Genomic DNA, 55154 nt, shown 5'->3' with positions numbered 1-55154 from the left:
CGTCGCATCGCAGGTCGGCGAGGTCGGGCAAGCCGTCACGGGGGAACAGCTCGCCCAACGGCTGCTTGAGCACCCTGGCGAGGGCGGGCAGCTTCTCTTGATCCGGCACGCTTGCGCCCGACTCCCATCCCGCGACCGTCGAGTCCGCGGCACCCAGGGCAGATCCCACGTCGGCCTGCGAGACGTCGGCGGCTCGACGTACCGCGCGCACACGGGCTCTATCGAAGCGGCGAGCTGGCATCGGACCTCGTTTTTTGGATGAACCGGAGAAACGCCGGTCTGTTGACTTTCTGGAGGAACCAAGATAGCTTCAGTTTAGCGAAAAACGAGAGGGTTCGCACCCCTCTCCGCCTTCGCCCACCTGCCAGCTCCCACGGGGACCGGCCCGGTGGAGAGGAGAAGCCGCGCACGACTTGCGCATGTCCCTTCCCCTCAAAACGCCATCGGCGCCCGAGAGTTCGCACCTCTCGGACGCCAGACAGCTCGTGATCCGCTGCCCCTAACAGGGGCTCAAGATCACTCGCACAGCCACTCCGTGTCCTTTCGCACGGCACTACGGAGCGGCGTACCACATAGAGGAGTGTCGCATGTCCCCTACCGCGGACTGCAACCCGAAGCCGGAGATCGCTTCCGTACCGGCTGAGCGGCTGGCTGCACAGCTGACGTCCATGCTGCCCGAGGCGGCCGTCGTACAGGTTCGCCTCCAGGGCCCCCGGACCCTGTGGCCCCACCTGGGGCTAACCGCCGTGAACGAACGCGGACACGCCCTTCGGGTACCCCGAGCGAAGGCGCTCACGATCGCGCGATGGATCATCCGCTCGTTCCCCCAGGCCGGATGGGCAGCCTCGGGCGGCCACGCCTTCGACCTTCGGACCGCTCAACTGCGCGGGCTGGAAGCGTGATGTCGGCCGTGGCATCGGCGAACGCGGGCCCGGCCTCCATCGGGCCCATCGAATTGCAGGGGCTCGCCGCCGTGGTGAACCTGCTGGCCCAGGCCGGCGGCCTCGATGCGCTGCTGAGCAACCGGCCGTCAGAACCTCGCGATAAGCGTCTGCACATCGGATACAGCGAAGCGGCTGAACGGCTGAACATTCCGGAGAAGTGGCTGCGTGAGCGCATCTCGACGCTGCCCCATCGAAAGTTCGGAAAGTTCGTGCAGTTCGCAGAAGAAGACCTCCGCGCTATTTCCGACATGCATTTCGTCAACCCGGGCACAGCGTCTGAAAAAGACAGCGAGTCGGCGTTGATGTCGCTTCAGCCCTCTAAGCGCTCGCGTAAGCGCTTCTGATCTCCTCTTGCGCTCGTGTGCGCACAACGCACGGCGCCGTGAACATCGTGAGACACAAATGAGCACTGCCATATACAGTCTCATCGAGGCTGCATATCAGGGGGATTGGTCGCCTCTCATAGAAGAGTCGAAGAAGGCCCCCGGAAAGCACTGGGCGGAAGACGCCAGGTGTTCCAACCAAGACATCGACATATTCGTTCCACCCGGGGACGGGCCCCGCGAAGATCCGGACCTCGTGAAGCACAGGCTGGGCGCGGCCCTCAACCGGCCGCGCAATCTCTGTGCATCGTGCCCGCTGGCTGTGGCTGCCCGCTGCCTGGTCGAATCGCTGAGGGATGACGACGAGTTCGGTATTCGAGCTGGCCTTCTGGCTTCGGAGCGTTCTGCACTGCGCGCCGCGTGGCAGCAGCGAGTGAACGAAGACGCCATCCAAGGTGCCCTTCAGGGGTGCACCGCAGCACTGAGCAAGGTAGAGCGGGACACGGTCATTGCTCGTTTCGCGACAGACCCGTCATTGGAACCTGCCGCTGTCGCACGGGGACTCGGAGTTACGCACGAGTATCTGTTGAAACTCGCGCGACGCCACCGGAAGAAGTCCGATTCCAAGCCGGCCGCAACCTTGCCTGCTGGCAGCGCTGACGCTGCCTGACGCACCTCCGCGAGGAAACGCATCTTCCCGCAAGGCAAGCCTTGCGATTACGGGAGTTCTCCCCCATGCCTCAGAACCAACCCGCTGCTTCGGCGTGCGCAAATCTCAGTGCGGCGATCCGCGAAATAGCTCCCACGGCAGTCCTTGCCCGCGTTTATCCAGAGCGCCGGTCTGTTACCCACCTCTTCGAATCGGACTTCTACCGCATGCTTATCGACCGGCGAACAGAAGAAAGAGTGGCACACATGATCAGGCGCAATTTCGGTGATTCCGCCGACTGGCGCCGTGCCCATGATTTCTACATCCCCACCGGAACGTTGTACCTCACTCCCGAACCGCATCAGACCGGGTACATCCCGGAAGATGATCACTCTTTTGGCCTTGCCCTCGTCCGCCGCATAGCGATAGCTGGCGGGAGTTGCTGATGAGCGACATAGCGACCGAACTGGTTTGGTCACAGTCCAAGTCATGCAGAGGCTCGCGTCTCGTCATGCTCGCACTCGCCCGCGAGGCCGACGACAAGGGCAGGGCCACCCTGACCCTGGAGGAGATATCCGGCCTCACCCAACTCACCGCGCGCTCGATAACGAAGTGCATCGGGGAGTTGACGACGCTCGGCGAACTAAGCCGTGAGCGCGGAGGGGGCGCCTCGAACCCCAACACCTACTCAATACTCCTGTTTAACGAGGGAACCGAGGCTCCGGCCGATTCAGAGACAGAACTTCCACCTTCGCCTTCCGAAGCATCACAAGAGGGAACAGGGTTCCACGAAACTTCTTCTCAGAACTCCGTCTCGATGGCTTCAAGTGGGAAGTCCCTGCACCGAGACTGGGAAGTTCCTTCCTCGCGCGCACGTGGTGGTAATACTCCCGTAGGGAGTATTACCACCACCAAAAAGCAAGCTAGCTTGCCGGGGTCAAGCAGGGAGAACCGAGCAACCCATCAGGAGTCGGTAAAGGTTCCCGATGGCGCCAAGGACCTGGTAACAGCCATAACTAATGCCGAAATGCTCGTCGGCTGGCGGCTGACCGAATCGGAATGGGATCGGGTAACAGCTCTCGCGGCCCGTTGGGGGAATGACCGGCTCGTCGAGATGATCGCGCGACGATGGAATGCCGACCGGCCTCCACAGTCGGCTCGCTACCTGCTCCGGATCTGGGCGGACCTCCCGTCATACGCCCCCGCAGAAACGTCCCAAGGAAACGTCGTTCCCTTGCGTCAGCGCCCCCGGGGCTGGGCGCCATTTCAGAACACAGCCGAACCCAGCGCTTACCAGAACGGATTTTGATCATGGCAGAGCCGGAACGCGCAGGCAGCGCCAGGTCAATGCGCCGCCTGGAACGAATACTCGCCGCGAAAGGAATTCAGGTGTCCGACAGCCCTGCTGACGAATCACCGGAAGAAAACCCGGGGGACCGCGAGTGGCACCGCCGTGCTCGCGCCGAGTACGCGCTGAACCGGTGGCGGACCGCGACCCCTCCCCGGTTCAGCGACGCTGAAGCGACGATCCCGGAGGTCACCGCGTGGGCTGATCGCGCTCTCGCGGACAACGCTGGCGCTGGCGCTCTCCTCCTCACCGGCCTCACGGGCACGGGCAAGACCCACCAGGCCTACGGAGCCCTTCGGCGGATCGCGGCCGGCGGCCCGGACCGGTTCGAGCTGATCGCCGTCAACTCGGCGGACATGTACGGCAACCTGCGCCCCTCACAGGTCATGGGTGCGGCGGAACGGGAGCTGCGGAAGCTCGGCGAGGTGCAGTACCTGTTGCTCGATGACCTCGGTACGGCGAAAACCTCGGAGTGGACCGAGGAGGTGACGTACCGGCTCATCAACTACAGGTACAACCACTGCTTGCCGACGATCATCACGTCCAACTTGCCGGCCCGCGACGACAACGGGCCGGACCTGACCGACTTCATCGGGGCTCGGGTGGCGAGCCGCCTGGCCGAGATGGTGACCAGTCTCGTGCCGATGATCGGCGCCGACCGGCGGCGTGGCGGGAGGGCGGCCTGATGCCCGTCCGTCTTCGCGGAGCGTCCCGAGACGCCACAGCTTTGTCCATAGCCTGTGTATACGTCGGCCCCCACAGCCGGTTCGCGAACCCGTTCAAGGCGGGAGACCGCGCTCCTTCTCCCCTCGGCCCGCCGATGGACGCGGCCGAGGCCGTGGATCTCTTTGCCGCCACGCTCCGCGGCCCGGTAGGCCGCTGCTACGCCGCCCGGTTCGCCCGCGCCCTGCGCGGTCGCGACCTGATGTGCACCTGCCCCCTCGACGTGCCGTGCCACGCCGACGTTCTCCTCCGCCTCGCCAACGAATCCGGCGACGGCGACACGATCCGCACCTGCAACTCCCTGGAAGGCCCTCCGATGAGTCACCCAATCATGTTCGCTGCGGCCAAGCACCTCACGACCGCCGAGGAGCGGCGCACGGCCGCGAGGGAGAACGCCTTCCGCACCTGGGGACCGAGGTCCGTCGCTGCAGCCTCGAAGTACGCGCGCCGCCTCCTGGGCGACGAGGCGGTCACCCTCGACTGGGAGGTCCTGGGTCTCCTCTCCTTCGAAGAACACCTGCAAGCCTTCGCCTCGCTCGACACCGTCGGGGGCCAGCACCTGGAGCTGTACTACACCGACCAGGGAGGCACGGAGCGCATCCTGCTGCGGGTTTCGTGCGTGAGCTGCCCGAGCCAGCATGTGCACGAGGTGACGTCGCTGGAACAGCTCGGGCAGTTGCTGTCCCAGACCCCGGCCTGGCCGTCCATCGACCCGCGCGACGGAGGCAATCTCTGATGTCTCGCGCGCACATACAGGCGACGGCGACCGCATCGCAGGGGCTCTACAGCCTTCGCGGTATGACGGCCTGGGACCGCTCCGCGATCATCCTGCTCGGCGCGGCCGGCTTCGCGTTCTCCTACGACGCACTACGGCAGATCGCCATCGCGATCCACGCCCGGGAAACCCTGAGCTACCTGTTTCCGGTGTTCATCGACGGGTTCATTGCGTACGGCGTCCGAGCGATCGTGCTCCTTCGACACCAGCGCTTCGGCGCTCGTCTTTACGCCTGGTTTCTCTTCCTCGCGGCCACCGGAGCGAGTCTCGGCGCCAACGCCCTTCACGCCATCACGCTGAACCACGGTCCACAGGCCGGACGGTCCGCGCTGCATCTCGCTGACAGCGTCGTCGGAGTGCTGTCGACGCTCGCGCCGCTTGCGCTGGCGGGCTCCGTGCACCTCTACATCCTGATGGCGCGGACCGCCGAATTGTCGGTCCCGGACGGCGCAGACAACGGTCCCGGACCGGTCCGCCAAGAGGTTCAGCCGCTCGAAAGGATCGCGGCCCAGCCGGAGCCTCATCCGCTGGAGACAACGACGACGGCCGAGTCACCGAGCCTTGCCGCCCGTCCGTCCGCAACGGAAAGCCCTGCTGGTACCCCCGTGGACCTGCAGAAACACGGGGCTGACCGAGCCGACGAGTCCCTTGCAGACGAGCACAGCACAGGTGCGTCCGCAGATGCGGACGGCGCGGACGGCGTCCCGTACGACTCGGACGGACCGTCCGTCGACCTCGCGGACCGCGGGGCGGCGACGGCACCCTCGGCGGCGACCGAGCCCTCCGTCCCGGCGACGGTCCCCGCCCGTGCGGACGGCGAACAATCACCCGTCCCGGACGGTGCCGAGTTCCCACAGGACCGGGAGGCCGACGACGAGTGGCTGGCGGAGCTGCTGCCTATCGCACGGGCTGCTTCCGAGGCGGCCGGACGAATCAGTCGTGACGCCGTGAAGGAGGCCGTCCGCGCACACCAGCCGATCAGCAACGACCGCTTGGGCCTACTCCTAGCCCGGCTGAAGGAAGAGGAGGACGAGGCCGCGAAGACACCCGCCGCTGCCTCCAGCGCCCTCTGGTGATCTCATCTCATAGGTGCCTACGGCCTCTGCGGTTTCACCCCGTAGAGGCCGTGGACGGTCCGCATAATCAGGAAGGAAAGAGCATGTGGCGACGCCGACAAGGCCGAGCGGAGGACGCCGCCCGACTCGATGCCGTGCAAGCAGCTTCCGCGCTCGCGCTCCACCTCCAGAACGGTGGCGAACTTGCACCGGTCCAGGTGGACGACCTCCCCCTTGCGGACGGGGAGATCGCCCTTGCGGACTTGACGTGCTCGGTCGCCCGGTTCTACGGAACCGACATCGTCTACCCGCGACCGGCCGGCTACTTCGAGAACCACCCGACCTTCGGCCAACGCTGGGTGCCCAACCACCGTCTCGATGCCCGGCGGCGCCGGGAGGCGGAGGCTGCCGCTGAGCCGCAGTGGCGCGATCACACCGTGGCTCGGGTGGTACTGACCTCCACCGGAGTACGGCTCAGGCCGTCCGGGGCGCCGAGCTGGTTGCCGTTCGACCACGCCCTCCTGTCCGGGGTCACGGCGGGACAGCCCGACGTAGTGCTCTCGTACACCGTGTGCGCGCCGCTGCTCCTCACCGGCCCTTGGGCGCCTTGGCTCGGCGTTGCGATCGAGCACCTGCGCCGCACGACGTTCTAGCCTCGCTGCATCTCTAGACGCCACCAGTTCAAGACGGCAACGGAATTCAGGCCAGTCTCCGCATAAGGCATCTGGTCATCGCGTGGTGATCCACGCCGTTAACGCTGATCCACCAAGAGTGACCAGAGCCATCAAGAGCCGCACTGGAACGCGCTGAACGGTCATGCGGAATCCGCCAACGCGGACGTCTAGTACAGGCACGCTCTGGTTGGTCTCCATCGTTGTCCTCCATCAAGTCGCATGTAGAACCGCCGGGTTGACTCCGGCAGCCAGCCGAAAGGCCAGCCCACACGATGCGCTGAGATGCCGTAATCCCCACCGTGGGGCCCCCACCGTGGGGGGTCATCGGCTCGTGATCCACGCTGTGAACCCCGAGCATGCGACAACAGACACCAGCGTCAGGAACTTCACAGGGACACGCTGCATGGTCACGCGGAACCCGCCAATGCGGATGTCCAACGCGGGGGTGTTGTGGTCGATCTCCATGGGCGGGCTCTCCCTCAAGTTCCTCAAGACCCTGTGCGATCCATAGCGGCCGTAGCGCGGGTGTCGGGCGACCCGTCCACCGCGATGCCGTTGGTAGGCCCGAGATCCTGGATTACACGTCAGCAACGGGTCCAGTGATCAGCGGCTCATCCATCACGCGGTCCCGGCTCTGGTGGCTGCGGTTACCAGTGCGTCGAGCCTCGCGGCACCCGCTGCATGGCCAAGTGCAGGCTGCCGCAGTCGAGTTCGAACTATGTCGCCGCGCTTGGGGTGAACGCGGGTGTCCAGCACCGGGTTGCCGGGCTCGGGCACCATCTGTTGCCTCTCCATCAAGACCCCTACTCCACCATTGGATTCGGACCATGGTGATACCCGGACATCGCGCCGGCCTCCCTCCGAGCAGCAAGGACGATATCCCCGAGTGCCACGATTAGGGAGGGTTCGCGGCACTCAGTGCCACCTCCGGTAACGAATCCGCGACCCCAGTCTGAATGAACTTTCCCAAAAGCCTCAATGCGGACAGTTTGTGAACCCGTCCGATAGGAGGCGATCCCCCATGCCACGGAAACCCCGTACCCCCTGCACCATCCCCGGGTGCCCCAAGCTGACGGGCCGGGGACACTGCCCGAAGCACGAGCGGGAGGCGCCGTAAGCGCGGATTTCGAGCTGGGGCGCGCGATGCGCTGGTGCTCGCACCGGCCGGGCATGAGTGTCCTCCGTGGCTTCGCTGTTGGGATGCGCTGATGGAACATCCCACCCGGCGAGGAGGCCAGCGGGCTAGACGGCGCACCCTGGCGCGTCCTGGCGAATTCCTCTCTACCAGCTCAGTAGTGGTTACTGACGAGTAGAAAGTCCGAACTGAACTGCTCACCCCTCCCCCTCTTCATGGTTGCGCTCCCCTGCTCGGAGGTGGTCCCCACACCCCGAAAGCCCGCCTCCCGGGCCCTGCCCCTCGCTGCCTCGAACTCACCATGGGGCAGACGCTGCCCCGAGCATGCGAGGAAAGCCGAACATCGGCGCAGCACGACCACAGCTAGGGGATACGGGGGCATTGGGCGTCTAGGGGACGACCAGACCGTCTGAAATATCCTCCCCGTCACAGAAGTCGGAACCTAATTCCTGGAATTAGGTTCCGACTTTTTTGCTGATTCGAGTTGTCCGCGAACCCCTGCGAGGATTCAGGCACGGCCAACACCACAAGGCACTTCCCGGCCGATGGAGATCTCTTGCCGATCTCCCCCCCCCTAATCAAGCAAGGGGTTGATGACCTTGATATGAGTAACGCGCACTGAAACCCAGCCGCCACGTACGATGCCGCAGGTTGAGCGTGAATATGGAATTCGATGCCGACACAAAACGCGGTCGAACTCTCCCGTAAATGAAAAGCACGGCGGGCAGGGGCCACAAGGCTCCTGCCTGATCCTCGAATTCTCCGGCTGTCGCCGGTAAAGCCCGCAGGAGGAGTTCCCCCTCTTCCTGCGAAGGGGTGGCGCGGTACCCAGCCCCCGCGGGGCCGCGCCACCCGATCTCTCGAAAACCCATGCACCAAGGTTGTGGTTCCCGCATGCCCCTATCAGCCCATTTCATGCATATATCCGCCGCAATAGGGATAGTCGGTTCTCTGGCTGTCCTGTCGACCGGCTGCTCCAGCTCGGCCAGCGGCCCGTCCAAGACCACGACCGCACAACCGCACTCCGTCTCGGTGGGCATCACCGATACGACCTCACCGAGCACGGCAAGCCCTGCACCACCGCCAAGTTCCGCCTTGCCGAAGGACATTGAGCACACAGCACAGGCGTTCACCACGGCCTACGCCGAGCACGACGCACGCGACGGCAAGGACAGCTCGTTCGCCGATGCTGGCGCTCGGGCGGCCCGGCTCGCAGCAGGTGAACTGGTGGGCATCCTCGGCCAGAAGCGGCCGAGTCAGGACGCCGCGTGGGCCGCGCTGCGGGCCGAGAAGGCTCGCCAGACGGTCAAGATCACCTCGGCTGTGGTCCCCGACGGTGCTCCTGCCGTGACTGCGTCCTCCGCTCTCGTTCGAGTGGGCTACACCCTCACGACGACCCCGAAGTCCGGGCACGCGCGCCGCAGCAGCGAACAGCTCGCGCTCCGCCTGGAGCACACCTCCAAGGGCTGGCGGGTCACCGCGTTGCCGTGGGCGTGACGGGGCTGCGATGAACAAGGGCATACAGGCTGGCCTGGGACTCTTCACGGCCGCGGTCGTCTCGGGTGTCGCCCTGCTGACCACGTTTGGCGGGGCCGATAGCGCCTCCGCGCAGGAGACAGGACCTGGCGGCGGCATCACAACGGACGCGCCCGTTCCTGGCTGGGTCCGTGAACTCATCAACAAGCACGCGGGCGAGTGTCCGCAGGTCACGGCCTCGCTCCTGGCGGCTCAGCTCTACACCGAGAGCAAGTTCGACTCCGGCGCGAAGTCGCCTGTTGGCGCCCTCGGTATCGCTCAGTTCATGCCGGCGACCTGGGCCCAGCATGGCAAGGACGGTGACGGGGACGGGGTCAAGGACATCCGCAACCCGGCCGACGCCATCGCAGCACAGGCCGCGTACGACTGCACCTTGGCCAAGGAGGTCAAGAGCGTGCCGGGTGACTCGACGGACAACATGCTTGCCGCGTACAACGCGGGCGGCCCCGCGGTGATCAAGTTCGGCGGTGTCCCCCCGTACCCCGAGACCCGCGACTACGTGCGGAACATCCGTGCACTGGCCTCGAAATGGGCGGACGCCGTACGTCCGGGCGCCCCGGCCGGCAAGGGCGCCGCTCGTGCGATCTCCGCCGCGAAAACGGCCCTGGGCACCTGGTACCGGTGGGGCGGAAGCTGCGTCATGCCGTACGAGGGTGTGGGCGGCTGCGACTGCTCGTCGCTCACCAAGATGGCCTGGGCAGCGGCGGGCGTGAACCTGCCCCGGGTCACGTACGACCAAGTCCACGCCGGGACCGCTGTGAAGAGCGTCTCCCAACTCGCCCCGGGTGACCTGCTGTTCAGCGTCCCCGGCAGCGCTGGGCCCGAACACGTTGGCATGTACATCGGAGACGGCCAGGTTATCGACGCCCCGCACACCGGGGCGAAGGTCCGAATCAAACCGCTCAGTTACTGGAAACCGCAAATTATCGCGATGCGGCACGTCGGCTAAGCACCACCATGTGGCCTCTGTAAGCCGAAGAAACGATGTGCCGGTGGCCTGATAGCTGCCGGAACTTAAACGTAGCAGGCCTGACTGACGCACCGCCAGGCAATTCGCCACAACCACTCGATCCATTAGAAACCCACTCGGCGGCTGGACCACGGCCGCAGATGCCTTCTGCACATCGGTCCGGCAAGCCCATGAAAACCCATCTGACGAAAGGAATTCGATGAATCTCCGCACCTCGCGTCTGGCCGCCTCGGCCGTGTTGGCCTTGTCACTGACCGCCGGTGTCTCGGTATCCGCCACCCCTGCGGCCAGCGCCGCCGAGATGCCGTGCAAGCCGAGGGCCTATTACGAAATCCACGGTAACGGCGTGCACTTCCGCACGGGAGCCGGTTCCGGCTACAAGTCCCGGGGCCTTTTGTACAAGGGCGACTGGGGACGAAAGATCGACAAGAAGGGGAGCTGGATCAAGCTGCGGCTCGGGCAGAAGTCGCGTTCGGGGCTGGCCAAGGGCACAACCGGCTGGGTTGCTTCGCGATACGCCTACGACTGCACGCCGATGCAGCTCGACTGAACCGGAATTCTGCCGCCACCAGGGAATCCCGATCCCATTCGAAATCCAAATCACTGAGGAAATGAACATGCACAACTTCCTGTCTGCCGCTGCCGACCCAGCCTTGCACTCGACCCTCGCGGCCGGGGCCGACGTCGTGTCCGGCGTTAAGCCGGACTGGGGCCCCTTCGGGAAGCTCGGCAACACGGCGAAGGTGATCCTCGGCGTCATCGCCGCCGTCGTCCTCGTCGTCGGCGCTGGCGCCTTCCTCGCTGGGGTCGGCAAGTCCAAGGGGTGGTTCGGTGAAGGCCACAGCACCATGGACAGCTCGCGCGGCAAGGGCATGATGGTCGGCGGCCTGACCTGCGTCTTCCTCGTGGCCTCCTTCGGCACCATCTTCGCCATCACGTATGGCATGGGTGTGTGATCCATGGCTTCCCGATCCCGAAGGAGGAACGATTCCTCCGCGAGGGCGGCCGAGGCGCGCAAGCCGTCGGCCAAGCTCTGGGGCATCGCCGCTGGCGGGGCAGCGGTGGTCACTGCGGCCGGGGTGATCGTCAGCCTGGCCACGGGCAGCCCGCCCGCCCCCGTTCCCGCCGCATCAGCCCCCGCCCACTCGGCACCGAGGACGGGTGGAGGGGACGTGCATGAGGTGCACGGCGTCCCCGTGGGCTACCCGCACACGGAGGCCGGCGCGAAGGCAGCGGCGGCCAACTACACCACGGTGAGCGGCAGTTCCGACTTCCTCACGGACAAGGACGCTCGACACCGCGCCGTGTCGGTCATGGCGGCCAAGGGCACCGTCGGCGCGGCGACGAAGAAGGCTGACCACGCCGCCGGTCAAGCGGTCAGCGCACTCCGGGGTGACAACTCCAAGGTCTCCGCCAAGAAGGCCATCACCCGTACCGGCGTCCTCTCGGCTCACATCCTGGGCTTCGACGCTCACGATGCGATGGTCCGGCTGTGGACGACCACGGTTCGCGGCAGCGCGGCCGGGCACGCGACACCGAAGGTGGGCTTCCAGTCGGTGACGGTCACGCTCACCTGGGAGTCCAACGACTGGAAGCTGAAGGACAGTTCGAGCACGACCGGCCTGGTCGCCCCGATCGACGCGCGGCAGGCATCCAATGTCACGAGCGACTTCTCCGACTACGTACCGTCCGCTGCTGAAGACCCCGTCCTGAGCGGTTCGGCTGGTCAGGACGGCTTCCCGGCTCCGTACGGACGCAACGAGCGCGGCGCCCATGCCGCCGCTGTCAGCGCCACCATGCTCTACGGCGACCCGCGGTTCTTCACCGATGAGGACTGGCGGCACCGGATGCTGACGGCCACCGCAGCGCGGAGCGTGCTGCACTCGGTCACCTCGGACACTGACTCGACGGCCCGCCTGGTCATGGAGAACCGCGGAGTCGGTGCCGACGGCAAGACCTCCGATGGAAGCGAACTGATCACGCGGACGGCGGCCCTCGCCACCCGCTCGACCTCCTACTCCGACCAGGCCGCGAGCATCGAGTTGTGGACCGCGTCGGTGGGCGGTGTCGCCGGAAAGGACGAGGCACAGCGCCCGCAGGTCGCCTTCCTCCGGATGACCGTGGACCTGGTGTGGGAGGACAGCACCTGGAAGACGACGGCCGTCACCCCGTCCGAACCGCTCGTGCCGTCGCCGTCTGCGATGCAAGAAGCGGACCCTGCCGAGAGCTTCGCGGACGTGGGGGGTGTCGGCAATGCGCCTGCGACTGCGTGACGATGCCCCCGGCCTGCTGACCATCGAGCGAGGCGTCCCGAGCCGCTGGCGGCGCCGTCTTCAGACCGCGGCCATGGTCAACGTGATCATCGGGTTCCTGTTCGTGCCCTCCGCGGTCGCCAATCCCTTCTGCTACATCCCGATGGTGTGCGAGGCGAAGGCGGCGATCGACTTCGTCAAGGACCCGTTGGGCTTCCTGCTCCAGAAGCTCACCGAGGCCAACATCTGGTTCCTGCGCAAGATGCTGGAGCTGATCCAGAACACGACGAAGATCGATCTCACATCGCCGGGTTTCCTGAAGCAGTACGCGATCATTTTCGCGGCTTCCAGCCTGCTCACCGTGGCCCTTTGGCTGATCGCGGTGGCGAAGCGGGCGGTCCGCGGGGTCGCCGTGACCACCGCGGTCTCCGAGGCGACCGGCTTCCTGCTCGTGCAGTTCGTGGTCAACGCGATGACTCCGGGCGCAATTGCCCTGCTGATGAAGGCCATTGACGAGGTCACGGCTGTCTTCGAGCCCTACGCGACCGAAAACTTCAAGCCGTTCCTGGAGAACATCCTCAGGACGATGGCAACGAACCCCGCGGGGGGCGTGGCTCAGTTGCTGGTCGTCAACCTCATCATGATGATCGGCGCCTTGCTGATGTGGGTCGAGCTGCTGATCCGCAGCGCGGCCATCTATGTGGCCGTAGCACTCGGTCCCATCGTGAACGCCGGGCTCGTCGACCGCGACCTGTGGAACAAGAGCAAGAAGTGGTTCGGCGCCATCTTCGCGATCGGTCTGAGCAAGCCCGTGCTCTTCGCCCTGCTCGGCCTCGGCGGCGCGATCCTCAGCGACACCTCGGGCAACATGTCCGACACGGTCTCCAAGACGCTGGTCGGCGCGCTGATTCTCCTGCTCGCCGTCTTCTCCAGCGCCACGCTCTACAAGTGGGTGCCCGCCTTTGGCGATGAGATGGCCCAGCTCCACCACGACCGTAAGAGCGCCCAGTCCTCCGGACCGGCCGCCGCGATCGACGGTCCCGGCCAGCACGCGAACCGCGCGATCGGAGCCCGTGTGCAGGACTCCTTGGTCGGCGGCAAAGCGAAGGGCGCCGGAGGCAAGGCGGCAGCCGCCAAGATGGGTGGCGGAACGGCCGTGGCCGGGCCGGTCGCCGCAGGGGCGCTCGTGGCCAAGGCCGGCGCCGACATGGTGAAGAACAAGGCCGCGAGTTCCCCCGGCATGCAGGGCTCCGACGCCGCCAACCGTGGCAGCGCCGAACAGCCCGAAGGCCGGCAGGGCAACGACGATCATGCCGGTACCTCCGGTGCACCAGCCGCCGCTCGTCCCGGAGGAGCGACCTCCGACCGGGTCGTCAGCTCATCCCCCGACTGGTCCTCGGCCGGCAGCCACGCAGCGTCCGGCCGTCCGCCGGGAACGGGCGGAGCTCCGAGTACGCCGTCGGCTCCCGGCCCGGCGTCCTCCTCTCCGACGCCGCGGCCCGCCTCCCCCTCCTCCGCATCAGGAACCACCTCGGGCTCCGGTCCCTCGGTCACGCCCCCGCCGCCGTCGCGGCCGTCGAGCGGCCAGGTACCCGGACGGCCGACCCCCAGCAAGGATCAGTGACTGTCCCATGTCGACTCGTACGTATCAGTTCGGAAAGCACCGCCCTACGGGGCTGGTGGGCCGCCGCGACCTCGGCGAACAGGTCGTTCTCGGTGGCGGAGCGGTCACCGGCATCCTGTTCGGCTACCTCTTCAACGGCGTGACGGCCATCGCCGCGACATGCCTCGTCCTGCCGATCCTGCTCGCCCTCGCCATCGTGTACGCCCCGTACCGGCCGAAGGGCACGTCCCAGCGGCGCACGCTCTACCGGTGGTGGCGGATCAACCGCTACCACCGCAAGGCGCTCCGCCGGACCGGTGGCGTGTGGGTGTCCCCGGCCTTCGAGGCCGGCGTGCGCCGCGACGGCACCCCGCCGGATGCCGCACTGGCGGAGCCGGAGGGCATCGCGGGCATGACGCTGGTGCCGGTCACGGTCCGCGGGCAGAAGGCGGTCGTCGTGCTCCAGCCGGAGGCCGGTTGCGTCACGGCCACGCTGGAGATCGCCTCCCCCGGCCTGGGCGGCAAGGAAGTCGGTGAACAGGTCGTCGCGCTGGAGCGCTGGGGCGAACTCCTCGACGCCTTCGGCAACATCGAGGAGCACCCGGTGAAGAGGGTCCAGGTCCTCGCCCGGCAGATGAAGTCCGATCCCTACGCCCACCAACGGTTCATCGCGCAGCGCGACGAGTCGGCGGCGACGGCCGATGCTCCGCAGTGGCTGAAGGACTCGTACGACGTGCTGGCCAACGCCGTGTCGACCAGCGCCGAGGAACACCGGTACTACATCACCATCCACGCGAAGTTCACCCGCGACCTGGCGGCCGAGGGTGCCGCCCGCGGAGCCGGTGACGAAGGAGTCGCCGCCGCCATGGCCGCGTACCTGGATGAGCTGTGGTCCCGCGCCGAGGACGCCGACCTCTCCGTGATCGCACCCCTGGACGAAGGCCGGATGACCGCGTTCATCCGCAACAGCTACGACCCGGACCACGCCATCTGGGACACCGACCTCCCGCAGGCGCACGCCTTCCCCCGCAACGTCGACGTCCGCGACGGCGCCCACGTAGCCACCCGCGCGGCGGGCTCCACCGACAGCTGGTACCACGCCACGGCCGCCGTCGTCGGATGGCCCACCACCCCCGTTGGCCCCGACTTCCTGTCGCCCCTGTTGATCGGAATGCCCGACGTCATCCGCACGATCTCGATCACGCAGCAGCTCGAACCCAACGACAAGGCCGTGGAGCGCATGCTCGCGGAGGACACGAACAACCAGGCCGAGATGGACCGCGACCGTAAGCGCGGCAAGAACATCGACCCGCGAGACCGCATCGCGGCGGACGCCACCGGATCACGGGGCATGGCTCTGGCCTCCTCCGGCGCGGCCGGCTCCGCCGTCGTCGGCTACATCACCATCTCCTCGCGCAGTGCCGAGGAACTGGAGCGTACGAAGCGCACCACCGCTTCCCGCGCCCGCAACGCGCACCTCCGGATCGAATGGCTCGACCTCGAACACGCTCGCGCCTTCGCCACGACCCTCCCTCTCGCCGGAGGCATCAAGTGACTGACCTGCTTGATCTCACTCCGCTGTCCCCGATGTACGAGACGGTGCGCCGTCCCCTCTACACCGAGACGACCACCAGCCAGGCCCTGTACCTGCCCATCGCACCGCCGACCCTCGGCACCGCAGGCGCGATCATCGGCCGGGAACTCTACTCCGGCAAGGCGTTCATCTACTGCCCCTTCAGCGCCTTCGGTGACGGCCTGCCCGGCGGCAACATGATCATGATGGGCGACACCGGCCGGGGGAAGTCGGCCCTGACCAAGACGTACACCGCGCGACAGATCCGCCTCGGCCGACAGGTGGTCGTCCTCGACACCAAGGAACAGAAGGAGCGCGAGGAAGGCGAGTGGGCCGCGCTCGGCCGCTCGCTGACCGGCAAGGCCCCGGTGAAGTTCGCCCCGGGTGGCGGTCGCGGTGCCTCGTGCATCAACCCGATGGACCCCGCCATCGCGGGCAAGCGGCAAGTCGAGCTTGTGCGCACGATCGTTGAACTCGGGCTCGGCAAGGCCCTGGACGAGTTCGCCGGCTCCGCTCTCCGCATCGCGATCCGCAGGGCTCATCAGCGGGCGGGAGACCTCGGCCGCACGCCGGTACTGGCTGATGTCGCCGCCGCTCTGCGGTCCCCGGAGGAGTCCGACGCGACGGCGAAGCAGCGGACGCGGGACGAACTCCTCGGTGACGGCCTGGAGGCGTCCTACGTCCTGGACCGGCTCTGCGGAAGCGAACAGGACGCGACCGGCGACCTCACCGGCATGCTCGACGGCCCGACCAGTCTCGGCGTGGACCTCGACGCAGACATGATCGTCTTCGACCTGACCAAGGTCCCGTCCGGCGGCGTCGCAATGACCATCCTCGTCGCCGTCATCAGCGTCTTCCTCGAAGAGGTCTGGCTGCGCCCGCTGTGCGAATGCGGGACGGAGCCGGGGCAGCATGACCGCGTCGTGGTCGACGCGAACTCCGGAGCCTGGGAGCTGGGCCCGAACCCGGAAACCGGCTGCCGCCGCTACACCCAGCGCAAGCGCATCCTCGTCTGCGAGGAAGCCTGGCACATTCTCGGCACACCCCAACTCGCCTCGCTGCTGGAGAAGTTCCTCAAGTTCGCACGGGGTTACGGCCTGTCCTGCATCTTCATCGTCCATCACCTGTCGGACATCGATGACAGCCCGGAGACCCAAGCGGCTCTGAAGATGGCCGACACCATCGTGATCTACAGCCAGAAGAAGGCCGAAGCGGAAGCGACGGTGACGCGGCTGGGCCTGCCGGCCTGGACGGCGGAGCACATCATGCGCCTACGCCGCGGGATCGCCCTGTGGAAGGTCGGTGAGGTGATCTACCCGGGCGTGCAACACCTCCTGGTGGAAGCCGAGCAGCACCTGTGCTTCTCCTCCGGCTCGATGACCGACCTGACCAGCACCTCGCCGGACGCCGAATGAGCCGGTACCGCCACCTCTCCGCCGCCGACCCCTTCCACACAGATTCGGAGCGCGCTCCCGTCATGACCATCACCACCGACCACACCACGCTCCCGGCCGACGAGCACGCGGTGCGGCAGGACATCGACCAGCTGCACGCCGAAGTGCTCGACCTCGCCCGGCGTACGAAGGCGCTGGCCACCGTGCTGGACCACGGCGACCACTCCGCCGCCGGGGGCCGCGTCCGCACGGCCGTCACCCACATCTGGCGAGCCGCCGAGGACCTGCACAGCGCTTTCCACACGGCACCGCCGCGCTGTGCCGGGCCCGACGCGTCCCTCTCCCGCCTCTGCGGCCGGCGGATGCGGTACCTCGCGGCCCGCGTCGCACGGAAGGCCGAGTAGTGGACGTCATGCCGAGTGGGATCTCCCTGGCCCTGTACGCGCTGACCGTAGTGTGCGCCGTGGTCCTGGTGACGGTCTGGGTCCTGATGAACCGGGGCCGACGCAATGCCGGATTCGCAAGCAAGGGGCAGCTGAAGCGCCAGATGTCGGCCAAGGCGGTCCTGAGAGCCACGGAGATCCGCCCCTCCCTCACCCGCGGTGACGACCAGCCCGCGCGTGCGTCAGCAGTGAATCTCGCGAAGGACCGCACCGTCGGTGGTTGATCCGCCCTCTCCTCGCCCCACCTCGCCCCACCTCGCTCCGGAGCATGTCATGCACCACCCCCTTGATCCTTACGACTTCGGCTATTCGCTGGGAACCTCGCAACGCCCGAAAGGCGTTGAGCTGTGGTCCCGCGCCGACAAGGCATGCCGGGTCATCGGCCCCATGGGCAGCGGAAAGACTCTGCGCTTCTTCGCTCCGACCATCCGCAACTGGGCCGGTCCGGTCCTGGCCACCTCGACCAAGCCCGACCTGGTCGAACTGACCCTCGACGCACGGCGGCGTGACGGCCGACCCGTCATGGTCTTCGACCCGCAGAACATCGCACCCTCCCTCCCGAAGTTCCGTTGGACGCCGATCAACGGCGCGTCTGAAACGGAGGTCGCGATGATGAGGGCCAAGGCATTCGTCGCGGGTTCACGAACTCCCGGTTCCGCGGCACAGTCCAGCGAGGGCAGCGCCTTCTACAAGGGACAGGCATCCAAGATCCTCGCCGCGTTCTTCCACGCCGCCGCCCTCGATGGCGCCAACCTCGACTGGGTGCTGAAGTGGGCCCGCAAGCTCACGGACCCCGCCCCTCTTGGCATCCTCAACGCCCATCCCGGCGCCGGCCCCGGCTGGGCGGACATGCTCCGCACTGCCACCACCGGGGACAGCCGCACCGTCGGTAACACCGCCTCGACCCTGGACGCGGCCCTCGAACCTTTCATGCACCAGTCGGTGATCCGCGCTCTCCAGGGAGACGAAGAGGACGCTACGGACTTCCACGAGTTCCTTGACGCAGGAGGCACCATCTACCTGCTCGGCAAGGACTCGGAGGTGAACAGCGTCGCACCGCTGACCACGGCGATAGCCGAAGACCTGCTCGACCTCGCAGAGGCTCACGCCATCGCCTCCCCGGCCGGACGACTCGACCCGGCCCTCCTCGCCGCCCTGGACGAGGCCCCGAACATCGCGCCCATCCCGAGCCTGCGCCAACGCGTCGCCGATGGCCGGGGTCGAGGCATCACGGTCATCTACGGACTCCAGGCTTGGGCTTCCGCTCGCGCCCGCTTCGGCGAGGACACGGCGAAGGAGCTGGCGGCGTTCACCAACAACGTCGTTGTCTTCAGCGGGGACAAGGACCCGGCCTTCCTCAAGGACATGTCCGACCTGTGCGGTCAGGTTGAACGGGAGCGGACAACGAAGACCACGACCGGGGGAGACCGCGGCGGCCACTCGACCGCCACGCACATGGCACTGGAGCCGGTCCTGCGCGGGGACGAGATCAGGGCTCTTCCGGAAGGCCACGCTTTGGTCCTCGCGGACAACCTCCCGCCCATCGTCACACGTCTCGACGGCATGTGGACCTGGGAGTCCTGGACCGAGATCGAAGGCCACGTCCGCGACCTGCGAGCGGCCAATGAGGCGGAGCGCTCACGGCAGGCCACGGCGAAGAAGAACCAGGCCAAGGCTCACGCCGCGGCGTGGGCCGGCCGAGAGGGAGCGGCTGCCGCATGACGAATCTCCTTGTGCAATTCGAGCCCTTCCCCGAGCCACCAGCACTGATCTTGGAGTACATCGCGGAGCGGAGCGCGGAGGAGTCCGTGGTCGACGGCCCCGCTCCGTGGGATCTGGGGGCATTGTCCGCCGAGTTGATCGCGCCGATACCCACGTGGCTCGACTCCGTGTGCCGCTGGCTGAACTGGACGTATGCCTGGCAGCCGCAGGACGTCATCCCACCGTGCTGGACGAAACACAAGGGCCTTGGGTACGAGATCGCCGCCCTGGCCTTCGCCAGAACCGATGCGTACGCGGACGCGGGCTCGACCGTGATCTGGCACGAGCAGTACGACCGGTTCCTCACGCGGATGAACAAGGCCCTCGGCAAAGCCGGCGACGAATGCCGGGTCGGACGGCACGAAGACCGTCCGGCGCGCTTTCAGCTCGCAGCCTGGCCCTCACAAGCCCATGGAGGCCACGAAGAAGCCGAGCCTGCTGAACGAGGCGAGGAGATGGCGCATTGATGACGAACCCCGACGTGGTCTTCTCGGTGGACCCCCGACATGGGTTGGTGGCGCGAAGCGGCTGGGAGAAGGAAGAAGCTCGAACGGTGCTCCGCGATCTCGGCTGGGAGTGGGCGGAGGAGCTGCACGCTCTCGTCCCGCCGGACGACGTGCCACAGGTCGATGCCGCGGTTCAGGCGGTGGCAGAACTGCATCTGCACGGCCATCGCACCGGTTACGCGGTGGGACCGTACGGCGCAACGCGGCTCACTCTGAGTCGCGCGGAGCAGATATTCACGAAGCTCGCGACCCGGGATACAGGAGAGGTGGCCCCGGAGGGGGCTCGTCGAGAAGTGCAGGAGACAGCTTCACGGCAACCGTCGGTATATGGCCGCAACGCGACCACAGTACAAACCTTCCCAAGCGAAACACCGGAAGGTCCCGCGATCTGAGAGGCGAGCAATGCGCTGGGTAGGGTCGCGGTACACCGAGATGGAGAGGTAGTTGCATGGCCACCGAGATTGTGATCGCGCAGACGACCATCGACACCGAGGACCAGGCAAGGGCGCTGGCACGGGGTGCAGTTGAGAGCAAGTTGGCAGCGGGCGTTCACATCGACGGGCCGATCACCGCCGTCTACTGGTGGAAGAACGAGGTCGAGACGGCGCAGGAGTGGCGTATCTCGTACATGACGACGACCGACTGTCTCCCGCAGCTGGAGGCGTGGCTGTCCGAGAAGCACCCGTACGACGTCCCGCAGTGGATCACGCTGCCTGTGACCGGCGGGTCGGAGGCGTACCTGTCGTGGGTTGTTGAGGAGACAACGCGCGACTGACGAGCGATGTGTCGCACCACGGCGCTCGTTCCTGAGCTCGCCGGTGTACCGAACGAGGGGATCGATTCAGGACGCGAACCGCCGCAAGTGATGGGCGAGTTCCCGCTCACTGTCCGGGAGCCACGCGGCGATTTTCGCGGCGCGTTCCTTGCCCATCGTGTTGGGCTTGGCTTGTGACGCAGCCGTGAACTGGCGTGATACGTAGACGCCTTGTTCGACGTCACCTCCGCGCAGCAGGGCTGAGGCGAGATCACCGAGGACGACGACGCCACCATCCGGTAGTTCGTCCCCGAGGCGGTCGACCGCGGTGTCGGCCGTGGCGGTGAGTTCGGATCGCCCCAACTGCCCGTACACGGAGAGGGCCAACGAATCCATCCGGTAGGGCGTCACAAAGCGGACCCACGCCTGCTCACTGGTGTGATCCGCGAAGTCGTAGGCGAAGCGCGCTCGGTCAAGCGCACGCAGCGCCCCTGTCTCGTCGCCGACCGCGGCAGCTTCCTCCGCGTGCCTTCCGAGGACCCAGGCTGCGGCCGTGGCGTTGCCGTGGCCGCGCACATCCTGGGAAGCCTGGGACAGGAGTTCCAGCGTCTTCTTCGGTGTCGGGGCCCCGTAGCTGGCGTAGGTGAGGGCCAAGGCCCTCAGGGGAGGATGCCCTGCGTTCTTTGCGCACTCCCTCGTGACGTCGTAGTAGGCACCAGCCTTGTCGTACTCGCCCAGGTCCCAGGCCACCCATCCGGCAAGGGCGGCGGTCTCCCCGGCGGCGATAGTGAGAGCCCGTTCGTGCTCGCCGGCGTGAGGCAGGGCGGCGGTGATCGCGTCAAGGTGCGACTCAACGGTGTTTTGCAGGCGGCGGGCGCTGAGATTGAGTTCCTGGACGTGCAGGTCAGCAGCTCGGTTGACTAGAGCGACCGCAGAAGGTGTGTCGATGCGGGAGCCCTTGCTGAGCGCGAAGGCGAGCCGCCCCCAGGGCTCGGCAGCCGCGCTTACGCCGATGGCGGCGCTGCCCAGCAGCGTGCGGCGCTTCACCTCGTCCTGGTCCTCCTCTTCATGGACGTTCCCCCTCCTCCGTCGGGCGCGGGCGGCCTTGGCCTCCCGCAATAGTTCTTCGAAGGGGACGCCGCAGGCCACCGCGATATGGGCGAGTGTGTGGTTCGTAGGGACATTCTCGAACGACTCGTAGCGGCTGATCTCCCGGCGGGTCATGGTGTCCCGGCCGGAGACAGCGTTGATCGCGTCTGCCTGCTGCTCTTGCGTCCGGCCTGCGTCCTTCCGGAGCCGGAGCAACAGTTCGGCGAACGGATCTGGCATGAGTGTGACCTCTGTCGGGAGCGGAATCCAATCATGGCCCCAATTCCCCCCTAGGTTTCCCCCCTTGACAGATTTTTCCCCCTCTGGATTCCCCTGGTAGACGGCTTGGCAGCGCGGTGCGATGGGCCCATGACCACGTTCCTAAAGACGGGCGATCGAGGCCAGCCGGTGCTGCTCTGGGACGAGATCAAGTTAGGCGGCCATCTCTCGCCGAATCCGGTCCAGGGCATGGTCTGCGACTTCCCTGATCTCCGGCAACCGGTCGCGCGCTGCGCGCAGGATGCGCTGCAACTGATGGGGAAGGCGCTGGCGGACAGCTTCGTCGACGGCGGTGTGCAGGGACTGCGTGGCGCCGCCGCAGTCGTCGGCGGCCAGCCGCACCTGGGCCACGGTGATGAGCTCGATCACACGCCACTGCGGCGCGACGGTGGTCGTCGGTACAGGACTGCCCTGCTCGACCAGTTGTATGGCGATGTCGGTTCTGCCAGTGGCCATCAGCCCTCGAAGTCGGATCTCGTGCAGGGCGTAGGGGTTGAACAACGACGTGTGTTCGGTCTCGTCGAGGAGCCGGTTCGTCTCCCGCATCGCCTCGTCGAACAGAGGCTGGTTCCGGAGGGTGCCGGCCGCACGAGCGAGCAGCGGAATTACGGCTGCTTTCGCCCCGTGGTCCGGTGCGATGGCAGCCGCGTGCTGCAGACGGTCGACGGCGGCTCCGTGGAGGCGGGCCTTGCGCAGTTCGTTGCCGTGCATGCGCAACACGTAGGAGGTGAAGGCCGGGTCGCCGAAGTAGCGGGCGATGTCGATGCTCTTCGCGGTCCAGCGGGCGGCGGTGCTCAGTCGTTCCTCCGGCAGGACGTTGCCCAGGGCGACGCCGAGGCCGACACGGGCGCGGGCCAGGAGGTGGAGGACGTCCCGTTCCGTGTGCCCGTCCTCCATGCGTGCTTCGAGCCGGGCGACCAGGGGCCACAGCTCGGCGACGGCTTCGGAGGCGTGCCCGGACTGTCGGGCGATCTCGGCGAGGCGGACGGTGGACTCGCCGAACTGGAGCATGGCGCGGTGGTCGGTGTCGGCAGGATCGGTGACGCCGACGATGTGCGGAGGCAGACGCAGGGTCTCCGCGATGTGGCGTCTGGAGCCGATGTCGTCAAGGCTCCGTTTGCCGAGTTCGAGGAGCGAGATGTACGTCTTGTCGTAGCCGAGGAGCTGCCCGAGTTCGGACTGGTTCATGCCGTGTACGGCGCGGTGGAAGCGCAGGATGGCCCCGAGATCGCGGGTGGCGAGGATGGCCTCGGCCTGCGGGGTTGCCCAGTGCCACAGGGCGTGTTGCGAGCGCCGTGCCACCATCGCGCTGTCCATGGTCGGTCACATCCGTGCGTACCAGGCGGCGATCGACTGCTTGTATCCGTCCGGCATGGTCAGGCCGGGCACTTCGTCGGCGGTGAACATGCCGAGCTGTTTGTGCTCGTGACTCACCACGGGGGTCTTGTCCGGGGTGAGGACGGCGCAGCCGTAGGTGACGATCACGACTCGCCGGTCCGGCATGGTCACGGGCAGGGGCTGGTAGATCCACACGTCCAGGAGAGGACCGGCCTTGACCGCCCAGCCGGTCTCCTCCTCGATCTCCCTCTCTACTGCCAACTCAGGTGTGCCATCGGAGGGTTCGAGTCGGCCTCCGGGCAGCTCCCACTCCTCGCGTTCGTTCTTCAGCAGCAGTACACGTCGGTGGCTGTCCACGGCTACGCCCTTGACGGAGACGGGCCAGGTGGGGGGCGTGTACGCCATCGCTCTCCTCTGATTGCACGTACGGCCGGGGGTGTTCGGAACGTAGCACGCGGCCCGTGGCGCGAGTTGGGCGTGGGCGAATTGCCCGAGTCGACAATCTGTCGCTTTACCCCCGGTCCAGCGGCGCCGAACAGTGGGACCAATCCATCGCAGCCGAGGAGATCCGTGATGCGCCGAGTTCATCAGCCGTACGCCGACGTCTTCCTGCGTAACCGTGTCGACCTGGCTGTGCCGGGAGTCGAGGAGAAGATCGCAGAGCGGCTGCGGGACACGGGCCTGGTCACTGTCGACGGTCTCGCTTCGCGCACTGCCGTGCTCGGCTTCGCGACCCGGATCATGAATCTGGTGCCGCACCGCGACAGCGACTCGGACGGCCTCACCACCATTCGCGACACCCGCCGTCACGCGCATCGGGCGGGCTTTGCCGGATTTGGCAACGGCCCGCTTGCCCCGCACACCGAACGCTCCGGCACCCCCAATCCGCCCCGTCTGATGCTTCTCGTGTGCGGGCAAGCTGCCGAAACGGGTGGGGAATGCCTGCTCACCGACGGGCAGGCCGTGCACGCCGACCTCTTCAGTGGTGAGAGGGAGGCCGGGGTTGCGCTGGCTCAACCGCGCACCGCGTTCTTCGGCGCCGGAGACGGTCATTCCACGCAGGTGTTCACCGTCCACGACGATCTGAGGGTGTCCGTGCGCCTGCGGTTTGACGGGCTGGCGCGCTGGAACCCGATCGTTCAGCCCTACCTCCCGCGACTGCGGGCGGCAGCCGGACGTCACCAGGTGCGTCTCGACCTGGCTCCCGGTCAGGGATACCTGCTGGACAACGAACGCTGGCTTCATGCGCGTCGTGCCTTCACTGGCGATCGGCTCTTCTGGCGCGCCCTTGGACAGCCCCTGTTTCCCATGCTGCGAGGGTTCGCGCCCGCCCCCATCTCCGCCCGTACACGCATGCTCTCGGAGGCGGGATGATGACGGACCGAGCCCAGACGCTCGCCGCAGGAGCGATGACGTCCCCCACGTCTGTCGCGGCAGCCTGGGACCAGGCGGGCGAGGGCGGCTTCGAGGTCGACTTCCTCCCGGCTGAGCACCGCATTGGGCAGATGAGACGGATCACCAAGGCCCAGCTGCACTACTGGGATCTGACCACGCTGACCGACGACGCCACGCTCGCCGTCTCCGAGTTGGTCACCAACGCCATCAAGCACGGCAAGGGACAACCGGTCGGGCTGCGGGTGCGGCGCTCCGCCTATGAACTGCGCATCGAAGTGACCGACGGCACCCCGACTCCGGCCCGGCTGCGTTCCGCCGGCGTGGCCGACGAGAACGGCCGCGGCCTCTTCCTCGTCGCCGCCCTCGCGAAGGAGTGGGGCGTGAGCGCCGACGGCACCATGACGTGGTGCTCCCTCGCGATCCCCGATGGGAGCTCGTGATGGTCGCAGTGTCGGCTGATGTCGCCGTGCGGTTGCTACGCCCGCGAACCTCCAACGACCACGAGACCCTGGGTGTGGTCCTTTTCGGTCTTCGCCGCTTGCTCGCCAGCGAGGCGATCGACGAGCAGCTGTACGAGGACCTGGAGGCCGTACTTGGCGAGTACGCCCACCCTGTCCCGCATCTGGTCGCTGCCATCGCCGCGCGCTTCCGGGAGGCGACCACCACGTTCGTGGAGATCGTTCCGTACCTCGTGCGGCCGTACCCGGTCGATGAGATGCGGCGCCTGATCTACCTGAGCGCCGAGCACCCCCACCCCGATGACGCACCGGGCCACCTCCGACGGTTCGCCCTGGCCATCCTCGCGATTCTCGACCTGATGGGAGACACCGCCTCATGACGCGCGCTACGTCGAGGGAGGCAAGCTCCCTGACCGGCATGCCCATCCCCAGTCGCCTCGTGCCGTACATCACAGCCCGCCAAGGAGAAGAGGCCGACTCGCTGTCGAACCTGAGCCTGCGGCCCGGTGGCAAGGGTCTGCTCTACCTGAACGAAGGACCGGGCGATCGAGACGACAGAGGCGTGCTCTGGGCACGGTGCTCCCAGACCCGCTGCGGCAACGACATCGTCGGGAGACCACGGTGGCGGGACGTGCACCCTTCGCGGCAGCGGGAGTGCATGGAAGATCTGCGGTGCCAAGTGTGCATGCAGCAGCCCAGCCGCACCGAGCTGGGATACCTGTTCCTAGCCGCGCAGCACGACGATAGGTCCACGGACGGCTGGGAGGGACACCTTACGGCTCAGCCGCCTCTGTGTCTGGAGCACGCGAAGGCTGCAGTCGGGCAGTGCGGACACCTCGTGCGGGCCGGAGCCGTCGCGCTCCGGGCCAGGGTGCCTCGGCTGCACGGAGTGATCGGGACGCTCTACCGCACCGGTCCCGACGGACGCCCCGAGCCCGTGGAGTTCGACAACGAGTCGGCACGAACCCCGCTGCCGTACAGGCAGCGACGGTTGACCCCATGGTTCCTGGCCTCGCAGCTCGTGCGCGAGCTGCGAGGCGTCACCGTCGTCGACCTAAACGACCTCGTTTCGTGCGCGTGATCAGACGGCCCGCCCCGCCGTCGGCGATGGGTCGGGTGCACCACCCGGCAACCGGGCCCGCACAGGGGCCGGTGCCGGACGAAACGTGTGGGGAGGGGTGCCTTCCTACCGGCCCCTCCCCACACCCCGCCTGAACGTCCAAACCACAAGCAGGAGGAAGTTCCTTGTCCACCTCCGTCGCCGAGTCCTCGTCGCCTCCCCCCGCGGTCAAATCCGTGCTCCGACCGCCCTCGGTCGCGGCTGACGCGTTCTTCGCGGAATTCGCCTCCACGCTGCCCCGCAGTGAGGCCGCCAGCCTCGTCGTCACGCACCTGTTGCCCGGCCAGATGAACTTCCTCCCCGCGCTCGGACAGGTCGCCGAGGTCCGTGCCGTGCTGCCCAAGCCGAAGTCAGCCGACCGGCGCACGCAAGACCTCATGTCCGAGACCTACCGCCTCGATCCGGTGGACCGTGGCCGCTTCGCGGACCCTGAGTGGCTTGCGCCCTACCTCCAGGACCGGGCCGACGGCCGGCCGATGGTTCTCGCGGACATCGGTGGCTACTTCGCCCCCGCTCTCGCCGAGGTCTGCCAGACACTTCCGGGCCTTATCCGGGGCGTCGTCGAAGACACGGAAAATGGACTGCGCCGCTACCTCGCGCTACCGGAACTGCCCTGCCCCGTCTACAGCGTGGCCCGCAGCCCGCTGAAGGAACCCGAGGACCGACTCGTCGGCGAAGCAATCGTCTTCTCGGTGGAGACCCTGCTGCGCCGCCTGGGCGAGGTGATGCCCGGCCGCAACGCCACGGTGCTCGGCTTCGGCAAGATCGGCGCAGGGATCGCCGCCGCACTGCACGCCCGGCACGTCCGCGTCACGGTGTACGACCGCGACCCCATCCGCCAGGCCCAAGCCGTCGCGACGGGCTACGGCCGCGCCGCCCTCCATGACTCCTTGGCTCGCACCGAACTGGTGTTCAGCGCAACGGGAAACCGGGCGATCGGCATGGAGGAGCTGGCCTGGCTGCGCGATGGCGCGTACCTGGCCGGAGCCACATCGGCTGACGACGAGTTCGACCTGGCCGGCCTCGCGAGCCCCCGAAGCGGGTTCGCGCGGGAAGACGTAGTCCCCGGCATCGCCCGGTACACGCGCGACGGCCGCTCGTTCAGCCTGCTCGGCAGCGGTAACGCCGTGAACTTCCTCCACACGTCGGCGATCGGCCCCGCCATCCACGTGATCAAGGCTGAGATCATCGCGGCCACGGCCCTGCTGGTCACCCTTCCGCACGAGCCCGGCATGTACGAGGTACCGCAACAGACGCGCACCGAGATTGCCGCAGCCTGGCTCGATGCCTTCCAACCCACTGCGGCTCCCGCCCCCTCAAGGGCAGCGGCCGCGGAAGGAGCCGTTCTGTGATCGTCGCCATCGAGGGAGTGAGCAACAGCGGCAAGACCACCCTCGCCACGAGCCTCGGGCAGCGCCTGGCGACTGAGACGGTCGGCTGCTATCAGCACGTGGCCAAAGACCCTGCGCTGCTGGGCAGGCCGCTCGCCCGCAGCGAAGACGAACTCCTCCAAGCCCTGCACGTGCACCTTGCGGTTGAGGAGGAGCGGCTGCGCCTCGCCGCCGAAGCGGTGCATCGCACCGGCATGGTGATCATGGATCGCAGTGTCGACACCACACTCGCGCACCTACGCGCCGTCGGCCGTCTCCAGGGCCTTGATGCGGAAGCTCCAGCCCGGTCCCTGGTCGAGGCTCGTTGTTCGGCCGGAGCCGTGGTGGTTCCCGACCTGACCCTGCTGCTCATCGCGTCGCCTGAGCAACTCACCCGCCGGGCTCAGTCACGTCCTGAAGTGCCGTCGCTCTACTACGCCGAGGACTTCGCCACGCACTTCTACGGCCACTTCGCCGAGCCGGTCGCCAAGCGCGTCGTGCAGGTCGACGCCGACCTGAGCCCCGACGACGTAATGCTCCGCGCCCTCGAAGAGATCAATCAGCACGGGATGGGTGGGTGACGGTGCTCGCGTACGGCTTCTGCATCGACGAGCAATATCTCCTGCCTGCTCTGGTCACCGTCAGCTCACTCGCCGAGACCCTCCAGCCGGCCGAACGTCGGCAGGCCGCCGTCCGGGTCCTGACGCTGGACCTGACGCGGCAGCATGCAGCCACGCTCGCGGATGTCGTCCGCAAGGCCGGATTCGGGTCCTTCCGACTGCAGTGGGCTCGGCCGCCGCGTAGTGCTGTCATGACCGACACCGACTACATCAGCGTCACGTCCTACCTGCGGTTCGCCTTCACGGCTGCCTTCGTGGAGCGGCCGTACCTGATCTACGTCGACGCTGACACCCTCGTCCTCGACGATCCGGCCCCGCCCCTCAATCACCTCCGCGAGGGTCAGCTCGGGTTGGCCCTCGACGAGTTCAACCCACGGATCGGTTACCGAGGGCAGGCATTGCCGGGCCTGGTCGCTGACCGGCCGGAGTTGCGCGGGCTGCCGTACTACAACGCCGGCATGTGGTGGACCACGACGAGCGCCTTGCCCGTCATCCGCCGTGGGGTGCGCTCCGCGCTGCGGACGGGCGCGCAGTACATCTTTCACAACGACCAGGACGCCTTGAACCTCTGGGCGATGACGGCCGACGCAAGTGCTGTCGTGCCGGTCGACGCCCGCTACAACCGGTTCGAACTCGCGCGTTTCCTGGAACGCAGCGACTGGCCACGCCGCTACACCAGTCGTCCGCCGTATGCGACGGACACGGCCGTCCTGCACTTCGTGGGAGGCGCCAAGCCCTGGCTCGCCGACTGCCCACCCACCAGCGACGTACGGCTCTACAGATCGGTGCTGGCCCGCACCCTGCGCACCGTCGACCAGCTAGGCGACCAGAGCATCGACGCCCCCCGATTCCAGGGGGCCGCATGAGTACGGTGCTTCCACCGCCGACTGTGTATGACGCGTGCCGCACGCTTCTCGACACACAGCCGGACCGCGTACAGAGGCTCACGAACAACGCGAGGTCCGCCGTCTACCGCGTCGCCACAGATGCGCCACCGTCTCGCAGCTGGATCATCAAGCTGTACCGGAGCCGTGCACACCAGAGGGCGAAGCGAGAACACGAGGCCCTTCAGCACCTCACCGCTATGCCCACCCCGTTCTATGTCCCCGCCGTTGCCGGGTGGGGCGCAGTCCCCGACACGGATGCCATCGCGCTCATCACCGAGGACCTGGGCGATCACCTGCTGCACGACGCTGTACAGCAGGGCCAGGTTTCGCGGGCCAAGGCCCTGGCCAGTGCGGGGGAACTGCTGGCGGCCTTCCACCAGCTCCCCCTGTACCGATCGGCGGTGGCCGCGCCGCCCCTCGGGCAGCGCCTGACGACGCTCGCCGCGCGGCTCCCCGCACCGATGCGACTTTCGGTAGCCGGTGCCTTCGTCGACGCGAGCAGTCTCGTCGTGGAACGGCCGGCGGTGCTCTGCCACGGCGACCTGCACCTGTGCAACGTGGTCGCCCACTGGATCTACGGCGTGCAGGGACTGGCCGTCATCGACTTCGAGGAGATCGGGCCCGCCGTCCCCGAATGGGATGTCGCACAGACAGCCGTCACCACCGACGCCTGGACCGACGCTGACCGGCAACCGCTGCTGTCGGGATACGGGCGCCCCGTCGACACCGCCCTGCTGTCCCGCCTGATCACCGTGCAGTGCGTCCGCGGCTGGTACTACGCGAGCCGCGGCGAGGGCCGTGACCAGACGCTGTGGCGACGGCGCCTTGCGCGATCCCTCAGCTCCGCAAACACCCCAGCTCCGTCGGAGGGCCACACATGATCGAGCCGGTGATCTCGGTAGTCATCCCCGCCTACAACGAGGAGAAGTACCTCCCCAGGTACCTCCCCACCGTTCTTACCTCTGTGGCCCGTTGGGAACAGGTCAGCGGCCGGACCGCCGAAGTTCTCGTTGTCGACAACGCCAGCGACGACGCCACCGCCGCCACCGCGGCGCAACTGGGCGCCGGCGTCATCACCGAACCAGTGCGCGGCATCGGACACGCCCGCAACAGCGGAGCTGCCCAGGCGAAGGGCAAATACCTGATCTTCATCGACGCCGACGTCGACTTCCCCGCGGACGGCATCACTGCCGTGGTCACGGCGATGGACGCACGCGACACCGTCGGCGGCGCGATCCCCGCCCTCTACGAACCGACGAAGCCGGCGACCCGGATGCTCTTCGGGCTGTGGCGCGGCATCCGGGCGATACGCGGCGGCGCCCAGGGCGTCACCCAGTTCTGCACCAGCGCCGCTTTCGACACCGTCGGCGGCTACCGCTCCGACCGCTACATGAGCGAAGACGTGGAGTTCTTCGCCCGCCTGACCCGGCTGGGCAGGCGGCTGCGGGCACCCGTCGTCTCGCTCGACCACCTGCGCGTCAAGCCCTCCCCACGCCGCTTCGAGACCTGGTCGAGCTGGCGAATGATCTGGTACACGAACCCGGTCACCGCACAGCTCTTCCTCCGCTCCCGCCGCTTCTGGCGGGGCTGGTACGACAACACCGTCCGTTGAGGTGACAGCCCTGTGCCCCTGATCGATCTTCCCGAACCGGATGCCGACGGCATCTACGCATTCCCTCAGGCCCTGCTCCAAGCCCACCACAGTCACCAGCAATTACTCAAAGCCCGTGCCTGCGACGGTGACACCTCCGTCATCGACGTGACAGCGCCGTTCACTGGCGACAGCTTCCTGATCCAACGACCTGCACAGGTGACCCGGCCACTGGTGGTGATCGAACCGCACCACGACGACCTGGCCCTTTCGGCAAGCGGCATGCTGCTCTACCAGGCCCGGCCGATGACCGTCATCACGGTCTTCACCCGGTCCAACACCGTGCACCGCGCAGCACGCCAGCAGTACCCGGACGAGGCCGCCGTCTCGACGCTGCGGGCCATCGAGGCAGCCGAAACGCTCCGTGTCTTCTCCGCCCGGCACCTGCTCCTCGGCCATGCCGACGCTCGGCCGCCGTACACCCCCTACGACCCGGCCATGCTCGACAAGATCGTGCAAGACCTGGAGCATGCTCTGGCCGACCTGGGGGATGCCGAACTCCTCGCTCCGGCCGCGGTCACCCGCCATCCCGATCACCTGCTGGTACACGAGGCGGCCAAGCGGCTGGGATGCCGCTGGTTCTGGGAGGATGTCGCGTTCTGGTCGACCTACGGCCTGTCCGTGGATGATCAGCAACTCTTCAGAGAGCGGGTCGGAGACGCCCTGTCCGAGGAGACCTACGACATCACTCCGGTTGTGCTCGACAAGTTCACACTGCTGCGCCTTCACGCCTCCCAACTCCAGCCCGACGCAGCCCTGTACCGCCCCCTGCGCTACGCCTGGACGGTCGCCGCAGACCTGCGCCGGCGCAGTGGCCGTCCCCGGTTCGCTGAGCGGTTCTTCCGTCTGGAGGCTTCGTGACAAACCGGCAGCGCACCGTGGTATTTGTCTGGAGGCGGATCCCCCCGCCGTTCCTCATCGGCGGCGCAGAGGTGTCCCAGCAGCTCCTGGCCGAGGAATTCGCCGCCGCTGGATGGTCCACCTTCTATCTGGCCAGCCACGAGCCGCCGTGGAGCGACGACTCGACCATGCCGTCCATGCTCCGGCACCTGGACGACGTCGGGGTCCCCTACCTCTGCTCGGACGCGAAGGACGAGATCACGTACACGTGGAACGGCGTCCACGTGCGTGCACTGCCCCGCGACCGGATCGCCTCGGAGCTGGAACGCAGCCTTGAGACCCTGTCTCCGCAGCTCGTCATCACCTCGCAAGAAGGCTCCGCCGAGTTCGCGCGCATGGCCCGAGGGCGAACCACGGTCGCCGGGTGGTTGCACTCAGTGTCGAAGACTGGCCTGCACGTCTTGGACGGCGGACCGCATCACGCACTGGCAACGTCGCGGTTCGTGCTCGGGCGCACCCCAGGGGCACAGAACAACGTCGTCTTCTACCCGCCCTTCAAGGCCGCCGAAGGACACGGTCTCCACCGCGACCGCGACGTGCTCATGGTCAATCCCGTTCCCGCCAAGGGCTCTGCACTCCTGCACCAGGTCATCGCCCAGATGCCAGAGCGGCACTTCACATTGGTCGAAGGATGGTGGGACACATCCGCCGAGTTCACCCACTACTCCAACGTGACGTACGTGCCGCGTACGTACGACATGGACAGTCTCTACGCCCGGCACCGGCTACAGATCGTGCCCTCTGTCGTCGAGGACGCCTTCCCCCGCGTCATCGTCGAGGCCGGGCTCGCCGGACTTCCTACCCTGGGAGTCCGACGGGGCGGAATTCCAGAAGCCGTGGAGCACCCCGGGCTGCTGATGGACGGCGACGCTCCTGCGGAAGCCTGGGCCGCGCGCATCCGCGCCCTCACGCACTGCGAACTCGATTCCCTGCGCCAGCACGCCCGCCATCGGGCCGAACGGCTGCTGCGTCCCTGCCTGCCGGAACTCGCAGCCGCTGGCGTGATCCCCTCGTGAACGACGCGTGGTGCTCAGCGGCCGAGAAATGCTGCGTCTACGGTGTCGCGCTCCTCGGTCCACCACTGAATCAGCCGCTCCCCCGACTCCCACAGCGCGTCGGCGCCGAAGTCGTTCTTGTCGTAGTGGAACTGGAGCTGCCAGTAGTCCGTCAGCCGCTTCCACCAAAGCCGCTCGACCGCATCCGTCAGGTCCTCGTCGGCCAGGTCGACCTGCGACCGATACCCGGTGACGAACGCGGCCACCAGACCGAGATCGAGTTTCCCGTCCGCGGTTCCGAACTGGACCTGCGCCGTGCGTACGACCTCTTCTGCATAAGGGCGAATGCCCAATCGGTCCCAGTCAATGACGGCGGCAACCGTGTCCTGGCGCCACAGCACGTTCAGGGGCTGGAAGTCACCGTGCGTCCAGCCCCACGGCCCGCGCGGTGCTTCGTCCGCCGGACGTTGATCGGCGCACTCGACGATCAGCTTCTTACGCTGATGCAGCGCCCTCGCTGTCGCCTGGTCGAAGGGGCCGGGCGTATGCAGTTGCGCGATCACACCGAGGAACCGTTCGGCCTCGTCAAGTGCTGCCTCAGGTGCCGTGACCTTGGCACGAGGGCGGTCGCCGATCGGTCCCAACGGCACCGCGGGGTCGGCGAGGCCACGGTGAATGCGCCCGAGCAAGGCCCCAACCGTGTGCGCCTCGTTCTCATGAAGCTCCGCGCCCGCCCGGTGCGTGCCCTCCACCCAGGGCAGCAGGCAGTAGCTTCGGCCTCCGACCGTAACGACGGGCTCGCCCGCTGGGCTCAGGTACGGGGCGCACACAGGCAGCCCGACAGACTCCAGCGCGGTGAGCACCGTGAGACTGCGGCGAAGCATGTCGACTGGGGTGTTGACCACTTCCTTGAGGGCGAACGGGCCCTTGTCAGTGGTGATCTTCCAGTTTCGGTTCAGCAAGCCCTCGGTGAGGTACCGCGCCGAGTGCACCTTGGCGAGACCATAGGCATCCGCCACCGCAGGCAGATCGTCTGTCAGGGGCTGCTCGTTTCCGTCACCAGTCACGTCACGAGGCTATCGGCTCACCAGCACCAGCACGGGTGCATCAAGCAGGGACGGCTCGGAACTGCACGCAGTTCCACCCAGCCAAGCCGAACCTCATCCGTCACACAGGTATCAACCTCGGCGTTTCGGCCAGTGCCAAACGCCCCACTGCCCTTGCTGGCTGGGCTCGCGGGACCGACAGCCCAGCCGCCCCCGGGCTCACGCCCGTCTGAAATCGAGCGCGTTCGATTCCGGCGCCGCGTCGTTATGCCGTGCACCGCCGAGCCATCCAGGTGCGGCCCGCCGACCCCCAGGAGGGACACAGGTGACTGTGACTGACGCCTCGACTGCAAACGCTGAGACGCCGCCCCCTCCGCCACCTGCGGAGATCCGCTACAGCGGCGAATACTCCGTCAACCCGCTCGGCGACGTGCCCTTCACGCACATGTGCTCCCGCCTGCCATCCGTGCTGCGCCGCATCTGCCGCATGGCCTGGCAGCTCGACCGCACGGCCGTTCTCCTCCTCGCCACCTGCCAACTCGTCACAGGCGCCGCCGCCGCGGTGGGCCTGGCCGCGACTGCTCGCGCCATGCAGCCGATCCTTGGCCCAGGAGCCGTCGCCGATCGTCTTCATCAGGCACTGCCCGCACTGCTCGTCGTGGCCGGCGCGGCGGCACTCGGGCGGCTTTCCAGCGCGCTCGCCTCGTACGCGGGCCGCAGGCTCACCCCGCCGCTGACGACGCATGCGGACACCTCGCTGGTCGAGGCGGTGTGCCGAGTCGAAGCCGCCGCCTACGCCCAGGACGGCTTCGCCGACCGGCAGGAAGCCGCCGAGATGGGCGTGGTGCGCACGCACGTGATGGTGAACGACGCGCAGCGATTCATGGCCGCTCTCATCAGGATGGTGGCCGCGAGCGGAGTCCTGTCCGTGCTGCACTGGGCGATGCTGCCGCTGCTCCTCCTCGCCGTCCTGCCCGCCGGAGTCGGCGCCGTTCTGAGCGCGCGCGTCGACTACGAGATGCACTACGCGAACGTCTCGGACCGCAACGTGCGCCACATGATGCGCTGGTGGGCCACCACGCCGAAACACGGTGACGAAGTCCGCGCCAACGGCATGACCGGCTATCTGCTCTTCTGGTACCGGTCCCTGTCCGAGCGCATCGACCGCCGGCTGCTGAACGCCGCCCCACGGACCTTGCGCATCACCCTGCTGTCCTCGGCGGCCGGCGGGTTCTTCCTGCTTCTGGCCTGGGCCGCTCTGGCCTGGCTGGCCATCACCGGACGCATCGAACTCGCCATCGCCGCGACCGCGGTCGTCGCCGTGCAGACCACCCTCGCAGCACTCTCCCAGGTCATCATCAACGGGGCGGCCCTGTTCCACACCAGCCTCTACCTGACCGACATGCAGACGTTCCTCGACGACGCAACTCAACGGGCCCCGCAGCGCGGTGAGTTGACAGCTCCCGCGACGGTGGAGGAAATCCGGATCGACGACGTGGTCTATCAGTACCCCGGCAAGGACCGCCCGGCCCTCGACGGCGTATCCCTCTCGCTGCGCCGTGGAGAGATCCTGGCCATCGTCGGCGAGAACGGCAGCGGCAAGTCCACCCTCCTGCGCCTGATCATCGGCATCTACCTGGCGGACAAGGGGCGCGTTCTGTGGAACGGCGCGGACCTCGCCACCCTTTACCAGGAGAGCGTCTGGGCCCGTACGGGGCTCGTGCCGCAGCTCTTTGCCCAGTGGCCGCTGCGCGTGCGCGAGAACGTCACCCTCGGGCAGCCCCGCACCCGCGACGACCTGCCGGTGTGGGAAGCGATCGACGCCGTGGGCATGCGAGAAGCGATCGAGTCGCTGCCCTACGGCATCGAGACACTGCTTGCCCGGGAAGTCTTCGGGGGTGCCGAACTCTCCGGCGGGCAGTGGCAGCGTTTGGCCTGCTCGCGCGCGATCTACAGGCGCCCTGAACTGCTCATCCTGGACGAACCCACCTCCCAGATGGACGCCCGAGGTGAGCACCAGATTTTCGAGAAAATCAAACGCGGCGCCTCCGACCGCATCACGATCGTGGTCACGCACCAGTTGGAAAACACCAGGCTCGCCGACCGCATCCTCGTCATGGACAAGGGGCGGGTCATCGAGCACGGCCAGTACGAGGACCTGGTCAACTCCGGTGGCTTGTTCGCCGAGCTCGTCGCTCTGGCCCAAGATCGATGACTCGTACCGGCACAGAGTCGTTCCCCACCGCCACCCACACGCACTGCCTACCGCACCGAAGGGAACATGCGTGATCGCCTCCCCCGTCGAATACTGGGAACCCCTGTGGGCCTCCGGACGCCGCTACCGGCAGATCACCGACGCTGAGACCCACCTCCTCGCCGACCACCTCGGTCCCGGCCACGGACGGCCGGCCCTCGATGTGGGGTGCGGCGACGGCACCTTGGCCCGCCATCTGCACCAGCAGCTCGGCTACCGAGCCACCGGCATCGACTGCGCACCCACCGCCATCACCGTTGCAACGGATGCTGACCCGACCTCAAGCGATCAGCCCCGGTTCCAGGTCATGGACTTCGCCGCTGACGACCTGAGCGAACTGCCCGACCCGGCCTACGCGGTCATCACCTGCCGGCTCGTCTTCCGGTTCATCACCGACAAGGCCGTCTTCCTGGACCAGGTCCGTCGACTCCTCGTCCCCGGCGGAACCTTCTGGGTGGTCACCGAGCTCGCCGACCGGCGCGCCAACGACGATCCCCTCAAGAGCCTGGGCATCACCGCGCCCGACGTCGAACTCCTCACCGCCCGCTGGTCCACCGTGACCGCATCTGACCTCGATCAGCTTGCCTGCTTCGCCCTCCGCCCGTGACCCCGCACATCCGATCGGAGATGACCACGGTGAACAGCGAGCCAAGAAACTATGAGAGCTGGGCCCGCTACGGGCAGATCCAGTTGGATCGCGGCTACCTCCCACCCGTTCCCGAACAGATCAGGTGGGGTTTCTGGGACGGAGTCGGACCCGGCGACGAGGTCCTCGGACCGCTGGCCGGAAAACTGGTTCTGGACATCGGATCAGGTCCTGGACACCACGCCGTACACCTCGCGCGCGCCCACGGCGCCCTCGTGGACGCGATCGAGCTGTCTCCGACTCAGCACGAGCGGGCCGTTCATCGGTTCGGCGACGAACGCGGTGTCCGCTTCGTGCAGGGCGATGTCGTCGACCACCTGAACGCAGCAGAGCCGTACGAGGCGGCGTACGCAATCGGCACCCTCGCCTGCGCCGACCCTCACTACCTCCTGCCGGCGTTGCGAGACGGACTCATTGCCGGAGCACCGCTGGTCTTCTCCGTCCTGCATACCAACCTTCACGATCAGGGCCCTTCCTCTGCGGTCGCGCCCCGGCAAGAGATGATCCGCATCCGCGACCAGGAACCAATCCCAGTGCAGATGTGGGTGCTTACTTCACAGCTATGGGAGGACCTGCTGGTCGACTACGGCTTCCGCGTGGAAGCGATCGATCTGCTCCAGGCTCCCGAGGCCAACAACCCGGTTGTCGTGCAGCTCATCCGCGCCCGCCGGGCCTCTCGCACGTAAAGGACCTGCGGCAATCGCCGTCGGAAGTCTTCCGGCTGCTTGCGCCGTCATCCGGGAAGCCCCGCCATTCCGCCTACACCGTTGGCGTGTCCGGGGCAGCGTCCGGAGACTGATCAGGATGCGAGAACTCCGCTGTAGTGCGGCCGGCGTACGGAGATTCCGGCTTCGCGACGTACGGCGTCGGGGCCTCTTCAGCATCGGCCCGCTGACGCCCATGCTGAACCCGCCATGTCATCTCATCTTGAAGACCAGACGCTCGGTATTCAGCACCGCGGGCAGTGTTCCGCGCCCTGACTGCATCCGCACGGAGGTGCTTGGCGCTTTGGTTGTCCTTCTCCTGGGCTCGTCGCCGCAGGCCGATCTTGTCCTGCTCGGACATGTTCGCCTCGATGAGCACGGCCTCGAACTCATCGGCAGGACCTGCGGACTCGGACGCCTCGCGGAGCCGCCCGTTCAACTGCTCCAGCTCGCGCACGGCCTCTTCGCACCCATGAAGCAGTTCGCCACGGTCGGCTTCGACTGTGCTCCGGGCATCCCCGCGCAACAACGGTCGCCCGAATCGACCGGTGGCATTCAGCTGCTGTTGGAGCCTTTCAAGACGTTCCTCGACGCCACGTAGATCAGCGGTCCGTTCGGCGACAACTCCCCTCAGCGCTTGAACTTCACCGATCGCGGCAGCGCGGTGGGCAATGTCCTGCTGACGACGGTCGAGCACGAGCACGTTCGGGCCGGTTCCAGCGGCGGCTTGCTGTTCGGCGCGGTCGGCTGCCGCCTCCGTCTTCTCGGCCGCCGTCCTGGTGGCACGCGCTGCCGTGGCAGCCTTGCGCGCAGCGTCGCGAAGGGCCGCGTTGCTGAGATGTGCGTACGGGCGGTCAGCCGTCGGCGCGGTATCCGGTGCCGTGGACGGCTCGGTGGTGCTCGGGGTGTGCTGTTCATCGGGCTCCGGCGTGTCCTCGGGGCCTTCCGTCTCGTGCGGGTCGCCGGTTCCGGGAGCGCGCGGGGTCGGCAGGTCGGCTACCGCCTGCCGGACATGGGCGGGGACTGCGGCCTTCGGGAGTTCAGTGAGGATCATGCGCTCCTCGGTGCCGCTCTCGATCTCGCGGATGAGGCCCGCGACAGCACGGTCAAGCTGCTCCTGCTCGGTGAGCGCGTCGCCTCCGCGGGCGCGGTCGGCGTCGGTTTCGTAGACGGACAGCGGCAGGAAGAGGTGGGACTCCTTCTTGTCTCGGCTCATCATCGTGTAGAGCGCATTCGCCTGCGCACCGGGACCATAGACCAGGGCCTCTTGGACGCTCAGGCCCTGGGACTTGTGGCCGGTGATCGCGTACCCGAGGCTGAGTCCTCCTTGCGCGATGTAGTCGGCGTCGACCCATTCGGCTACGTCTCGGTGGCCGTCGGCGGTCTTCTCGCGCCACTCGACCAGGACCCGGCGCTCCTCATCGACGGCGCGAACGATTCCGCGGTACCCGTTCAGTACGTCCTCGTGCTCACCGCGGCTTCGCTTGCCCCGGTAGTCATTGGTCCGAAGGAGGACCTGGTCCCCGACGGACAGCGTCAGTTCGCCACCGCCGGGGAGGGCGTAGACGTGTTCCGGGCCGGTGAGGTCGCCGCTTGCCTTCCGCAGGGCGCGGGCCCCGACGTTCAGTTCCTCCACGATCTCGTTCGTGGCGGCCATCATGAGGAGTTGCTGCACGGCGGTGTGGTCGTCGGTGTGGCCGGCGCGCTTGTCGGCCCAGACGGTGAGCATCGCAGCAAGGGTGGCGTCCTTGTCCGCGAGGGCGTGCACGCGGCCGGTTCCGGCGAAGGCACGGAGCGCTTCCACGCGGTTGTCGTCGCGCCACAGCTCCAGTGCCCTGCGCTCGATCGCGTCCTTCTGCCGGAAGTTCTGGCTGAGGGTGAGCCCGCCAACGAGGTGGTGGACAGCGGCGAAGCTGCCGCCGATACCCGGCGAGTGCAGTTGCTTCGGGTCACCGATGCCGACGACCTTCGTGCCGGTCTTCGCCGCGTGAGTGAGGAGTTCGGCGATGTCGCGGTCATCGCACATCGCGGCCTCGTCCACGACCAGCACGTCAACGCCGGTGAGGCTGGCGCCGCCGGTACGGATGCCGGTGAGCCAGGACGCGAGGGTGCGTGAGGTGATCCCTGCTTCGGCTTTGAGGTTCGCGGCGGCGACGGCGGCCGTACTGGCTCCGGCGATGACGAGTCCGTGGGCCTCCCACGCCTGCCGGGCGGTGTCCATGATGGTGGTCTTGCCCGATCCGGCGATGCCCACCACGGCGTCGATCCCGTGTCCGGCGGTCAGCAGCCGTTCGAGGACCGCGCGCTGTTCGTCGGAGAACTCGAAGGTGCCGCCGTGCTGGGCTTCGACGGTGGACAGGGTCATGTCGACCGTGTCGCGGCTGACGACGGCGGCCTGTGTGTCGAGTCGGCTCGTTGTCTCGGAGACGATGAGCGTTTCCGCGGCGACGACGTCCGCCGTCGTGTATCGGTCGGCGTGCGTGAAGTGCTGGGCGCCCTTCGGGTTCAGCTTTACCGCGTACCCCGCGTGTCGGAGGACCGAGTTGGTGAGGTGTTCGGCCTCCTCGGCGTCCGCGACTCCGTACGGGAGGGCGTCCAGGACTGCGGCGATGGCGGCGGCGTGGGTGAAGTCCTTGGAGTGGCTGGTCAGGCCGGTCTTCGGGTCGAAGATCGTGCCGCACAGCTCGTCCAGGCTGGGGTTCTGCTTCGGGCTGTCCTGCCCCATGGCGCTGGCCGCGATGGCGTCGGGATTGTCACCGGCGGCGCGGCCTTCGGCCTGCCAGTACTCGCGCAGGACGTCGTCCGCTACTCCGGCGGCTTCTCCGTTCTTCGCAGCCTTGGAGGCGGTGGAGGCCGCGGTGCGCTCGCGGGTGGTGGCGCTGTCGTAGTCGATGCCCAGCTTGGTCAGCAGGTCCCGGACCTGGCTGTCGCGCTTGCTGAAGAGACGGATCGTGGCCTCGGGGATGGCGGCGATCTCCCATGCGCCGGTCCGCTCGTCCCGACGGAAGGAGATGCCGAACTCGTCGGTCAACTCGCGCCGGATGCGGGCGTTCATGAGGGACTGGGTCGCGCGGGCGTGCCGGTGCAGGTCGCGGCCCCCGCTGGCCATGGTGGACCACTTGCCGTCGGTGCCCTTGACCATGTTGGCCAGGGTGAAGTGCAGGTGGAAGTGGGGGTCCCCATACGGGGCGCCGTCCACGGGCCGGGCGGCGCGGTGCACCATCATCCAGCCGGAGAATCCGCTCGTCTTCACGGTCTGCGCCTCGTCGCCGTCGCCGTGGTGGCCGCGCATGGCGTACGCGGTCCAGCGCTCCAGGGCGCCGATGGACTCGCGGCCGACGGAGGTGTAGATCCCCTCTACCTTGGCGGCGATCTCCTTCGGGGCGTAGGCGAGGAACGCGCTCTTCGACTTCGCGAGGTCCAAGGTGACGTCGGCGCCGAAGTTGCCAACCTGAACGCGTCCTTCGAGGAGGGCGGCCTTGATCTCCTCGGCGTCCCATACGTCTTCGGGCGTGAGCCCTGCTGCCTTGGCCATGGCGACCGCTTCGCGCACGTCCATGGGCAGATCCCGAAGGCGTCGTTCGCCCTCGCCCGCGGTCTGGATGTACCGGCGCTTCATGGACGCGGCGGTGAACAGGTCGTCCGGTTGCTGGCCGGTCTGGGCGGCGCGGGCTTCAACGGCGCGCATGAGTGCGCGGGCGTCAAGGTGTCCGCCCGCTTCGGCGGCAACGGCCTTCTCCAGCGCTTCTTCGCCGTACAGGTCGACAGCGTCGATGCCAACAGCTTCGGCGAGTTTGAGCAGTGTGGAGGCCGGGACCCGGTGAGATTCACCGAACCGCTTGAGCTGGTTCTCCATCCTGCGGAAGGCGTCTTGCTTCCGCTTGGAGTCCAGGAGGGTCAGCGGGTTCACGCTGCGTTCGGCGGCTGCGCGGCGGATGGCACGAGCCAGCGGGGCGGCGGGGAGTTTGGCCGCCGGCGCGATGGCGAGCTTGGGTTCTACGAGGGTCTGCCCGGTCCGGGGGTCCTCGCCGTGCATGAGGCGACGGGCGGCCTGGAAGTGCTCGGGGTGCAGGACGCTGCCGGGGGCGATGTCGAACTCGGTGAGGCCGTTGCCGATCCAGACGAGGGGGCGTTCGCTGGCGTCCAGGTGGTAGTCCACCTGTCCGTCGGTGGCCCGGTGGGGGAGGGCCTGTTCGCCGTAAAGGTCGCGGGCGTCGAGCCCGGCTGCGGTGGCGACTTCGACGGCGTCGAACCCGGTGAACCGCGCGGTGCCCTTGCTGCGGATGAGCCCGCGGGCGCGGAAGAAGGCACGCTTGGCCTCGCGGGAGCCGAGCAGGGAGGCGACGGGAGCGCCTGCCGCTTCGGCCTTGGCCTCAATGGCGGCGACGAGGGGGGCCGCGTCGACCGTGGTGGACTTCCCGCAGCCGTGACCGCCGGTAAGGCGGTACTCAACCTGCTCGTCGGACGGGCCGATCATGGTCACCCACCCCACCGGCCCGCTCACCCCCCGCATCCATTCGGCCAGATTCGGTCATCTTGGCTGATTGTATCGTCACGGAGTGACGATACCTTGGTCCTCTGGATCCAAGATCATGATCAGCGATGGCGAACCTCGGGTGCTCGGAGTGGCCTGATCGCTGCTGCGGATCAGGCTTCTGGAGCTTGATGTCCTGGTGGACTGTTACCTGGAGCGGACGTGACTGTCGGCCAGGGAGTGACTCTCCAACTGGGGCAGGAATGCAGGGAAGATGACGTAGCCTTCCTCACATGACCGACAGTCTTCCGAGCGAGCCCGCGGTGCCGTCCTGCGCGCGGGAATGGCGGGAGATGTGGTCTCTCAGCCCGGAGGACGTGGGAGTCCACCCCGGGATTGGTTCGGCGACTCTTCCCGTCGTCCGGAACCACGATCTCGTCGTGGCGACCGGGTTGGTGTCCCACGGCGTCGATCTCAGCCGCCTTGGGCTTTTGACGTCGGCTAGCGCCCGTCTGCGCGACCTGGGCCAGTCCTGGGACATCGAAGCGAAGCCCAGCTCCAGCTCTCTGGCAGGCGCGGACGTGGCGCGCGTCCTTCTCCGTACGGCAGAGGACGCCTGCGGCATCCCGTGCAGCACTTCCGGGCTGCTCCACAAGCTTGACCCGAAGCCGGTCGCCGTCCCCTTGCTGATAACCGATGGCTACCACCGGCTCTCAGAGCTGAAGCCCATCCTTCGCCTGGCCACAGGCTCAGGTAAGACGGCTGCCTACGTATCCGACCTGATCGACCGGCTGACACAGCGGCTGGGTCGCTTCAGCCAGCGCGGGCACGAGCCAACGACGGCTGAAGTCGCGCACATTGCCGACGCGGCGTACGCACTCTCAGCACTGTTGCTGGACCTCGCGCAGCGCCTTCTCGTCGGCTGCGTCAAGTTCTTCGGACACCTCGTCGCTGTCCCGCCCAACGAATCCTCGCCCTGCGGTGTCTTGCGGCTAGCCGCCCCACGCGTGCCCCGGGCTCCCGGAGTGGGCCAGGTTCCCGGCCCGACCAAGTTCGCCCTCGCTGCCTAGCTTCGCGCGGGGGTGCCGAGACCCGCGTGAGGTTGATCGTGAAGGTGTCCCCCTGGTTGCTCCTCTATCTGCTGCTGTTGCCTATGGCTATCTGGTGGTACGGCGTGAGAGCCCGTCGGCTTTCACGGCGCTTCCGGTCATGGGCTTCGCGTTTGAAGCTGCGGTTCCTTGCCGCGCTGCAACGCCGACTGTTGCGCCTGCTGACCGAGCCCACCACCAGTGAACCCGAGGAGGAGGCGTCACAGACCGCCTCGCTGCACCGGCGGCTCTGAACGGGTACGTTGCGCGCCAGCATGGAGATGGGCCCACCCTGCGCGGCGCAGGGTGGGCCCATCTCCAGGTGCAGCGGCTAATTCACCGGCCAGTCACCGAAAGGCACCGGCGTCCGCTCGGTGACATCGCGGACAGCTTCGTCGGTTCCGCAAGGGGTGCAGATGAGGACGTGGCGCTCGGTGGTGAGCCGAGAACGCGCGGGCCGTTCACCGAGGGGGCCGCCGCAGCGCGGACAGCGGGTGTCGGTCACGGGTCACTCCTCGGGGTGCTCGCGGGCGGACTTCAGGATCAGGTTCCAGACCGTACGGGAGTACGTCTTCTCCGTCTGTCCCTGAAGCTCGGCGATGAGGTCTGCGTTCTTGGCCCCCGGGTTGGCAGCGAGTGCCTGCCGCGCGAGCGTGAGCCGTTCGTCTCCCTGGTAGGGGTAGGCCAGACCGCGGCGGCCCCGCGGCCGTCCGCCGGCATGTCCGCGGCCCTTTCGCTCCGCGACGTACTTCCACAGCCGCCACCGCTTCCACTTCGGGCGCCGACGAGTCGGAAGCTCGTCCCACCCATCGGGCTCGGGCCACCCCTCGGGCGGGTTCTTGACGTAGTGGGAGACGGTGGTGGAGTCGGCGAATCCACAGACCTTCGCCGCTTCGGCGGGTCCCACCTCCTCTTCCGGGTCGCCGTCGAGCTTCGGCGGGTTCGTGGTGTTAGCGGCGGCCCGCTGGCGCTGAAGCTCGTGGTGCCACTTCGCCCATACGTCGCCGTCCCAGTGCATGACGCCGTCGATCATCTCTGCCACAGGCGGGTGGTTGTTGTTCTCGCGGTCGGCCCAGAGGTTCTGAAGCGTGGGCTCGCTGATGTTGTGGACCTTGCGCAGGTCCGCACGCGAGTAGAGCGTGCGGCCGGTCTTGCGGGGCACGGCCATCTCCTGTTCCTGGTCGGTGTCGTGACCGCTGGCGGCGTCATTCGGTGTTGTCCGGCTCCGGGGCCGGCGCCCATGTGCGGCTTCCGGTCGGTTCGAGCCGGGTGAGGGTCGCTATGTCGTCCAGGGGAACGGCGGCGGCCCAGTCGGCCCGGCCGGGGTGGTCGGCGGGGAGGTTGAGCACGAGGTGCCGGCCGGTCGGGGGGAAGTCCTCGACGATGACGAAGCTGTCGCTGGTCGGTGCACCGATGCTGTTACCCCTCTTGAGCTGGGCGATGTCGCCGGGCTGGGGACAGTCGGGGTGTCGGTCGCATAGCATGGTGAGGTTCTTTCTGGTGAGAGAACACCGACGGCCAGCGCCTTGTTGCCCTTGTGCGCTGGCCGTCACTTGTTGTCTGGGTGGTGCGGCGACGGTGCGCCGCGCGGCCGGTCGGAGGTTGCCCTGCTCCGCTGGCAGCGGAGTAATTAAACCACCTTTGTCGTGACCGGGGCGGAGCCCTGGGGCCGTGGACGATGGTCGTCAGAAGAGGGCCCCCTGATCTGTCGGGGGCTGCTCCCGGCCGCCCGGCGGCCGGTCGATCCGGAGTTCGTAGCGGGGGCGCCCCCCCGTGCGGAGGGGCATGAGCTTCGCGCCGGTAGCGGCTCCAAGCCAGGAGTGGGGCGCCCTGGTCCACCCACCCCGCCGGGTACAGGGATGTCAGCTGAGCCCAGCGGCCCCGGCTCCGCGGGGTCTCCCACCGGTCCTCGACCCTGGTGATCGGCGGCAACGTTCGCCAACCCGGGAACGCGTGATCGTGGGCGTCCTCCACCGCCTCGTTGTCGCCGTCGCCGTATCCGTCGCCGCGGTGGACGGGGCCCTCCCAGTCGCAGGTGAGGCACCCGCCCCGGAACTCCTGCTCGTCCCGGCGGCCGGTCGTCCGGCTTCGGGAGAGCAGGGTCGGGGTGTGGTGTGCGGGTGGGTCCAGCTCGTGCCCGAGGTCGCAGTACGCGCCGCCGGGGTGTCCGGGCTGGATGTGCCACGTCTGAGCCGCACTCTGCTTGGCGAGGGCACGTGTCCGTGCGTTGCGCACCCGCCAGTAGTACGTCTGTCGCGCTCGTGCGCCGGTCGGCTCGGTGATGGTCGCGGTCATGGCCTCTCGCTCCGGGCGCCGGCCAACACTTCGCGGAGAGGATCGGCGAGCACGGCCTGTTCGTCGGCGGAGTCGAGGAACCGCGGACCGTACGCGCGGCGCACTGCGCGGCGGGCGTCCTGGTGGCGGTCGAGTTCGGGGTAGTACGGCGATCGGTCGAGTACGTCATAGCCGTGCTGGGTGAGTACGTCGGCGATGAGCGATCGGACCTGAACGGGGTCGAGGGTGTGGAGGTCGTTCTCCACCGGGGCCGCGAGGAGTACGCGGATCAGTTCGGACGCGCTGAGTCGGGGGTGGAGAGGCACGCTGAGCCGGTGGACGCCGTCCCGGCTCGGGGTGGCGGCTCCGCGGCGGCTCGGCGTCTTGGTGGCGCTGCGGGATTCTGTCGTCTCGTCCATCGTGCTGGCCTTCGAAGACTCGGGTGCTGAGGTGGGGGCTGTCAGAACAGGGCGTGGTCGGCGCGGATCGCGGCGGCGCGGAAGGCTCGGGCGGCGTCGGTGGCGGTGCGGCCGGGCTCGGCGCTCCACCGGTCAATGACCTCGCGGTGTAGGGCTTTCGCGGCGGCGGGCTCGCCGGCGTCGACGGGGTGACCGGTGAGGGTTTCGGCGAGGATGCCGAACGCCTGGTCGCGGGCGCGGTGGATGCGGTCCCAGTCGTACGTCCGGCCGGCGGCTCCCCGCCCGTGGCCGGCGGCGACTTCGAGGGCACCGCGCGGCCAACACGGCAGTGTGGTCGTGCGGCCCGGACCGGCGAACAGGTAGGGGCCCTGGTGGATGCCGACGTGTTCGATGTGGCAGGCGGCCCATTCAAGGATCGCGGCCGGGGTGCCCGCGATGACGACGCTTTCGGGGGTGTAGCGAATCGGCATGCTGGTGTCCGTTTCAGGCAGCTGGGGGGCGGCGGACTCACGCCGCCGCCCCCGGGTCGGGCTACTGCCGGTAGGCGTGGATCAAGTCGCGGACCTTGTCCTTGCCGATGCATCCGCCCTCGTGGCGGTGGGCGCTGGGCGGGGCTCCGTTGCGCCCGCGCAAGTGCGACCAGAACTTCGGGCCCTCCCACGGGCATAGCTCGCAGGAGAGGAACCAGTGGTTGTCGCTCCCGGGGAACCCGGTGTGGACCGCCCTCCAGTGGTGCTCGGCCAGTCCGGCGAATGCCGTGTAGGCGCTGTTGATGTTGCGATCGGTGACGGGCATCCGTGGGTGCAGGAGAGGAACCGGCCCGCACAGCGGCGTGGGCGCCTCGGCGAGCACCTGTTCCAGGGGGACGGCCGTGATCCGACCGGCGGCGTACTCCTGCGCAAGATGGGCGGCGGCCATGTCGACGCCGGGGGTTCCCTTCGGCGGGCGCCGAAGGTTGCGCTCTCCTTCGCTGGTGATGACGAGCCAGTCACGGTGCCAGCGGTAGGTGCGGCCGATGACCCGGTCTTCGCCGATGATCACGGGGTATCGGCACTGGATGTCCGGGGCCCCTACGCGGTACGGCATGGCCGCCTTGACGGTGGTGTTGCCTCCGAGTGAGGCCGCCGAATGGTCAAGTTGGTCGGGAGTGACGGGCTTGGTCGGCTCGTCGCCAGAGACGGTGACGGTCGTGGGGCGTTCGAGAAGGTGGGTGCTCATGGTGCGTGCCCTGTTCTGGTGAGAGAGGGGCCCGCCCCGGGGCGCTCGGCCGCCGGGGCGGGCGGGGCAGTCGTTACGCGGCCTCGGCCGGGGCCTTCGGGGCGGCGGTCCATTCACGGCGCGGGGTGATGTCCAGGTCTTCAAGGACCAGGGCGAGGCTGCCGTTGTCCGGGACCCATTCCCAGTCGGCGCCTTCGGTGCCGGGCCGCTCGGTCCAGGTGAGCATGTACGAGCGGCCGGAGGTGCGGGGGTCGCTGCATACGGCCTGTGCCTCGCGGCGGGTCATCGCCCACAGGGCGCGCTTGCGGGAGCGGTGGGAGTTCTTCGAGGCGATGAACACCAGCGCCATGCCCTCCTGCCAGTTCTCCCCCGCGGCGGGGGCCGACGCGGGGGTCAGCTTCTCTTCGGGGGCGTGGTGGCAGTGAGCGCAGCGGCGCGCTTCCGCGTGCCACTGGCTGGAGTGGCACATGGGGCACGTCTCGGCCGCCGGTGTCGGCTCCTCGACCGGCGGGGCCTGCTCGGCCTGCTCCTGGTGTTCGACGGTCTCCGGGGCGGGTGCGGGCCCGGCTTTGAAGTTCTGCGGCTTGGCGTAGCCGCACACGGTGCACATGCCGCGCGCTGTGCTGAACCGCTTCTCGCCCTTCGCCACGCGCTTGCAGTGCGGGCACACGGTCCGCTCTGCCTCGGGCTCGGGCTCGGTCGCTTCAAGGCGCGCGATGTCGGCGCCGCTGGCCCATCCGCGCACCGCGTCATACGGAAGGGTCTGGGTGTCGCAGGTGCACCGCTTCCCGCCCTTACAGGGCGACGGCCGCCCGTAGTACACCGTTCCGGCCGTGCACTCGCGGTCGCCGGACCGCATGACCGCCATACCGGTACGGGTCAGCAGGTGTGGCACGGTCACGCTCTTCTTGTTCACCCGCAGCACCTCGCGCCAGGTGCCGCCCGCGTTCACGAAATCGCCCTTCGTGAAGTCGTCGGGCCCCCACACCTTGAAGCCCCGGGCCTCAGCCTCAGCGATCACCTCTTCCTCAAACGCGATCTTCTCCAGGACCACGTCCCGTTCAGTGGCCAGCGTTGCCAGACCCTCCGGCGTAGTCGAGCGGGTCGAGCCACATGCGGACTCTCCGCGCTGCCACTTCTCGATGTCGCGGAGTTCCTTACGCAGCTTCTCCAGGCGCCGCAAGGTCCGGTTGGGGTCGCGGCGGAACGCCTCGAAGTGCTGGGCCGCCGCCGCACGGTCAGCCCAGTAGGAAGCCTTCCGGCTCTCCTCGATACCGCGCCTCATGTGGTTGTCCATGCGCTCGATGTCGCGGCGGTGCCTGCGCTCCGAGTGGTGACCGACCTTGATCGGCTCGCCGGTCATGTGTTCCGAGATGGCGTCAGCGGACCGGTGCGCGGCCTCGGCCCGGGAGGCGGCGTTCCCGGCATAGCCGTCGTAGCGCTCGGCGCGGGCCTCGGCGCGCTCGATCCGCTCGGCTTCCGCTTCGGCGTAGCTGCGCCGCTCGTGGTCGTCGATGTTGACGGCGACGGTGTACCCGGCCTCTTCGAGGTAGCCGCGCAGCCTGTTGATTGTCCACCGGTCGGCCGCGTGATCCCGGGAGTGGCGCAGGTACCAGCACTGGAGGTCATGCCCCCAGCGGAAGGCCAGGCCGCCCCGGCGCCCGTACTCCTTGCGCTTGAGGATCTTCCCGGCCTCGTCGCCCCTCTCGGTCCCCTCGACCAGGGTTCCTTCTCGGCGGGTGTGGGTGATCTTGATAGTCACTGAACTGGTCTTTTCTGGTGAGAGTTTGTGGTCCGGCCGGAGGGCGGACCTTGCGTTGAAAGCGGTCCGCACCACGGGCGCGGGCCGTGAGGGACGATCGGCTCGGGGGCCGTCGCGCCCTGCGCGACGGCAGGGGCTGCCGCGCCCCCGCGGGGCGCGTCCGCTGCGGTCCGGTGCCCGTCGTCGGTCGGCGGAGCCGCCTGCGGCGGAGTCGGCCGGCGTCGGTGAACGCACCGGACCTGTCCTGCCGCCCCGAAGGGGTGTCCGCTTGAGTGCTGGGGGCCTGCCGGTCCGGAGGTGTTGCCCTCCCCCGGACCGGCGGGGCCTTGGTCAGCTGCGGTGGAGCGTGTGCCGGGCGGCCGGGTCGGCGTCGGCCAGTCCGGCCCGCTCGCGCCATGCCTGGCGGACGGCGGCGCGGAGCGCGTCCCCGTCGTCGTAGGCGAACCGTCCCCGGCGCAGGCTGCGGACGATGTCGCGGAACGTGTCCTGGTTCATCGTGGTGAGCGTGTCGTCAAGCAGGGTCAGCTCGTGCGGGAACATCGCCTGGACGCTGTCGCCCGGCTGCGGGGCGCCGAGGGTGAAGAACCAGACGACCGTCATGGTGGCCTCGTCCGCGAACTCCGGGTCCCCGAACGGGCCGACGACGACAGCGGGGCGGGTGTCGAGCTGGTGGCTCCGGAACCAGGGCCCGGCCAGTACGAGGGTCGCGGTGGGGAAGTCCTGGACGGTGGGCTTCTGGTCGGTGGTGAGCATGTCGTGTCCTGTCTGGTGAGAGGTTCCGCCGGGGCCGGTTGGCCCCGGCGGGGTGTCGGTCGGGGGGGTGCCCTCCCCCTTCCGGCACCATTAATTAAACCATGTTCTTGGGTCAGGGTCAACCGGCGGAGGTGAGTTCGCGGCGGCGCTCGACTGCGATGGTGACGGCGTGGGCGATGGTGCGGCCGGTCTCGATGACGCGGACGGCGGACTCGTGAACCGGGGGCTTCTTGTCCTGGGTGATGATGCCCGCGAGCGGGGGCATGACGGCCGGTCCGGGGGTGATTCCGAGGATCAGCGCGGCGACATGGGCGACTGAGGCGACCTCGGCGGCGTGCTGGCCGGGAAGGGGGGCGTCGGCCTCGGTGATGCGTCGCCATGCGTGGCCGTACAGCAGAATGCGGACGGCGCCATCGGGGGCTTCCTTGCTGAAGTCGAACCCTCCGGCCTGCTCGGGATCCTCGTGGTACCAGTCCCGGTACTGGCTGACCAGAACATCCCGGATGATCTCGGCGGCGAGCGGGGCGCTGGCGGGCGGCTCATAGGTGTCGCCGTCGGTCTGGGAAATGTCGAATACGGGCCCGGCCTTGTAGCCGGACACCCGCCACCCCCAGCCCTCGACGGCGTCACTCGGGGCCTCATGCTGCCCGCCGTCGGCGGGCACGGTCGTGGCGCCCTGGGCGTCCTCGGACTTCCGCCTAATCGGCGTCCATATACGGATGGAGGTGGACCCCTTGACCGGGAATCGCCCGGCCTTTCGCCAGTCTCCGGAGCTGAGTACACGGGTGGCGTGCGGGCACTGGGCGGCGATGGCGATGCAGTTGACGGGGCTGCGGTCGTCGCGGTCCGGGTGGGTCAGGTTCGCGGCCGTGCGCATGACGGTGGCCCAGAATTCTTCGCTGCCGACCATCGCGCCGTACGCGCGATCCATGACGGCTTCGAGTTCACCGCGCATCTTGGCGCTGTAGGCACGACGCTCTTCGTCGGTCATCTTCGGCTTGCGGGGCATGTCGCGGTCCTCCTGGTGAGAGATCGGCATCCGGGGCCGGCTGGCCCCAGGGTGTCGGTCGGGGGGTTGCCCTCCCCCTTTCGACACCATTAATTAAACCATGTTCTCGGATGGTCGGCAACCCCCTAAATCCAGTACAATCCTGCTTCGTTGCTCACTGCCCGGTATGCCGATTTGACCTCGCCCTCCATTTCTTCCCAGTGTTCGAGGATATCGGGGGCGGTCTCCTTGTCGCTGGCCGCGCGCCTGGCCCTGCGCCACTCAATGGCGATTTTGAGTGTGCGGAGTTGGGAACGGGTCAGCTCCCATCGGCCGGAGTCGGGGAGTTGATCGCCGTAGGCCATCGCTACGGCGTTGTTGATGTGCTCGGTACCGGACCACACATTCTGTGTCGCCTGGAGCGCAAGAGCGCGTTTGAGGGTGCACCGGAGGTGCGGGGCCTGCACGACCCATTGCGGCTCGATAACGAATATGTCGGCGCTCATCACGGGGCCTTTCTGCCGGGCGGCGCACTGCGGGAGCACGCCGCCGTGAAACGTCGGTAATTAGAGGGTGTATCCGTCGACGTATTCCCCGCGCTCACCGTCGGGTGTCTGGACGTCGGGCAGGAATCGGCTCACCGCGAATACGACGGCGTCGGCGATGATCCGGGGTACGTCGTTGAGTACGACGTTCACCGCGTCGCCGTCGAGTCCGATTCGGACGTCTCCCGGTTCAAGATTGATGTAAACGAAAGCCGATGTGCCGTCGACCCGGGTTCGGGCTCCGGGGAGTCGGGCGGAAAGATCGCGTGCGGCTTCTTCGACGTCCCGCCGCATCTCGGCCTGTGCACGGTTGTGTTCGGTCACTCGCTCGTGAACCTCGCGGTGCACGGGGATGAGATCGGCGGCGATCCGGGCCGCGATGCCCGCCGGGTCTTCACTCATGGCAACTCGGACACTGTCGCGCTCGCCCCTGCGGAACGGGTAGTCGGTGGCGGGGAATGCGCCTCGAATGTGCAGGTGGCCGGGGTCGTCGAATCGCTCAGAGAGGTGGAGCTGTCGGCCGTCGAGGTGGGTGAAGGTGGCGGCGTGATCCAGCTCCTGGACGCCGTGGTACGCCTGCTGCGGTCGCCAGTTCCCGCCGAGTTCAAGGGCGATCGGGTGGGCCAGCTCTGCGACGGTGAGAGGCGTGTTCATCGCTTATCTCCTGGTGAGAGAGGTTGTCGGCGGCCGGTCGGCCCGCCGGGTGCCGGTCGGGGGTTGCCCTCCCTTTCCGACATCATTAATTAAACCATGTTCTCAGTGTTAGGTCAACCCTGATTAGGCCCTCTGACCTGCCCTTTCCTCACCCCACCGACCCGCACCCGCCCGGCCAGGCCCGGCCACAACGGGCCTGGGCGGGGTTCCCTCCTCGGTCGGACAGCTCCGCCGTACCAGGGTTCCGGGCGCGGTGTCCTGGCTCGCGTAGCGACCGCGCAGCGGCTCGGCCTGGACGCCGTGTCCGGGTTCCTGGTACGCCCCCTGGGGTGTCCGGCCGAGGAGGGAACCCCGCCCTCACCCGCACCACAACACCCCCCGCACCCAACCAACCAGCCCCCACCCCCTCCGAGAGAGGACCCGCCGGAGGCTACTTTTTACCCTTCCCTGGACCGACGGATTCTCGGCCGCCGCCAGTCGCCGTCGGCTCCTGCGCACGTGGAAGCACGCGGCCTCACAGAATCCAGCATCACGCCCAGGGGACGGAACTCATGCAAGATCCATGCCCAGCTCGGTGTCAGGCCGGCAGAAAGCGCACGGCTCGATGTTCGGGTCCGTGAGGGATACACGCGCGTCGTGCTCACTGATCCGGTGGGGAGTGCCCTCGATCATCGCGCAGTCGCCGACGTGGACGATGGCGGGCTCGGGCCCGCGGGGCGTGCGCTTCTGCTGGACGACAAACTGGGGCCTGGGCACGACCTGCGCCATCGGGCCGAGGCCAGCGCCACCCTTGGGGAGTCGCGGCTGCCGTGGGGGCGGGGCTTCGGCGCGAGCGAGCGCGGCTCGTACGGCGTCGCGCTGGAGGCGAAGGTAGATGCCGATGGTCTCGTTGTCGGCGAGCTGCTTGTCGAGGTGCGCCAGGATCGCGCGGAGGCGCGGGGGATCCGACGGCAGCTCGTTCACATGTTCGATAATAGGCGCGACTCAGGTAGTCCGGACGTGTGACGAAGACCGATAGGTGGTCCTCACGGACGGCGGGTGGCGCTCCCGTCACCCAGCCGAGCTCCCACCACCCGGTGAGGAGGGCGTCTGGTCGGTTGCTGGGGGTTGCGGCACGGGGAAGAGGCCAAGGAGGGCCGGGAAGTGGATCGGCCGCGGCTCTACGGGAGGCACGGCTCCCCGAGCGTCTGTCGTCTGCCACGAGATCGTCGTGCTTCGTGCCGCGAGGTCGTCGGTTCCAACCCAGACTGCAGAGCGTCCTGCAATCGGGGCTTCACCAGCTCCGTAAACTCGCCCACCTAGCCGAGCGAGGGTTAGCGGAACCTCCGTCCGCAAGGCTGCGAAGTCACCCCAAATGATCAGCTCTTCCACCAGATGCAAGTCCCCCGTTTCTGACCGCTGAAGGTGATAGCCCAGCGAGCCAATCGGGACCTCAATGGAGAACCCCCTGACCTGGTCTTTTTCAGGGTGCTTGAACGCCTCGAAAGAGAGTCGTAGCCGTACCGCGTCGAGGTTTACGGTGTCCTGTACCAGGTACGACAAGGGGCCCAGGAGATTGCCTTTCACGTCGTAAACATCGAGTAGAGGGGCGCCTGCCACCACGGCCAGCTCGTCCCTGCCCATTCGAACGCGCAAGTTGCACCCTGTTGGAGCGTAACTGATCGTCTCTACGAAGAGGCGCCTGACTGCGAGCTGGCCTCCATCCTCAACCACCTCTGGGGTGAGCGCCTGAACGCGACCTGCTTCGCGTTCGACGCGAGCGAGGGCATTTCTTGTGAAGCCCGACTTGGACACCAGCAGTAGCCGGTTGGTTGGTAGGTTTCGATGCTTCGCCAGCATCTCGTCAATCCAGGGCAGTGGTGCGGGGCGAGTGCGCTCGATTACCTCGACGGAGATCACCATGGGCTCGCCGTCAAACTCCCCCTCGATCACGATGTCGACCTCGCGCTCGATGCCTAGATCGCCGTCCAGGAGCATCTTCGACTCGGTTACCGTGACGTCCGACTGAGCGAAATGCTGCCGTACCAGACGCACGATTGCTTGGAATGGCGTCGATCGCTTAGGCACTTGGCTAGCCTACTGAATCCGGAACCTCACCGCTGGGCCAACAATCGATCGAAAGGGGCAGCAGATCGTCGTCACAGTACGGCGGAGAGTCCCGAGGCGCGGACCGTGGGCTCCGGGCGGGGGACGGTCGCGCGAAGCGCGACGGACGGTGTGGCCGTGCCCGCAGGGCACGGCCTTCACGAGGGCGCCGCCCTAACGGGGCTGCCCCTATGACCGCCCAGGGCGGATCGCCGGCGCCCTGACATCACCACAAGGCTGGCTGCACAACCGGGCGTCGGTGCACCGGGCGGATCAGGGCCAGTGTGCTCTCGACGGGGGTAGTTGCTGGGCGAGATGTGTCCGTGTCGGGGCAGTGGCCGCCGTCGTCCTCCCATCGGTCGGCGGCTTCACGCTCAGCGCGCGTCTCCTGTTCGGCGAGCGTCACCGGCTTCCGGTACAGCTTCCGTGCGCTGGAGTCCAGCGGCGGCAGTTGGCGGGCGGCGGCCTTCTGGTCGTCGCGGCGCTTGTGTCGTCGCCGCACCCGGGCGAACCGCGCCTCGTATGCGACCCGGTCGCTGTCGTATAGCCCGGCCGGATGGAGGCGGGCCAGCTCAAGGGCGACCTGGCCCATCGGGCTGGGGGTTAGCAGGCGGGTGCCGTCGTCCTGGCGGACGGCGACGAGGAACCGGGCAGCGAACAGGGCCTGTGTCCGCTCGCGGCTGATCCGGCGACCGCCGACCCATACGCCTTGTCGTGCTGCCTGGCGGGCCCGCCCCCTTTGCCAGTACAGGCGGCGGGACTCGGCGGCCTCCAGCACTCGGACGTGTCCGGCCGTCCAGCCGAGTTCGGCAACGTGCCCTTCCGCGAGATACCGGTTCCTCGCCGCTCGGTCCCGGTTCTCACGGTCCATGCCTGTGACCGCGCGCTCCTTGGCCTCCTGTTCGGCCTCCTCCCGGCGGCGGGCGCTCTCCCGCTCGGCGTACTCGGCCGCCGTCAATTTCCGCTCCAGTTCGGCTCGCAGGTCGGCGGCCGTCGTCTCGACTCCGGCGGTCGACTGCGCTCGAACAGCGTGGTCGACGGCCTCACGGGCGCAGTAGACCAGGGCACTGCTCGGCATGGACGGGTCGTCGGCGTACTGCTCGGCCTCGACGGCTTCCTTGTGGGCCGCGTGCATTGCCGCCTCCAGGCGGGCGGCGGCACCGGATCGGCTGTGGCACACGGCGGTCATGGCGCCGTCTGCTGCGGTGGCGGCGAGGATGGCGGCCTGCCTGGCGACCTGAAGGCACGTTTGCGGAGACGGGTCTCCTGCCGGGGCGACCTGGCGTTGGACGGCGCACGCGTTTTCGGGCATGGGGGTGTTCCTCGGGTCTCTCGGTGGTGCAGTCGGCGGCGTGCCGTTCCTCCGTTGTGGGGTGCCGCCCGTGGTCGCGCGGAGCGCGATGGACAGTGCCGTCGTGCCCGCAGGGCACGCCCTTCGGCCCGGCGTCCGGACGGGGCGGGAGGGCCGCCCGCGGCCCGGACATTCCGGCCGGCTGCGAGCCGGGCCAGGCTGAGCCGTCCCGGAGGGACGCCCTTCGTACGGGGGCCAGTGGCCGGCGTCGGCCGCCGACGCGGGCGGCCCCGGTCGGTGGTGGGCGGAGCGTGGTGGGGGGGGGTTGCTGCCGCCCCCCCCCCCCTCCCGGCGCCCGGGGTTTTGCGGGGGGGGGGTTCCCCCCCCCCCGGGGTTTCCCCGTCGCGAACCGCTCTTCCCCCACTAACCCACC

At 67.9% G+C, this 55154-nt stretch carries 60 protein-coding genes (1 of these 60 only partly in view); 39 read left to right on the top strand and 21 right to left on the bottom strand.

Features of this window, described 5'->3' with window-relative positions; all coding sequences use genetic code 11:
- Window positions 1-211, bottom strand: the 5' portion of a protein-coding gene (locus tag ACZ7NC_RS00465) for a helix-turn-helix transcriptional regulator (RefSeq protein ID WP_471483594.1). The gene continues 638 nt to the left of window position 1, outside the view; only the first 211 of its 849 coding nucleotides appear in the window; its start codon is at window positions 209-211; its stop codon lies off the left edge, out of view.
- 376 nt (window positions 212-587) lie between these two features.
- Between ACZ7NC_RS00465 and ACZ7NC_RS00460 the strand changes: the two genes are divergently transcribed.
- From ACZ7NC_RS00460 to ACZ7NC_RS00420, 9 genes are all read left to right on the top strand, one after another.
- Window positions 588-902, top strand: coding sequence for a transcriptional regulator (locus ACZ7NC_RS00460; RefSeq protein WP_471483592.1), 315 nt, complete (start codon window positions 588-590; stop codon window positions 900-902).
- Window positions 902-1288 (top strand): hypothetical protein, encoded by a 387-nt coding sequence (locus tag ACZ7NC_RS00455; RefSeq protein WP_471483590.1) that lies wholly within the window; start codon window positions 902-904, stop codon window positions 1286-1288. The genes ACZ7NC_RS00460 and ACZ7NC_RS00455 overlap by 1 nt, the downstream gene beginning before the upstream one ends.
- Window positions 1289-1346: 58 nt before the next feature.
- The gene (locus ACZ7NC_RS00450) at window positions 1347-1937 is read left to right on the top strand and encodes a WhiB family transcriptional regulator (protein ID WP_471483588.1); all 591 of its coding nucleotides are present in this window, start codon (window positions 1347-1349) and stop codon (window positions 1935-1937) included.
- A 65-nt stretch (window positions 1938-2002) separates the two neighbouring features.
- Window positions 2003-2362, top strand: coding sequence for a hypothetical protein (locus ACZ7NC_RS00445; protein ID WP_471483586.1), 360 nt, complete (start codon window positions 2003-2005; stop codon window positions 2360-2362).
- The gene (locus ACZ7NC_RS00440; RefSeq protein WP_471483584.1) at window positions 2362-3225 is read left to right on the top strand and encodes a hypothetical protein; all 864 of its coding nucleotides are present in this window, start codon (window positions 2362-2364) and stop codon (window positions 3223-3225) included. Before ACZ7NC_RS00445 ends, ACZ7NC_RS00440 begins: the two co-directional genes overlap by 1 nt.
- 2 nt (window positions 3226-3227) lie before the next feature.
- Complete coding sequence (locus tag ACZ7NC_RS00435; RefSeq protein ID WP_471483582.1) at window positions 3228-3950, top strand: ATP-binding protein; 723 nt, start codon at window positions 3228-3230, stop codon at window positions 3948-3950.
- The gene (locus ACZ7NC_RS00430; RefSeq protein WP_471483580.1) at window positions 3950-4723 is read left to right on the top strand and encodes a DUF6195 family protein; all 774 of its coding nucleotides are present in this window, start codon (window positions 3950-3952) and stop codon (window positions 4721-4723) included. The genes ACZ7NC_RS00435 and ACZ7NC_RS00430 overlap by 1 nt, the downstream gene beginning before the upstream one ends.
- Window positions 4723-5838 (top strand): DUF2637 domain-containing protein, encoded by a 1116-nt coding sequence (locus ACZ7NC_RS00425; protein WP_471483578.1) that lies wholly within the window; start codon window positions 4723-4725, stop codon window positions 5836-5838. The genes ACZ7NC_RS00430 and ACZ7NC_RS00425 overlap by 1 nt, the downstream gene beginning before the upstream one ends.
- A 134-nt stretch (window positions 5839-5972) precedes the next feature.
- The gene (locus tag ACZ7NC_RS00420; protein ID WP_471483577.1) at window positions 5973-6470 is read left to right on the top strand and encodes a hypothetical protein; all 498 of its coding nucleotides are present in this window, start codon (window positions 5973-5975) and stop codon (window positions 6468-6470) included.
- 342 nt (window positions 6471-6812) lie between these two features.
- Here ACZ7NC_RS00420 and ACZ7NC_RS00415 read toward each other — a convergent pair whose 3' ends face one another.
- The gene (locus ACZ7NC_RS00415; protein ID WP_471483575.1) at window positions 6813-6956 is read right to left on the bottom strand and encodes a hypothetical protein; all 144 of its coding nucleotides are present in this window, start codon (window positions 6954-6956) and stop codon (window positions 6813-6815) included.
- A gap of 1765 nt (window positions 6957-8721) precedes the next feature.
- Between ACZ7NC_RS00415 and ACZ7NC_RS00410 the strand changes: the two genes are divergently transcribed.
- The 14 genes from ACZ7NC_RS00410 (at window position 8722) to cutA (ending at window position 20439) form a co-directional block, all read left to right on the top strand.
- Window positions 8722-9123: a hypothetical protein gene (locus ACZ7NC_RS00410; protein ID WP_471483573.1), complete on the top strand. Its 402-nt coding sequence runs from the start codon at window positions 8722-8724 to the stop codon at window positions 9121-9123.
- A gap of 10 nt (window positions 9124-9133) precedes the next feature.
- Window positions 9134-10111: a C40 family peptidase gene (locus ACZ7NC_RS00405; protein ID WP_471483571.1), complete on the top strand. Its 978-nt coding sequence runs from the start codon at window positions 9134-9136 to the stop codon at window positions 10109-10111.
- Window positions 10112-10331: 220 nt separating this feature from the next.
- Window positions 10332-10682: an SH3 domain-containing protein gene (locus ACZ7NC_RS00400; RefSeq protein ID WP_471483570.1), complete on the top strand. Its 351-nt coding sequence runs from the start codon at window positions 10332-10334 to the stop codon at window positions 10680-10682.
- Between the two features lie 67 nt (window positions 10683-10749).
- Window positions 10750-11088, top strand: coding sequence for a hypothetical protein (locus tag ACZ7NC_RS00395; RefSeq protein WP_471483568.1), 339 nt, complete (start codon window positions 10750-10752; stop codon window positions 11086-11088).
- A gap of 3 nt (window positions 11089-11091) precedes the next feature.
- Window positions 11092-12405, top strand: a complete 1314-nt coding sequence (locus ACZ7NC_RS00390) for a hypothetical protein (protein WP_471483566.1) — start codon at window positions 11092-11094, stop codon at window positions 12403-12405.
- Entirely contained in the window at window positions 12386-14008 is a 1623-nt protein-coding gene (locus ACZ7NC_RS00385; protein WP_471483564.1) for a TrbL/VirB6 family protein, read from the top strand. Before ACZ7NC_RS00390 ends, ACZ7NC_RS00385 begins: the two co-directional genes overlap by 20 nt.
- A gap of 7 nt (window positions 14009-14015) precedes the next feature.
- Window positions 14016-15542, top strand: a complete 1527-nt coding sequence (locus tag ACZ7NC_RS00380) for an SCO6880 family protein (RefSeq protein ID WP_471483562.1) — start codon at window positions 14016-14018, stop codon at window positions 15540-15542.
- Window positions 15539-16975, top strand: a complete 1437-nt coding sequence (locus tag ACZ7NC_RS00375) for an ATP/GTP-binding protein (protein ID WP_471483560.1) — start codon at window positions 15539-15541, stop codon at window positions 16973-16975. Before ACZ7NC_RS00380 ends, ACZ7NC_RS00375 begins: the two co-directional genes overlap by 4 nt.
- 62 nt (window positions 16976-17037) lie before the next feature.
- Window positions 17038-17358 carry a DUF6238 family protein gene (locus ACZ7NC_RS00370; protein ID WP_471483558.1) on the top strand — a complete coding sequence of 107 codons (321 nt, stop codon included), beginning with the start codon at window positions 17038-17040 and terminating at the stop codon, window positions 17356-17358.
- An 8-nt stretch (window positions 17359-17366) separates the two neighbouring features.
- Window positions 17367-17621 (top strand): hypothetical protein, encoded by a 255-nt coding sequence (locus tag ACZ7NC_RS00365; RefSeq protein WP_471483556.1) that lies wholly within the window; start codon window positions 17367-17369, stop codon window positions 17619-17621.
- A gap of 49 nt (window positions 17622-17670) precedes the next feature.
- Entirely contained in the window at window positions 17671-19119 is a 1449-nt protein-coding gene (locus tag ACZ7NC_RS00360) for a type IV secretory system conjugative DNA transfer family protein (protein ID WP_471483555.1), read from the top strand.
- Window positions 19120-19205: 86 nt separating this feature from the next.
- Window positions 19206-19625 (top strand): hypothetical protein, encoded by a 420-nt coding sequence (locus tag ACZ7NC_RS00355; protein ID WP_471483554.1) that lies wholly within the window; start codon window positions 19206-19208, stop codon window positions 19623-19625.
- Window positions 19625-20056, top strand: coding sequence for a hypothetical protein (locus tag ACZ7NC_RS00350; protein WP_471483552.1), 432 nt, complete (start codon window positions 19625-19627; stop codon window positions 20054-20056). The genes ACZ7NC_RS00355 and ACZ7NC_RS00350 overlap by 1 nt, the downstream gene beginning before the upstream one ends.
- Window positions 20057-20112: 56 nt before the next feature.
- Window positions 20113-20439, top strand: a complete 327-nt coding sequence (cutA, locus tag ACZ7NC_RS00345; protein ID WP_471483551.1) for a divalent-cation tolerance protein CutA — start codon at window positions 20113-20115, stop codon at window positions 20437-20439.
- Between the two features lie 66 nt (window positions 20440-20505).
- Here cutA and ACZ7NC_RS00340 read toward each other — a convergent pair whose 3' ends face one another.
- The 3 genes from ACZ7NC_RS00340 to ACZ7NC_RS00330 form a co-directional block, all read right to left on the bottom strand.
- A complete protein-coding gene (locus ACZ7NC_RS00340) occupies window positions 20506-21747 on the bottom strand; it encodes a helix-turn-helix transcriptional regulator (RefSeq protein ID WP_471483549.1) in 1242 nt (413 codons plus the stop codon).
- Between the two features lie 192 nt (window positions 21748-21939).
- Window positions 21940-23103 carry a helix-turn-helix domain-containing protein gene (locus tag ACZ7NC_RS00335; protein WP_471483548.1) on the bottom strand — a complete coding sequence of 388 codons (1164 nt, stop codon included), beginning with the start codon at window positions 23101-23103 and terminating at the stop codon, window positions 21940-21942.
- 6 nt (window positions 23104-23109) lie between these two features.
- Window positions 23110-23529, bottom strand: coding sequence for an NUDIX hydrolase (locus ACZ7NC_RS00330; RefSeq protein ID WP_471483546.1), 420 nt, complete (start codon window positions 23527-23529; stop codon window positions 23110-23112).
- Between the two features lie 168 nt (window positions 23530-23697).
- On the opposite strand from ACZ7NC_RS00330, the gene ACZ7NC_RS00325 reads away from it, so the two are divergent.
- The 11 genes from ACZ7NC_RS00325 to ACZ7NC_RS00275 all read left to right on the top strand — a co-directional run bounded on the left by ACZ7NC_RS00325 (window position 23698) and on the right by ACZ7NC_RS00275 (window position 32541).
- Window positions 23698-24498 carry a TauD/TfdA family dioxygenase gene (locus tag ACZ7NC_RS00325; RefSeq protein ID WP_471483545.1) on the top strand — a complete coding sequence of 267 codons (801 nt, stop codon included), beginning with the start codon at window positions 23698-23700 and terminating at the stop codon, window positions 24496-24498.
- 35 nt (window positions 24499-24533) lie between these two features.
- Window positions 24534-24959 carry an ATP-binding protein gene (locus ACZ7NC_RS00320; RefSeq protein WP_471483543.1) on the top strand — a complete coding sequence of 142 codons (426 nt, stop codon included), beginning with the start codon at window positions 24534-24536 and terminating at the stop codon, window positions 24957-24959.
- Window positions 24959-25357 carry a DUF6415 family natural product biosynthesis protein gene (locus tag ACZ7NC_RS00315; RefSeq protein WP_471483541.1) on the top strand — a complete coding sequence of 133 codons (399 nt, stop codon included), beginning with the start codon at window positions 24959-24961 and terminating at the stop codon, window positions 25355-25357. The genes ACZ7NC_RS00320 and ACZ7NC_RS00315 overlap by 1 nt, the downstream gene beginning before the upstream one ends.
- Before the next feature lie 305 nt (window positions 25358-25662).
- Complete coding sequence (locus tag ACZ7NC_RS00310) at window positions 25663-26058, top strand: hypothetical protein (protein WP_471483539.1); 396 nt, start codon at window positions 25663-25665, stop codon at window positions 26056-26058.
- Window positions 26059-26222: 164 nt separating this feature from the next.
- Window positions 26223-27449: an adenosylhomocysteinase gene (locus ACZ7NC_RS00305; protein ID WP_471483537.1), complete on the top strand. Its 1227-nt coding sequence runs from the start codon at window positions 26223-26225 to the stop codon at window positions 27447-27449.
- Window positions 27446-28048, top strand: coding sequence for a nucleoside/nucleotide kinase family protein (locus ACZ7NC_RS00300; RefSeq protein ID WP_471483535.1), 603 nt, complete (start codon window positions 27446-27448; stop codon window positions 28046-28048). The genes ACZ7NC_RS00305 and ACZ7NC_RS00300 overlap by 4 nt, the downstream gene beginning before the upstream one ends.
- On the top strand, window positions 28045-28953 hold the full coding sequence (locus tag ACZ7NC_RS00295; RefSeq protein ID WP_471483533.1) for a glycosyltransferase: 909 nt from the start codon (window positions 28045-28047) through the stop codon (window positions 28951-28953). The genes ACZ7NC_RS00300 and ACZ7NC_RS00295 overlap by 4 nt, the downstream gene beginning before the upstream one ends.
- Window positions 28950-29855: an aminoglycoside phosphotransferase family protein gene (locus tag ACZ7NC_RS00290; RefSeq protein WP_471483531.1), complete on the top strand. Its 906-nt coding sequence runs from the start codon at window positions 28950-28952 to the stop codon at window positions 29853-29855. Before ACZ7NC_RS00295 ends, ACZ7NC_RS00290 begins: the two co-directional genes overlap by 4 nt.
- Window positions 29852-30586 (top strand): glycosyltransferase, encoded by a 735-nt coding sequence (locus ACZ7NC_RS00285; RefSeq protein ID WP_471483529.1) that lies wholly within the window; start codon window positions 29852-29854, stop codon window positions 30584-30586. Before ACZ7NC_RS00290 ends, ACZ7NC_RS00285 begins: the two co-directional genes overlap by 4 nt.
- A 12-nt stretch (window positions 30587-30598) precedes the next feature.
- The gene (locus ACZ7NC_RS00280) at window positions 30599-31486 is read left to right on the top strand and encodes a PIG-L deacetylase family protein (RefSeq protein ID WP_471483527.1); all 888 of its coding nucleotides are present in this window, start codon (window positions 30599-30601) and stop codon (window positions 31484-31486) included.
- Between the two features lie 71 nt (window positions 31487-31557).
- On the top strand, window positions 31558-32541 hold the full coding sequence (locus ACZ7NC_RS00275) for a glycosyltransferase (RefSeq protein ID WP_471483525.1): 984 nt from the start codon (window positions 31558-31560) through the stop codon (window positions 32539-32541).
- A 14-nt stretch (window positions 32542-32555) separates the two neighbouring features.
- Here the strand turns inward: ACZ7NC_RS00275 and ACZ7NC_RS00270 are convergent, their stop codons facing one another.
- A complete protein-coding gene (locus ACZ7NC_RS00270; protein WP_471483523.1) occupies window positions 32556-33587 on the bottom strand; it encodes a phosphotransferase in 1032 nt (343 codons plus the stop codon).
- 310 nt (window positions 33588-33897) lie between these two features.
- On the opposite strand from ACZ7NC_RS00270, the gene ACZ7NC_RS00265 reads away from it, so the two are divergent.
- The 3 genes from ACZ7NC_RS00265 to ACZ7NC_RS00255 all read left to right on the top strand — a co-directional run bounded on the left by ACZ7NC_RS00265 (window position 33898) and on the right by ACZ7NC_RS00255 (window position 37152).
- Window positions 33898-35781, top strand: a complete 1884-nt coding sequence (locus tag ACZ7NC_RS00265; protein WP_471483965.1) for an ATP-binding cassette domain-containing protein — start codon at window positions 33898-33900, stop codon at window positions 35779-35781.
- Window positions 35782-35851: 70 nt separating this feature from the next.
- Entirely contained in the window at window positions 35852-36427 is a 576-nt protein-coding gene (locus ACZ7NC_RS00260; RefSeq protein WP_471483521.1) for a class I SAM-dependent methyltransferase, read from the top strand.
- Between the two features lie 20 nt (window positions 36428-36447).
- The gene (locus ACZ7NC_RS00255; protein WP_471483520.1) at window positions 36448-37152 is read left to right on the top strand and encodes an SAM-dependent methyltransferase; all 705 of its coding nucleotides are present in this window, start codon (window positions 36448-36450) and stop codon (window positions 37150-37152) included.
- Window positions 37153-37225: 73 nt separating this feature from the next.
- Here ACZ7NC_RS00255 and mobF read toward each other — a convergent pair whose 3' ends face one another.
- Entirely contained in the window at window positions 37226-41647 is a 4422-nt protein-coding gene (gene mobF / locus ACZ7NC_RS00250) for a MobF family relaxase (RefSeq protein ID WP_471483518.1), read from the bottom strand.
- Between the two features lie 290 nt (window positions 41648-41937).
- Here mobF and ACZ7NC_RS00245 point away from each other — a divergent pair, with 290 nt between their 5' ends.
- Window positions 41938-42714, top strand: a complete 777-nt coding sequence (locus ACZ7NC_RS00245) for a hypothetical protein (RefSeq protein ID WP_471483516.1) — start codon at window positions 41938-41940, stop codon at window positions 42712-42714.
- A gap of 56 nt (window positions 42715-42770) precedes the next feature.
- Window positions 42771-42986, top strand: coding sequence for a hypothetical protein (locus tag ACZ7NC_RS00240; protein ID WP_471483514.1), 216 nt, complete (start codon window positions 42771-42773; stop codon window positions 42984-42986).
- 254 nt (window positions 42987-43240) lie between these two features.
- Here ACZ7NC_RS00240 and ACZ7NC_RS00235 read toward each other — a convergent pair whose 3' ends face one another.
- The 14 genes from ACZ7NC_RS00235 to ACZ7NC_RS00170 all read right to left on the bottom strand — a co-directional run bounded on the left by ACZ7NC_RS00235 (window position 43241) and on the right by ACZ7NC_RS00170 (window position 54742).
- Complete coding sequence (locus ACZ7NC_RS00235; RefSeq protein ID WP_471483512.1) at window positions 43241-43900, bottom strand: hypothetical protein; 660 nt, start codon at window positions 43898-43900, stop codon at window positions 43241-43243.
- 37 nt (window positions 43901-43937) lie between these two features.
- Entirely contained in the window at window positions 43938-44216 is a 279-nt protein-coding gene (locus ACZ7NC_RS00230) for a DUF6211 family protein (protein ID WP_471483510.1), read from the bottom strand.
- Complete coding sequence (locus ACZ7NC_RS00225; RefSeq protein ID WP_471483509.1) at window positions 44152-45027, bottom strand: DUF6349 family protein; 876 nt, start codon at window positions 45025-45027, stop codon at window positions 44152-44154. Before ACZ7NC_RS00225 ends, ACZ7NC_RS00230 begins: the two co-directional genes overlap by 65 nt.
- Entirely contained in the window at window positions 45024-45425 is a 402-nt protein-coding gene (locus ACZ7NC_RS00220; RefSeq protein WP_471483507.1) for a DUF6181 family protein, read from the bottom strand. The genes ACZ7NC_RS00225 and ACZ7NC_RS00220 overlap by 4 nt, the downstream gene beginning before the upstream one ends.
- 41 nt (window positions 45426-45466) lie before the next feature.
- A complete protein-coding gene (locus ACZ7NC_RS00215; RefSeq protein WP_471483505.1) occupies window positions 45467-45895 on the bottom strand; it encodes a DUF6197 family protein in 429 nt (142 codons plus the stop codon).
- A gap of 61 nt (window positions 45896-45956) precedes the next feature.
- Entirely contained in the window at window positions 45957-46643 is a 687-nt protein-coding gene (locus tag ACZ7NC_RS00210) for a hypothetical protein (protein ID WP_471483503.1), read from the bottom strand.
- A gap of 73 nt (window positions 46644-46716) precedes the next feature.
- The gene (locus tag ACZ7NC_RS00205; protein ID WP_471483501.1) at window positions 46717-48405 is read right to left on the bottom strand and encodes a DUF3560 domain-containing protein; all 1689 of its coding nucleotides are present in this window, start codon (window positions 48403-48405) and stop codon (window positions 46717-46719) included.
- Between the two features lie 330 nt (window positions 48406-48735).
- Window positions 48736-49158, bottom strand: coding sequence for a DUF6409 family protein (locus ACZ7NC_RS00200; RefSeq protein ID WP_471483500.1), 423 nt, complete (start codon window positions 49156-49158; stop codon window positions 48736-48738).
- Between the two features lie 118 nt (window positions 49159-49276).
- On the bottom strand, window positions 49277-50167 hold the full coding sequence (locus ACZ7NC_RS00195) for a hypothetical protein (RefSeq protein WP_471483498.1): 891 nt from the start codon (window positions 50165-50167) through the stop codon (window positions 49277-49279).
- Window positions 50168-50292: 125 nt separating this feature from the next.
- The gene (locus tag ACZ7NC_RS00190) at window positions 50293-50652 is read right to left on the bottom strand and encodes a hypothetical protein (protein ID WP_471483497.1); all 360 of its coding nucleotides are present in this window, start codon (window positions 50650-50652) and stop codon (window positions 50293-50295) included.
- Between the two features lie 60 nt (window positions 50653-50712).
- Complete coding sequence (locus ACZ7NC_RS00185; protein WP_471483496.1) at window positions 50713-51345, bottom strand: hypothetical protein; 633 nt, start codon at window positions 51343-51345, stop codon at window positions 50713-50715.
- 549 nt (window positions 51346-51894) lie between these two features.
- Entirely contained in the window at window positions 51895-52308 is a 414-nt protein-coding gene (locus ACZ7NC_RS00180; protein WP_471483495.1) for a DUF6233 domain-containing protein, read from the bottom strand.
- Between the two features lie 87 nt (window positions 52309-52395).
- Window positions 52396-53322, bottom strand: a complete 927-nt coding sequence (locus tag ACZ7NC_RS00175; protein ID WP_471483494.1) for a hypothetical protein — start codon at window positions 53320-53322, stop codon at window positions 52396-52398.
- Window positions 53323-53656: 334 nt separating this feature from the next.
- Complete coding sequence (locus ACZ7NC_RS00170) at window positions 53657-54742, bottom strand: hypothetical protein (RefSeq protein ID WP_471483492.1); 1086 nt, start codon at window positions 54740-54742, stop codon at window positions 53657-53659.
- Window positions 54743-55154 lie beyond the last annotated feature (412 nt).

The sequence above is a fragment of the Streptomyces sp. NPDC111802 genome (assembly GCF_055634335.1).
The sequence above is the reverse complement of the archived record's forward strand: the minus strand, read 5'-3'. Positions and strand labels throughout refer to the sequence as shown.

Bases quoted from the DNA above. Each gene is read 5' to 3' on its own strand.
- ACZ7NC_RS00460 (WP_471483592.1), top strand. From the start codon at position 588: ATGTCCCCTACCGCGGACTGCAACCCGAAGCCGGAGATCGCTTCCGTA.
- ACZ7NC_RS00455 (WP_471483590.1), top strand. From the start codon at position 902: ATGTCGGCCGTGGCATCGGCGAACGCGGGCCCGGCCTCCATCGGGCCC.
- ACZ7NC_RS00450 (WP_471483588.1), top strand. From the start codon at position 1,347: ATGAGCACTGCCATATACAGTCTCATCGAGGCTGCATATCAGGGGGAT.
- ACZ7NC_RS00445 (WP_471483586.1), top strand. From the start codon at position 2,003: ATGCCTCAGAACCAACCCGCTGCTTCGGCGTGCGCAAATCTCAGTGCG.
- ACZ7NC_RS00440 (WP_471483584.1), top strand. From the start codon at position 2,362: ATGAGCGACATAGCGACCGAACTGGTTTGGTCACAGTCCAAGTCATGC.
- ACZ7NC_RS00435 (WP_471483582.1), top strand. From the start codon at position 3,228: ATGGCAGAGCCGGAACGCGCAGGCAGCGCCAGGTCAATGCGCCGCCTG.
- ACZ7NC_RS00430 (WP_471483580.1), top strand. From the start codon at position 3,950: ATGCCCGTCCGTCTTCGCGGAGCGTCCCGAGACGCCACAGCTTTGTCC.
- ACZ7NC_RS00425 (WP_471483578.1), top strand. From the start codon at position 4,723: ATGTCTCGCGCGCACATACAGGCGACGGCGACCGCATCGCAGGGGCTC.
- ACZ7NC_RS00415 (WP_471483575.1), bottom strand. From the start codon at position 6,956: ATGGAGATCGACCACAACACCCCCGCGTTGGACATCCGCATTGGCGGG.
- ACZ7NC_RS00405 (WP_471483571.1), top strand. From the start codon at position 9,134: ATGAACAAGGGCATACAGGCTGGCCTGGGACTCTTCACGGCCGCGGTC.
- ACZ7NC_RS00400 (WP_471483570.1), top strand. From the start codon at position 10,332: ATGAATCTCCGCACCTCGCGTCTGGCCGCCTCGGCCGTGTTGGCCTTG.
- ACZ7NC_RS00395 (WP_471483568.1), top strand. From the start codon at position 10,750: ATGCACAACTTCCTGTCTGCCGCTGCCGACCCAGCCTTGCACTCGACC.
- ACZ7NC_RS00390 (WP_471483566.1), top strand. From the start codon at position 11,092: ATGGCTTCCCGATCCCGAAGGAGGAACGATTCCTCCGCGAGGGCGGCC.
- ACZ7NC_RS00385 (WP_471483564.1), top strand. From the start codon at position 12,386: ATGCGCCTGCGACTGCGTGACGATGCCCCCGGCCTGCTGACCATCGAG.
- ACZ7NC_RS00380 (WP_471483562.1), top strand. From the start codon at position 14,016: ATGTCGACTCGTACGTATCAGTTCGGAAAGCACCGCCCTACGGGGCTG.
- ACZ7NC_RS00370 (WP_471483558.1), top strand. From the start codon at position 17,038: ATGACCATCACCACCGACCACACCACGCTCCCGGCCGACGAGCACGCG.
- ACZ7NC_RS00365 (WP_471483556.1), top strand. From the start codon at position 17,367: ATGCCGAGTGGGATCTCCCTGGCCCTGTACGCGCTGACCGTAGTGTGC.
- ACZ7NC_RS00360 (WP_471483555.1), top strand. From the start codon at position 17,671: ATGCACCACCCCCTTGATCCTTACGACTTCGGCTATTCGCTGGGAACC.
- ACZ7NC_RS00350 (WP_471483552.1), top strand. From the start codon at position 19,625: ATGACGAACCCCGACGTGGTCTTCTCGGTGGACCCCCGACATGGGTTG.
- cutA (WP_471483551.1), top strand. From the start codon at position 20,113: ATGGCCACCGAGATTGTGATCGCGCAGACGACCATCGACACCGAGGAC.
- ACZ7NC_RS00340 (WP_471483549.1), bottom strand. From the start codon at position 21,747: ATGCCAGATCCGTTCGCCGAACTGTTGCTCCGGCTCCGGAAGGACGCA.
- ACZ7NC_RS00335 (WP_471483548.1), bottom strand. From the start codon at position 23,103: ATGGACAGCGCGATGGTGGCACGGCGCTCGCAACACGCCCTGTGGCAC.
- ACZ7NC_RS00330 (WP_471483546.1), bottom strand. From the start codon at position 23,529: ATGGCGTACACGCCCCCCACCTGGCCCGTCTCCGTCAAGGGCGTAGCC.
- ACZ7NC_RS00325 (WP_471483545.1), top strand. From the start codon at position 23,698: ATGCGCCGAGTTCATCAGCCGTACGCCGACGTCTTCCTGCGTAACCGT.
- ACZ7NC_RS00320 (WP_471483543.1), top strand. From the start codon at position 24,534: ATGACGTCCCCCACGTCTGTCGCGGCAGCCTGGGACCAGGCGGGCGAG.
- ACZ7NC_RS00315 (WP_471483541.1), top strand. From the start codon at position 24,959: ATGGTCGCAGTGTCGGCTGATGTCGCCGTGCGGTTGCTACGCCCGCGA.
- ACZ7NC_RS00310 (WP_471483539.1), top strand. From the start codon at position 25,663: ATGCAGCAGCCCAGCCGCACCGAGCTGGGATACCTGTTCCTAGCCGCG.
- ACZ7NC_RS00290 (WP_471483531.1), top strand. From the start codon at position 28,950: ATGAGTACGGTGCTTCCACCGCCGACTGTGTATGACGCGTGCCGCACG.
- ACZ7NC_RS00285 (WP_471483529.1), top strand. From the start codon at position 29,852: ATGATCGAGCCGGTGATCTCGGTAGTCATCCCCGCCTACAACGAGGAG.
- ACZ7NC_RS00255 (WP_471483520.1), top strand. From the start codon at position 36,448: ATGACCACGGTGAACAGCGAGCCAAGAAACTATGAGAGCTGGGCCCGC.
- mobF (WP_471483518.1), bottom strand. From the start codon at position 41,647: ATGATCGGCCCGTCCGACGAGCAGGTTGAGTACCGCCTTACCGGCGGT.
- ACZ7NC_RS00245 (WP_471483516.1), top strand. From the start codon at position 41,938: ATGACCGACAGTCTTCCGAGCGAGCCCGCGGTGCCGTCCTGCGCGCGG.
- ACZ7NC_RS00235 (WP_471483512.1), bottom strand. From the start codon at position 43,900: ATGGCCGTGCCCCGCAAGACCGGCCGCACGCTCTACTCGCGTGCGGAC.
- ACZ7NC_RS00230 (WP_471483510.1), bottom strand. From the start codon at position 44,216: ATGCTATGCGACCGACACCCCGACTGTCCCCAGCCCGGCGACATCGCC.
- ACZ7NC_RS00225 (WP_471483509.1), bottom strand. From the start codon at position 45,027: ATGACCGCGACCATCACCGAGCCGACCGGCGCACGAGCGCGACAGACG.
- ACZ7NC_RS00220 (WP_471483507.1), bottom strand. From the start codon at position 45,425: ATGGACGAGACGACAGAATCCCGCAGCGCCACCAAGACGCCGAGCCGC.
- ACZ7NC_RS00215 (WP_471483505.1), bottom strand. From the start codon at position 45,895: ATGCCGATTCGCTACACCCCCGAAAGCGTCGTCATCGCGGGCACCCCG.
- ACZ7NC_RS00210 (WP_471483503.1), bottom strand. From the start codon at position 46,643: ATGAGCACCCACCTTCTCGAACGCCCCACGACCGTCACCGTCTCTGGC.
- ACZ7NC_RS00200 (WP_471483500.1), bottom strand. From the start codon at position 49,158: ATGCTCACCACCGACCAGAAGCCCACCGTCCAGGACTTCCCCACCGCG.
- ACZ7NC_RS00195 (WP_471483498.1), bottom strand. From the start codon at position 50,167: ATGCCCCGCAAGCCGAAGATGACCGACGAAGAGCGTCGTGCCTACAGC.
- ACZ7NC_RS00190 (WP_471483497.1), bottom strand. From the start codon at position 50,652: ATGAGCGCCGACATATTCGTTATCGAGCCGCAATGGGTCGTGCAGGCC.
- ACZ7NC_RS00185 (WP_471483496.1), bottom strand. From the start codon at position 51,345: ATGAACACGCCTCTCACCGTCGCAGAGCTGGCCCACCCGATCGCCCTT.
- ACZ7NC_RS00175 (WP_471483494.1), bottom strand. From the start codon at position 53,322: ATGCTCCTGGACGGCGATCTAGGCATCGAGCGCGAGGTCGACATCGTG.
- ACZ7NC_RS00170 (WP_471483492.1), bottom strand. From the start codon at position 54,742: ATGCCCGAAAACGCGTGCGCCGTCCAACGCCAGGTCGCCCCGGCAGGA.